At 70.1% G+C, this 56,619-nt stretch carries 46 protein-coding genes and 1 pseudogene (1 of these 47 only partly in view); 17 read left to right on the top strand and 30 right to left on the bottom strand.

What is annotated here, in order from left to right:
* Nucleotides 1–757, top strand: the 3' portion of a protein-coding gene (locus AC07RM_RS36075; RefSeq protein WP_093350643.1) for a LysR family transcriptional regulator. 182 nt of this gene lie to the left of the window's left edge; only the last 757 of its 939 coding nucleotides appear in the window; its start codon lies off the left edge, out of view; its stop codon occupies nucleotides 755–757.
* A 10-nt stretch (nucleotides 758–767) separates the two neighbouring features.
* Here the strand turns inward: AC07RM_RS36075 and AC07RM_RS36070 are convergent, their stop codons facing one another.
* The 8 genes from AC07RM_RS36070 to argS form a co-directional block, all read right to left on the bottom strand.
* Entirely contained in the window at nucleotides 768–1,556 is a 789-nt protein-coding gene (locus AC07RM_RS36070; RefSeq protein WP_495337548.1) for a fumarylacetoacetate hydrolase family protein, read from the bottom strand.
* A 113-nt stretch (nucleotides 1,557–1,669) separates the two neighbouring features.
* Nucleotides 1,670–3,268 carry a phospholipase D family protein gene (locus AC07RM_RS36065; protein WP_495337547.1) on the bottom strand — a complete coding sequence of 533 codons (1,599 nt, stop codon included), beginning with the start codon at nucleotides 3,266–3,268 and terminating at the stop codon, nucleotides 1,670–1,672.
* Between the two features lie 10 nt (nucleotides 3,269–3,278).
* The gene (locus tag AC07RM_RS36060; RefSeq protein WP_495337546.1) at nucleotides 3,279–4,868 is read right to left on the bottom strand and encodes an RNA polymerase factor sigma-54; all 1,590 of its coding nucleotides are present in this window, start codon (nucleotides 4,866–4,868) and stop codon (nucleotides 3,279–3,281) included.
* Between the two features lie 30 nt (nucleotides 4,869–4,898).
* Nucleotides 4,899–5,693 (bottom strand): LPS export ABC transporter ATP-binding protein, encoded by a 795-nt coding sequence (lptB, locus tag AC07RM_RS36055; protein WP_057595581.1) that lies wholly within the window; start codon nucleotides 5,691–5,693, stop codon nucleotides 4,899–4,901.
* Nucleotides 5,690–6,412, bottom strand: coding sequence for a lipopolysaccharide transport periplasmic protein LptA (gene lptA / locus AC07RM_RS36050; protein WP_431511249.1), 723 nt, complete (start codon nucleotides 6,410–6,412; stop codon nucleotides 5,690–5,692). Before lptA ends, lptB begins: the two co-directional genes overlap by 4 nt.
* 317 nt (nucleotides 6,413–6,729) lie before the next feature.
* On the bottom strand, nucleotides 6,730–7,377 hold the full coding sequence (locus AC07RM_RS36045) for a thiol:disulfide interchange protein DsbA/DsbL (protein WP_093350631.1): 648 nt from the start codon (nucleotides 7,375–7,377) through the stop codon (nucleotides 6,730–6,732).
* Between the two features lie 184 nt (nucleotides 7,378–7,561).
* Nucleotides 7,562–8,326, bottom strand: a complete 765-nt coding sequence (locus AC07RM_RS36040; RefSeq protein ID WP_093350629.1) for an SPOR domain-containing protein — start codon at nucleotides 8,324–8,326, stop codon at nucleotides 7,562–7,564.
* Between the two features lie 11 nt (nucleotides 8,327–8,337).
* Nucleotides 8,338–10,023 (bottom strand): arginine--tRNA ligase, encoded by a 1,686-nt coding sequence (argS, locus tag AC07RM_RS36035; RefSeq protein ID WP_495337545.1) that lies wholly within the window; start codon nucleotides 10,021–10,023, stop codon nucleotides 8,338–8,340.
* A 131-nt stretch (nucleotides 10,024–10,154) separates the two neighbouring features.
* On the opposite strand from argS, the gene AC07RM_RS36030 reads away from it, so the two are divergent.
* Nucleotides 10,155–10,499, top strand: a complete 345-nt coding sequence (locus tag AC07RM_RS36030) for a hypothetical protein (RefSeq protein ID WP_203204058.1) — start codon at nucleotides 10,155–10,157, stop codon at nucleotides 10,497–10,499.
* A 60-nt stretch (nucleotides 10,500–10,559) separates the two neighbouring features.
* On the opposite strand, the gene AC07RM_RS36025 is transcribed toward AC07RM_RS36030, so the two are convergent.
* From AC07RM_RS36025 to AC07RM_RS36000, 6 genes are all read right to left on the bottom strand, one after another.
* Nucleotides 10,560–12,590, bottom strand: a complete 2,031-nt coding sequence (locus AC07RM_RS36025; protein WP_495337544.1) for a spermidine synthase — start codon at nucleotides 12,588–12,590, stop codon at nucleotides 10,560–10,562.
* A 4-nt stretch (nucleotides 12,591–12,594) separates the two neighbouring features.
* Nucleotides 12,595–13,050 (bottom strand): DUF2214 family protein, encoded by a 456-nt coding sequence (locus tag AC07RM_RS36020; protein WP_093350618.1) that lies wholly within the window; start codon nucleotides 13,048–13,050, stop codon nucleotides 12,595–12,597.
* A 70-nt stretch (nucleotides 13,051–13,120) separates the two neighbouring features.
* Entirely contained in the window at nucleotides 13,121–14,047 is a 927-nt protein-coding gene (locus AC07RM_RS36015; protein WP_093350615.1) for a LysR family transcriptional regulator, read from the bottom strand.
* Nucleotides 14,048–14,111: 64 nt separating this feature from the next.
* On the bottom strand, nucleotides 14,112–15,104 hold the full coding sequence (locus AC07RM_RS36010; protein WP_495337543.1) for a Bug family tripartite tricarboxylate transporter substrate binding protein: 993 nt from the start codon (nucleotides 15,102–15,104) through the stop codon (nucleotides 14,112–14,114).
* Between the two features lie 4 nt (nucleotides 15,105–15,108).
* Nucleotides 15,109–16,299, bottom strand: coding sequence for a CaiB/BaiF CoA transferase family protein (locus AC07RM_RS36005; protein ID WP_495337542.1), 1,191 nt, complete (start codon nucleotides 16,297–16,299; stop codon nucleotides 15,109–15,111).
* Nucleotides 16,292–17,227, bottom strand: coding sequence for a hydroxymethylglutaryl-CoA lyase (locus AC07RM_RS36000; RefSeq protein WP_495337541.1), 936 nt, complete (start codon nucleotides 17,225–17,227; stop codon nucleotides 16,292–16,294). Before AC07RM_RS36000 ends, AC07RM_RS36005 begins: the two co-directional genes overlap by 8 nt.
* A 108-nt stretch (nucleotides 17,228–17,335) precedes the next feature.
* Here AC07RM_RS36000 and AC07RM_RS35995 point away from each other — a divergent pair, with 108 nt between their 5' ends.
* On the top strand, nucleotides 17,336–18,076 hold the full coding sequence (locus AC07RM_RS35995; protein ID WP_296735466.1) for an IclR family transcriptional regulator: 741 nt from the start codon (nucleotides 17,336–17,338) through the stop codon (nucleotides 18,074–18,076).
* Nucleotides 18,077–18,085: 9 nt separating this feature from the next.
* Here the strand turns inward: AC07RM_RS35995 and AC07RM_RS35990 are convergent, their stop codons facing one another.
* Together AC07RM_RS35990 and hisC are read right to left on the bottom strand one after the other, a co-directional pair.
* Complete coding sequence (locus tag AC07RM_RS35990; protein WP_495337540.1) at nucleotides 18,086–19,054, bottom strand: Bug family tripartite tricarboxylate transporter substrate binding protein; 969 nt, start codon at nucleotides 19,052–19,054, stop codon at nucleotides 18,086–18,088.
* A gap of 74 nt (nucleotides 19,055–19,128) precedes the next feature.
* On the bottom strand, nucleotides 19,129–20,118 hold the full coding sequence (hisC, locus tag AC07RM_RS35985) for a histidinol-phosphate transaminase (RefSeq protein ID WP_495337539.1): 990 nt from the start codon (nucleotides 20,116–20,118) through the stop codon (nucleotides 19,129–19,131).
* Nucleotides 20,119–20,422: 304 nt separating this feature from the next.
* On the opposite strand from hisC, the gene AC07RM_RS35980 reads away from it, so the two are divergent.
* Nucleotides 20,423–22,597: a malate synthase G gene (locus AC07RM_RS35980; protein WP_495337538.1), complete on the top strand. Its 2,175-nt coding sequence runs from the start codon at nucleotides 20,423–20,425 to the stop codon at nucleotides 22,595–22,597.
* Nucleotides 22,598–22,691: 94 nt separating this feature from the next.
* Nucleotides 22,692–23,930 (top strand): MFS transporter, encoded by a 1,239-nt coding sequence (locus AC07RM_RS35975; protein WP_495337537.1) that lies wholly within the window; start codon nucleotides 22,692–22,694, stop codon nucleotides 23,928–23,930.
* Between the two features lie 3 nt (nucleotides 23,931–23,933).
* Here AC07RM_RS35975 and AC07RM_RS35970 read toward each other — a convergent pair whose 3' ends face one another.
* Nucleotides 23,934–24,710 carry a hypothetical protein gene (locus AC07RM_RS35970; RefSeq protein ID WP_495337536.1) on the bottom strand — a complete coding sequence of 259 codons (777 nt, stop codon included), beginning with the start codon at nucleotides 24,708–24,710 and terminating at the stop codon, nucleotides 23,934–23,936.
* 2 nt (nucleotides 24,711–24,712) lie between these two features.
* Complete coding sequence (locus AC07RM_RS35965) at nucleotides 24,713–24,928, bottom strand: hypothetical protein (protein ID WP_093350583.1); 216 nt, start codon at nucleotides 24,926–24,928, stop codon at nucleotides 24,713–24,715.
* 503 nt (nucleotides 24,929–25,431) lie between these two features.
* Between AC07RM_RS35965 and AC07RM_RS35960 the strand changes: the two genes are divergently transcribed.
* A complete protein-coding gene (locus tag AC07RM_RS35960) occupies nucleotides 25,432–25,941 on the top strand; it encodes a fasciclin domain-containing protein (protein ID WP_398495430.1) in 510 nt (169 codons plus the stop codon).
* Between the two features lie 21 nt (nucleotides 25,942–25,962).
* Here AC07RM_RS35960 and AC07RM_RS35955 read toward each other — a convergent pair whose 3' ends face one another.
* Entirely contained in the window at nucleotides 25,963–26,910 is a 948-nt protein-coding gene (locus tag AC07RM_RS35955) for a LysR substrate-binding domain-containing protein (protein WP_093350580.1), read from the bottom strand.
* 81 nt (nucleotides 26,911–26,991) lie between these two features.
* On the opposite strand from AC07RM_RS35955, the gene AC07RM_RS35950 reads away from it, so the two are divergent.
* Nucleotides 26,992–27,309 carry a DUF2917 domain-containing protein gene (locus AC07RM_RS35950; protein ID WP_256222837.1) on the top strand — a complete coding sequence of 106 codons (318 nt, stop codon included), beginning with the start codon at nucleotides 26,992–26,994 and terminating at the stop codon, nucleotides 27,307–27,309.
* A 153-nt stretch (nucleotides 27,310–27,462) separates the two neighbouring features.
* On the top strand, nucleotides 27,463–28,290 hold the full coding sequence (locus AC07RM_RS35945) for an enoyl-CoA hydratase-related protein (RefSeq protein WP_495337535.1): 828 nt from the start codon (nucleotides 27,463–27,465) through the stop codon (nucleotides 28,288–28,290).
* A gap of 10 nt (nucleotides 28,291–28,300) precedes the next feature.
* Here AC07RM_RS35945 and AC07RM_RS35940 read toward each other — a convergent pair whose 3' ends face one another.
* Nucleotides 28,301–29,212: a DUF4261 domain-containing protein gene (locus tag AC07RM_RS35940; RefSeq protein ID WP_490879240.1), complete on the bottom strand. Its 912-nt coding sequence runs from the start codon at nucleotides 29,210–29,212 to the stop codon at nucleotides 28,301–28,303.
* A 200-nt stretch (nucleotides 29,213–29,412) separates the two neighbouring features.
* Here AC07RM_RS35940 and AC07RM_RS35935 point away from each other — a divergent pair, with 200 nt between their 5' ends.
* Both AC07RM_RS35935 and AC07RM_RS35930 read left to right on the top strand, forming a co-directional pair.
* Nucleotides 29,413–30,675, top strand: a complete 1,263-nt coding sequence (locus tag AC07RM_RS35935) for a 6-phosphofructokinase (protein WP_495337534.1) — start codon at nucleotides 29,413–29,415, stop codon at nucleotides 30,673–30,675.
* Nucleotides 30,675–30,896: a cysteine-rich CWC family protein gene (locus AC07RM_RS35930; RefSeq protein WP_495323166.1), complete on the top strand. Its 222-nt coding sequence runs from the start codon at nucleotides 30,675–30,677 to the stop codon at nucleotides 30,894–30,896. Before AC07RM_RS35935 ends, AC07RM_RS35930 begins: the two co-directional genes overlap by 1 nt.
* Here the strand turns inward: AC07RM_RS35930 and AC07RM_RS35925 are convergent.
* Nucleotides 30,884–32,278, bottom strand: coding sequence for a zinc-binding metallopeptidase family protein (locus tag AC07RM_RS35925; RefSeq protein ID WP_495337533.1), 1,395 nt, complete (start codon nucleotides 32,276–32,278; stop codon nucleotides 30,884–30,886). The genes AC07RM_RS35930 and AC07RM_RS35925 overlap by 13 nt on opposite strands.
* 157 nt (nucleotides 32,279–32,435) lie before the next feature.
* On the opposite strand from AC07RM_RS35925, the gene AC07RM_RS35920 reads away from it, so the two are divergent.
* The 4 genes from AC07RM_RS35920 (at nucleotide 32,436) to AC07RM_RS35905 (ending at nucleotide 38,420) form a co-directional block, all read left to right on the top strand.
* Nucleotides 32,436–33,944 (top strand): MFS transporter, encoded by a 1,509-nt coding sequence (locus AC07RM_RS35920; protein WP_495337532.1) that lies wholly within the window; start codon nucleotides 32,436–32,438, stop codon nucleotides 33,942–33,944.
* Nucleotides 33,945–34,015: 71 nt separating this feature from the next.
* Nucleotides 34,016–35,152: an ABC transporter substrate-binding protein gene (locus tag AC07RM_RS35915; RefSeq protein WP_093350556.1), complete on the top strand. Its 1,137-nt coding sequence runs from the start codon at nucleotides 34,016–34,018 to the stop codon at nucleotides 35,150–35,152.
* A 54-nt stretch (nucleotides 35,153–35,206) separates the two neighbouring features.
* A complete protein-coding gene (locus AC07RM_RS35910) occupies nucleotides 35,207–35,974 on the top strand; it encodes a class II glutamine amidotransferase (protein ID WP_495337531.1) in 768 nt (255 codons plus the stop codon).
* Nucleotides 35,975–36,146: 172 nt separating this feature from the next.
* The gene (locus AC07RM_RS35905; RefSeq protein ID WP_495337530.1) at nucleotides 36,147–38,420 is read left to right on the top strand and encodes a TonB-dependent receptor; all 2,274 of its coding nucleotides are present in this window, start codon (nucleotides 36,147–36,149) and stop codon (nucleotides 38,418–38,420) included.
* Between the two features lie 77 nt (nucleotides 38,421–38,497).
* Here the strand turns inward: AC07RM_RS35905 and gshB are convergent, their stop codons facing one another.
* Both gshB and AC07RM_RS35895 read right to left on the bottom strand, forming a co-directional pair.
* Nucleotides 38,498–39,454 (bottom strand): glutathione synthase, encoded by a 957-nt coding sequence (gene gshB / locus AC07RM_RS35900; protein WP_057593846.1) that lies wholly within the window; start codon nucleotides 39,452–39,454, stop codon nucleotides 38,498–38,500.
* Nucleotides 39,454–40,731, bottom strand: a pseudogene (locus tag AC07RM_RS35895) (benzoate/H(+) symporter BenE family transporter); the annotation flags it as partial. The pseudogene AC07RM_RS35895 and the gene gshB, both read right to left, overlap by 1 nt.
* Before the next feature lie 107 nt (nucleotides 40,732–40,838).
* On the opposite strand from AC07RM_RS35895, the gene AC07RM_RS35890 reads away from it, so the two are divergent.
* Nucleotides 40,839–41,762 (top strand): polysaccharide deacetylase family protein, encoded by a 924-nt coding sequence (locus AC07RM_RS35890; RefSeq protein WP_093350941.1) that lies wholly within the window; start codon nucleotides 40,839–40,841, stop codon nucleotides 41,760–41,762.
* 16 nt (nucleotides 41,763–41,778) lie between these two features.
* On the opposite strand, the gene AC07RM_RS35885 is transcribed toward AC07RM_RS35890, so the two are convergent.
* The 7 genes from AC07RM_RS35885 to AC07RM_RS35855 form a co-directional block, all read right to left on the bottom strand.
* The gene (locus tag AC07RM_RS35885; RefSeq protein ID WP_093350542.1) at nucleotides 41,779–43,647 is read right to left on the bottom strand and encodes a potassium transporter Kup; all 1,869 of its coding nucleotides are present in this window, start codon (nucleotides 43,645–43,647) and stop codon (nucleotides 41,779–41,781) included.
* A 189-nt stretch (nucleotides 43,648–43,836) separates the two neighbouring features.
* Nucleotides 43,837–45,135, bottom strand: a complete 1,299-nt coding sequence (gene gshA, locus AC07RM_RS35880; RefSeq protein ID WP_093350539.1) for a glutamate--cysteine ligase — start codon at nucleotides 45,133–45,135, stop codon at nucleotides 43,837–43,839.
* Between the two features lie 164 nt (nucleotides 45,136–45,299).
* Nucleotides 45,300–46,592: a glutamate-5-semialdehyde dehydrogenase gene (locus AC07RM_RS35875; RefSeq protein WP_495337529.1), complete on the bottom strand. Its 1,293-nt coding sequence runs from the start codon at nucleotides 46,590–46,592 to the stop codon at nucleotides 45,300–45,302.
* A 48-nt stretch (nucleotides 46,593–46,640) separates the two neighbouring features.
* The gene (holA, locus tag AC07RM_RS35870) at nucleotides 46,641–47,717 is read right to left on the bottom strand and encodes a DNA polymerase III subunit delta (RefSeq protein WP_495337528.1); all 1,077 of its coding nucleotides are present in this window, start codon (nucleotides 47,715–47,717) and stop codon (nucleotides 46,641–46,643) included.
* 15 nt (nucleotides 47,718–47,732) lie between these two features.
* Nucleotides 47,733–48,251 carry an LPS-assembly lipoprotein LptE gene (locus AC07RM_RS35865; protein WP_495337527.1) on the bottom strand — a complete coding sequence of 173 codons (519 nt, stop codon included), beginning with the start codon at nucleotides 48,249–48,251 and terminating at the stop codon, nucleotides 47,733–47,735.
* Between the two features lie 11 nt (nucleotides 48,252–48,262).
* Nucleotides 48,263–50,893, bottom strand: coding sequence for a leucine--tRNA ligase (gene leuS / locus AC07RM_RS35860; protein WP_495337526.1), 2,631 nt, complete (start codon nucleotides 50,891–50,893; stop codon nucleotides 48,263–48,265).
* A gap of 89 nt (nucleotides 50,894–50,982) precedes the next feature.
* Nucleotides 50,983–52,491: a SidA/IucD/PvdA family monooxygenase gene (locus AC07RM_RS35855; protein WP_495337525.1), complete on the bottom strand. Its 1,509-nt coding sequence runs from the start codon at nucleotides 52,489–52,491 to the stop codon at nucleotides 50,983–50,985.
* A 94-nt stretch (nucleotides 52,492–52,585) separates the two neighbouring features.
* Between AC07RM_RS35855 and AC07RM_RS35850 the strand changes: the two genes are divergently transcribed.
* Entirely contained in the window at nucleotides 52,586–54,262 is a 1,677-nt protein-coding gene (locus AC07RM_RS35850; RefSeq protein ID WP_495337524.1) for an alpha-amylase family glycosyl hydrolase, read from the top strand.
* A 15-nt stretch (nucleotides 54,263–54,277) separates the two neighbouring features.
* Nucleotides 54,278–56,449, top strand: a complete 2,172-nt coding sequence (gene glgB, locus AC07RM_RS35845) for a 1,4-alpha-glucan branching protein GlgB (RefSeq protein ID WP_495337523.1) — start codon at nucleotides 54,278–54,280, stop codon at nucleotides 56,447–56,449.
* The last annotated feature ends 170 nt before the right edge of the window (nucleotides 56,450–56,619 follow it).

Below are 56,619 nucleotides of genomic sequence, written 5' to 3'. Positions count from 1 at the left end.
CGGCGCGCGCGTGCTCGACTCGGGGCGCGACCTGCTGGAGCGCTACGAGGCGATCGAGGGCGAGGTGCGCGATGCCGTGCAGCTGCCGCGCGGTGCGATCCGCGTGGGCACGCCGCCCTCGTTCGGCGCCTACCACCTGATGCGCGTGGTGGCGCAGTTCACCCACCGCTACCCGGACATCGAGGTGACGGTGGTCCATGACGACGGCCGCTCCGACCTGGTGGCCGAGGCGCTCGATCTCTCGATCCGCATCGCCCCCTCGCTCGAGGACGCGAGCTACGTCGCGCAATCGCTGCTGAAGGCGCCGCAGGTGGTGGTGGCGTCGCCGGCCTACCTGAAGGCCTACGGCCGGCCCGCCACGCCGGCCGACCTGGCGCGCCACAACTGCCTGGTGCACATCATCAAGTCGGGCTCGGGCGTGTGGAAGTTCGCCGGCAACCCGCCGCAGGAGGTGCGCGTGCGCGGCACCGTGCGCGCCAACATGGGCGATGCGATCAAGCAGTGCGCGCTGCTGGGCACCGGCATCTCGCTGCACCCGCACTACATGGTGTCGGAGGAACTGAAGGCCGGCACGCTCGAGGCCCTGCTGCCCGGCGCGGTGCCCGAGGAGCTCGACATCCACGTGGTGTTCTCGACCCGGCGCAACATGCCCAGCCGCGTGCGCCACCTGCTGGAGTTCCTGCGCGAATGGTCGCGCCATCCGCCCGACTGGGCCTTGCCGGCCACCACCGCGGCGCGCGGCACCGCGGGCCGTTGAACGGTCGCCCTCAGGTCTCTTCGGCGACGAAGGGATTGCGCAGGCAGCCGAGGCCCGAGATCTCCACCTCGACGACATCGCCGGCCTTCAGGTGCGGCGACTTGCCGTCGGTGCCCATCCAGATCACGTCGCCCGGGTACAGCGTGAGATGCCGCGTCATCGCGCTGATGAAGGTCGCGATGCCGAACAGCATCTCGCCGGTGCGGAACTGCGTCTTCACCTCGCCGTTGACGCGCACCGTGGTCCGGGCCGCGTCGAGGTCGAAGTCGGTCTCGATCCACGGCCCCATCGGCTTGAAGGTGTCGCTGTTCTTGGCGCGCCAGAAGGTGCGGTCCGAGGCCTGCCAGAGCCGCTCGCTCACGTCGTTGCCGATGGTGTAGCCCAGCACGCACGACAGCGCGTCGGCCTCGCTCAGGTGGCGGGCCTTCTGGCCGATCACCACGACCAGCTCGCCCTCGTACTCCACCTGCTTCGCGTTGGACGGAATGACGACGGCTGCCTCGTGCGGAACCAGGGCGTTGACCGCGCGGTAGCCGATGTCGGCCTTCTCGGGGATTGCGAGCGTCTGGCCGCTGCGCTCGGCGTATTCCTTGATGTGGCGCACGTAGTTGAGCCCCGCCGCATAGAAGGTGCGCGGCAGCAGCGGCACCTCGATCCGCACGTCGGCCAGGCGATGCACGGCGCCCGTGAAGTCGTGGCCGCCGAAGGGGCTGCCGTTCACCGCGCGGACGCGGTCGTCCTCCAGCACGCCGTAGCTGCTGGCGGCCGCGCCGGGCGCGGTGTAGTGGATCCATCTCATGCGCGTGCTCCTGTCGGTGGTGTTCGGGCCCCCTGCTCGCAGAGGCACCACAGCATGACAGGCCGAGGTTTGCGGAACGGAAACCGACGGTTTGCGAAAGCCGCCTAGACCGCCTAGAGCAGGCTCTCCGGCGTCAGCGGCGCCAGCAGTTCGAGCATGGTGCGGTCCCAGAAGCCCGAGTCGGGCTCCTCGCTCAGCACCGTGGTCTTGCCGGCCTCCTCGCTGACCCACTCCAGGCGCGAGTCGCTGCCTTCGGCGAAGCGCAGCCTGTAGGCGCCCTGCTGCTTGAGCACCTCGAGCAGCTTCAGCGCCTGCTGCGCCATCTCGGGGCTGCGGATGAACAGGCCGATCTCGGTGTTGTGGACCTCGGAGCGCGGGTCGAAATTCATCGAGCCGACGAACAGGATGCGCTGGTCGATCACCGCCGACTTGGCATGCAGCCGGCCGACCGAGGTGCCGAACAGGCCCAGCCGCACGCTGCGGCGGGTGCGGTTGGTGCTGAGTTCGTAGAGCTCGGCGCCCAGGCGCAGCATCTCGGGCCGGTAGCGGCGGTAGGCGGTGTGCACCAGCGGCTCGTCGGTGGCGGCGAGCGAGTTGGTCACCACGCTGATCTTCACCTGGCGCCGGCGGATCTCGTTCATCACCTCGAGCCCCGCGGCGCCGGGGATCAGGTAGGGCGAGACGATGGTCACCTCGCTGCGCGCGCGACGCATCTGCTCGACCACGTTGTAGCGCACGCTGTCGACGTCGAGCAGCGGCACGCCGCCGTACGAGGCGGTCTTGCCGATCACGCGATCGGGCGAATCGGCATAGGCCTCGGCGGTGGTCCAGATCAGGCCGAGCCGGCCAGCGTCGAGGTCCTCGGCGATCGGGCCGTAGCCCAGCAGGTCGTTGGGCGCGGGCTTCGGCGGCGGCGGCGTGGTGTCGGGGCCGGTGGCGGCCTCGAAGCGGCGTTGCAGTTCGTCGGCAGGCAGCGCGCTCGCCACCACCGATTCGACGGGCCGCACGTAGGGGCTGTTCCAGTACTGGTCGAACAGGCTGCCCAGGCGCGGGACCAGCGCGCCCGTCACGAAGGTGTCGAGGTCGATGAAGTTCTCGCCCGCGGTGCGCCGGAAGTACTGGTTGCCGATGTTGCGCCCGCCCGCCACGGCCATCGCGCCGTCGGCGATGAACAGCTTGTTGTGCATGCGCCGGTTGACGCGGCTGAAGTCGAACAGCGAGGCGGTGAAGCGCGCGAGCAGGCTGCCGCGGCCGGCCGGGAAGGGGTTGAACAGGCGCAGCTCGACGTTGGGCGTGGCCGCGAAGCCGCGCAGCAGCTCGTCCTCGCCCGCGGTGTAGAGGTCGTCCATCAGCACGCGCACCCGCACGCCGCGCTGCGCGGCATCGCGCAGGGTGCGCAGCAGGTAGCGACCGGTCTCGTCGTTCTCGATCTGGTAGTACTGGACGTCGAGCGTGCGCTGGGCCCGGCGCGCGAGCTGGATGCGGGTGTCGAAGGCGAAGTCGCCGCCCGGCATGAGGCGAAAGCCGCTGAGGTCGGGGTCGGGCTGCGCGGCCAGCGCGATGCGCCCGAGCGCGGTGTCCTTCGACACGGCGATGGCCTTGGCGGGGGCGCGCGGAGCTTCGTCGGGCAAGGTGGCGCAACCGGCGGCCAGCAGCGCGGCCGCGATGGCGAACACCCAGGGCCCACAGCGCGACAGCAGGCGTCGGGCCATCGGGGACTTTCTACAGGGCCTTGCGCAGGTTGGCGGGCGCGATGCGCAGCGCCTCGCGGTACTTGGCGACGGTGCGGCGCGCGCACTCGATGCCCTGCTCCTTGAGCATCTCGGAGATCTGGCTGTCCGACAGCGGCTTCTTCACGCTCTCCGAACCGACGAACTGCTTGATCAGCGCGCGCACCGCGGTGCTCGAGGCATTGCCGCCGGTCTCGGTGCCCAGCGCCGAGCCGAAGAAGTACTTGAGCTCGACCGTGCCGAAGGGCGTCGACATGTACTTGGCGGTGGTCACGCGCGAGATGGTGGACTCGTGCAGCCCGAGCTCGTCGGCGATCTCGCGCAGCACCAGCGGGCGCATCGCGAGCTCGCCGTGCACGAAGTAGCTCTTCTGCCGCTCGACGATGGCGTTGCTCACGCGCAGGATGGTGTCGAAGCGCTGCTGGATGTTCTTGATGAACCAGCGCGCCTCCTGCAGCCGCTGCGACAGCGCCTGGCTGCCCTCGCCCTTGTGCGACTTGAGCGCGCCGGCATAGATGTCGTGCACGCGCAGCCGCGGCATCACCTCGGGGTTGAGCATGACGCGGAACTTCACGTTGGTGCCGCGGCCGGTCTTGGTGACGATCACGTCGGGGATGACGATGTTGCGTTCGACGTCGACGAAGCGGCGGCCCGGCTTGGGTTCGAGCCGCGCGATGATCTGCAGCGCCGAACGCACCAGTTCCTCGTTGGTGCGCGTGAGCGTGGCCAGGCGCTTGAAGTCGCGCCGCGCGAGCAACTCCATCGGCTGCTTGCAGATGGCGAGCGCGGTCTTGCGCACCAGCTCTTCTTCCTCGGTCTCGTCCTCGTCAGCCAGCGCGCGCAGCTGGATCGCGAGGCATTCGCCGAGGTCGCGCGCGCCCACGCCCGCGGGCTCCAGGCTCTGCAGCAGGCCGAGCGCGACCTGGAAGTGGTGCACCAGTTCGTCGAACTGGTCGTTGTCGTCGCCAGCGAGGCCCGAGGCCAGCGCCGGCAGCGAATCCTCGAGGTAGCCGTCGTCGTTGAGCGACTCGATCAAGAAGCGCAGCGCGGCGCTGTCGTTCTCGTTGAGCCGCAGGCTCAGCGCCTGGCGGTGCAGGAAGGACTGCAGCGATTCCTGGCTGCGCGCGAGCTCGGTGGCATCGGCGCGCTCGTCGTCGCCGGTGCTGCTGTTGTTGCGCGCGGGCGCGTCGCTGCCCCACTCGCTGTCGTCGGGCGCCATGTCGACGGTGCCGTCGCCTTCCCAGTCGGGCTCGCGCTCGGGCGAGTCGAGGGCCGGCTCGGCCTCGGACGACGAGGCGGTCTCGGTGGACGTGGTCGAAGTCGAAGGCGCGGCGCTCGCGTAGTCGCTCTCTGCCTCGCGCTCGGTGTCCTCGCGCGGCGCGGGCGTGTCGGCGGCGTCGAGGCCGAACTCCTCGCGCGCGGCTTCCTCGGCGGTGCGCTCGAGGAAGGGGTTCTCGTCGAGCATCTGCTCGACCTCCTGGCTCAGTTCGAGCGTGGAGAGCTGCAGCAGCCGGATCGACTGCTGCAGCTGAGGCGTCAGCGCGAGATGCTGCGAAACGCGCAGCGACAAGCCTTGTTTCATGCCCTCAGGAAATGACTTGCACGAGGGTCATCACATCCGGAAGTGCTCGCCCAGGTAGACCCGGCGCACTTCGGCGTTGTCGACGATCTCCGAGGGCGTGCCCTGTGCCAGCACATGGCCGTCGCTGATGATGAAGGCGTGGTCGCAGATGCCCAGCGTCTCGCGCACGTTGTGGTCGGTGATCAGCACGCCGATGCCGCGTTCCTTCAGGAAGCTGATGATGCGCTGGATCTCGATCACCGCGATCGGGTCGATGCCGGCGAAGGGTTCGTCGAGCAGGATGAAGCGCGGCTGGGTGGCCAGCGCGCGCGCGATCTCGACGCGGCGGCGTTCGCCGCCCGACAGCGCGAGCGCGGGCGAATCGCGCAGGTGGTCGACGCGCAGGTCGGCCAGCAGCTCCGACAGGCGCTCTTCCATGCGCTGCTTCGACAGCGCCTGCGGCCGGCCGTTGGCATCGGGCTCGCGCTGCAGCTCGAGCACCGCGCGCACGTTCTCCTCGACCGTGAGCTTGCGGAAGATCGAGGCCTCCTGCGGCAGGTAGCTCAGGCCCATGCGCGCGCGGCGGTGGATCGGCATGTGGGCGATCGGCTCGCCGTCGATGGAGATCTCGCCCGCGTCGGCGCGCACCAGCCCGACGATCATGTAGAACGAGGTGGTCTTCCCGGCGCCGTTGGGCCCGAGCAGTCCGACCACTTCGCCCTTCTGCACGTCGAGCGAGACGTCCTTGACCACCTTGCGGCTGCCATAGCTCTTCTGCAGGCCGCGCGCGACGAGGCGGCTGCCCGGCACGCCGTTGGCTTCCTGGGTTCCGGCGGCTTCGATCACTTGCGTTCTTCCCCTTCGCCGCTCAGCGTGGTGGTGGAGCGCAGTCCGGCGCCCGGTGCCGGCGTGGGTGCCGGGGCCGCGGGACGGCGCGTGGCCGGCGCCGAGGCGCCGGGCGCACCCGGTGCGGCGGGCGCGGCCGACTTCGGCGTGAGGATGGCCTTGACGCGGCCACCGCCACCTGGCGCCGACACGCCGGCGTTGGGCGGCACGGTCGAGCCGTTGACGGTGTAGGTGTCGTTGCTCTGGTCGTAGACGATCAGCGCGCCGCTGCTCTCGTCGTTGGGCGTGGCGCCGACCAGGCGGCGCATGACGGCGCGGCGGATGAACTTGACGTTGTCGGCACGGCTGTCGTACTCGATGACCTCGGACTCGCCCTCGATCCACTCGTCGCCGTTGCCGTTGCGCTTCTGCTTGTAATAGGCGAGCTTGCCGGGCGCCGCGGTGACCACGCCGTACTGGTAGCCCTCGGGGTCCTGGCGCACGTCGATGCGCGCGCCGCGGATGATGATGGTGCCCTTGGTGACCACCACGTTGCCGGTGAAGACGCTGGTCTGCTTGAGATCGTCGTAGCGCATCGAATCGGATTCGATGTTCATCGGCTTGGTCCGGTCGGCCGTTTCGGCCAGGGCAGCGGCGGCGGAGCCGGCCAGCAGCAGCGCGGCCAGCACGAGGCGACCGGTGCGGCGAAGGGAGGAGGTGGGGTGAGAGTGCGATGTCATAGAGGCACGAAACTTGCTCTGCATTGTATGCGGCCCATCGCGCCAGACCCATGCGCGCGGATGAAAAAGCCCCGGGGCGGCGAACCCGGGCACGGCACCCCGCGGGATCGCCCCGCGTTCTGCCGACCGGCCGGATGACGGCCCGGCCGCCCCGGAACCCTCGATGGGATTCCGGCCTCCCGGCGGCGGGGCGGCTACAAGGTGTGAAGAAACCGTAGCGAGCGCCCCGAGGTCGCGCCGAGGACCGGAGCCGTACTCTGTACGGTGAGGACCGCAGGTGCGAGATCGGGGCGCGCAGTAGGTTTATTCACACCTTGTCAACCCTTGCGGGCTTCGCCGATCAGATAGTTGGTGACGGCCAGCGCCTTGTTCATGTTGCCGGCGAGCTCGCCGTCCACGTACCAGCGGCCGGCCACGGCCAGCGCGGGCACGCCGGCCACCTTGTAGGCCTCGGTCAGCTGCGAGGCGCGCTTGGCCTTGCTCGCCACGCCGAAGGAGGTGAACAGCTCCTTGAACTTCGCGCCGTCCAGGCCGTTCTTCTCGGCCCAGGCCACGATGTTGGCGTCGCCGTTCACGTTCTGGCGCTGGGCGTGGATCGCGTTGAAGACCTTGGGCTGGTACTCGTCGACCTTGCCCAGCGCCTCGAGCGCGTAGTACAGGCGCTGCTTGGCTTCGACGTCGTTGCCCACGAAGGGCACCGGCACGCGGCGCAGCACCACGTCCTTGGGCTGGCCCTTGGCCCAGGCCTCGAGCGCGGGCTCGAAGTCGTTGCAGTGCGGGCAGTTGTACGAGAAGAACTCGATCACCTCGATCTTGCCGGCCGGTGCGTCGACCGGCACGCGCTTGTCGAGCACGAGGTATTCGGTGCCGGCCTTCGGTGCGCGGGCCTGGGCTTGCGCGGGCAGATGGGCCATCAGGCCGAGCGAGCCAGCGGCGACGGCCAGCGAGAAATCACGACGTTTCATGGGAAAGAGCTCTCCAGTTGGTAGACGGCAGACTGAGCCGGGCCGATGAAGCGGAGTTCCCGCGCGCGGTGCTCGGGGCTCCGGGAAACCGGGGGCGGCGCGGACCGCGGCGAAGCTTAAAGAAAAACCATGACCGTTGTCGGGAGAGGCCACCCGGCGGCGGCGCTCCCCGGCCGGACGGCGCTCAGCGCTGGACGCGCACCAGCGCCGAGTCGAGGCCGGCGCCGTCCATCCGCTCCTTGAGGCGGTCGGCGTCGTCCTTCTTGTTGAACGGACCGGCGCGCACGCGGTAGACGGTGCGGCCGGCCTGCTCGCGCTCGGTCACGCGGGCCTCGACGCCCATCAGCGAGAGCTTGGCGCGCTGCGCCTCGGCGTCCTCGGTGGTGCGGAAGGCGCCGGCCTGCACGAAGTACATGAAGGGATCGGCACCGCCGGAGCCGGTGGCGGCCGCGGCATTGCCGCTGCTCGACGACGGGGCGGCGGCCACCGTGGTGCTGCCGCCGACGCTGCCGGCGCGGGCCCGGGCCAGGTCGCCGAGCGGATCGTTCGAGGGCGGCAGCGCGTTGGCCTCGGCCGGCACCGGCGCGGGCCGCGCGGGCTTGGGCGCGACCACCACCGGCACCGGCGCCGTGGGCGGCGGGGTGCCGGGCGAGACCGTGGCGGTGGCGGGATTGCTGCCGTCGCCGGCAGGCGGCGCGCCGACCGGGCCGGCGGCCGCGGGGCGCGGCTGCTGCGGCTTGCCGGCCAGCGGGGCGTTCGGGTCCCAGTCGCGGTTCTTGCGCGCCTCGGCCTCGTCCTGCTCGGCACCGCCGCGCTGCGTCTTGGTGACGAAGGGGATCGGCACCTTGGTCACGTAGACCGCGATACCCAGCGCGACGCCCAGGCCGAGCACCAGCCCGATGATCAGGCCGATGACGATGTTGCCGCGTTGTCTGGTTGTCTTCTTCATGGGGAGGGGGTTCACATCTTGCGCGGCGCGGTGACGCCGAGGATCGCGAGGCCATTGTGCAGCACCTGCGCGGTCGCGGCGACCAGCGCCAGGCGCGCCAGCTTCACGGCCTCGTCGTCGACCAGGATGCGCTCGGCGTCGTAGTAGCTGTGGTACGTGGCCGCCAGTTCGCGCAGGTAGAAGGTGACGTCGTGCGGCGCGAAATCCTTGGCCGCGGCGCTCAGCATCTCGGGGTACTTGGCCAGCAGCAGCATCAGCGACTGGGCCGCCGGGCTCTCGAGCGGCGACAGGTCGACGCCCTGCAGCACGGCCGCGTCGCCGCCCCAGGCCGCGAGCACCGAGCAGATGCGCGCATGCGCGTACTGCACGTAGTACACCGGGTTGTCGTTGTTCTGCGCCACGGCCAGGTCGACGTCGAAGGTGTATTCGGTGTCGGGCTTGCGGCTCAGCAGGAAGAAGCGCACGGCGTCGGTGCTGGTCCACTCGATCAGGTCGCGCAGCGTGACGTAGCTGCCGGCGCGCTTGCTGATCTTGACCTCCTCGCCGCCCTTGGTGACGCGCACCATGGTGTGCAGCACGTAGTCGGGATAGCCCTCGGGAATGCCCTCGCCCACCGCCTGCAGCCCGGCGCGCACGCGCGCGATGGTGCCGTGGTGGTCGGTACCCTGGATGTTGATGACCTTGTGGAAGCCGCGCTCCCACTTGGCGATGTGATAGGCGACGTCGGGCACGAAGTAGGTGTACGTGCCGTCCTGCTTCTTCATCACGCGGTCCTTGTCGTCGCCGTAGTCGGTCGACTTGAGCCACAGCGCGCCGTCCTGCTCGTAGGTCTTGCCCGCGGCGACCAGCTGCGCCACCGCGCGCTCGACGCGGCCGCTGGTGTAGAGGCTGGACTCGAGGTAGTACTGGTCGAAGCGCACGCGGAAGGCCTGCAGGTCCAGGTCCTGCTCGCGGCGCAGGTAGGCGACGGCGAACTCGCGGATCGCCTCCAGGTCCTCGATGTCGCCGCTGGCCGTGACCTCGCGGTCCTCCGACTTCACGGTCTTCCTGGCGATGAAGTCGGCCGCGATGTCGGCGATGTAGTCGCCGTTGTAGGCCGCGGCCTTCTCGCCGCTCGGCCATTCGGCGTCGCCGGGCTTGAAGCCGCGCGCGCGCAGCTGCGTGCTGTTGGCCAGGGTCTGGATCTGCACGCCGGCGTCGTTGTAGTAGTACTCGCGCCAGACCTGCTCGCCCTGCGAGGCGCGCAGGTTGCAGATGGCGTCGCCGAGCGCGGCCTGGCGGCCGTGGCCCACGTGCAGCGGGCCGGTGGGATTGGCCGAGACGAACTCGACCAGCACCTTCTCGCCGGTGGCCGGGCGCTGGCCGAAGGCGGCGCCGGCGTCGAGCACCTCGCGCACCACCTGCTGCTTGGCGGCGGTCTTCAGGCGGATGTTGAGGAAGCCGGGGCCGGCGACCTCGACCGCCTGCACCCATTGGGCGAAGGCGGGGGTGGCGAGCAGCGCGGCGCTCAGTTCCTCAGCGAGCTCGCGCGGCTTGCGGCCGAGCGGCTTGGCCAGCTGCATGGCGGCATTGCTGGCGAAGTCGCCGTGGGCCGCGACCTTGGGAGACTCGAACGCGGCCTTGAGGCCGGCGCCGGGCGAGAGGGATTCGAGCGTGTTCGCGAGCGCCGCGAGCAGCTCTTGTTTGACCAATAGCATCGGCGAATTTTACCGGGGGCAAACTCGGTCGCAGTTGACGATCGTCATCCGACCGTCCCCTTCGCCCGTTACGATGGTCAACCCCGAGGCGGGGCAGCCACTGTCACAACCCATTTGCAAGGACACACACCATGAAGAAGCTCCTTTCCCTGGTCGCCTCCACCATCGCGCTCGGCGCCTGCCTTTCCTTCGGCGCCGCCCAGGCCCAGGACAAGGCCGCCACCCCGGCCGCTCCCGCCGCGGCGGCCCCCGCCGCAGCCGCCGGCGGCTGCGAAGCCAAGGCCGTCGACAAGAACGGCAAGGCCCTGGCCGGCGCCGCCAAGGCCAGCTCGATCAAGAAGTGCGAGAAGGAAGCCAAGGCCGCCGCCGCCCCCGCCTGCGCCGCCAAGGCGGTCGACAAGAACGGCAAGGCGCTCGCCGGCGCCGCCAAGAACAGCTTCGTCAAGAAGTGCGAAGCGGACGCCGCCAAGGGCTGAGACCCGAAACCGCGTTTCTGAGCAACCTTTGTGAACAAAGCCCGCCTCGTGCGGGCTTTGTTACTTGAGCACGCCCAACAGGTTGTTGTAGTCGTCGGTCCAGGGCCGCGCGGCCGGGTCGACCGCGATCGGCTGGGCCGCCGCGGCGATCGGTGCACGCGCGAGCACCTGCGGATCGCGCGCCACCAGCACCCAGTCGGTGGCGTGCAGCCAGGCCGAATCCTCCGCGTCGTCGCTGACCAGCACCGCATGCAGCCCCTGCGACTGCGCGATGCGGGCCACCACGGGCGCGAGCGCGAGGAAGTGGTTGGTGACGTGGAAGGCCACCACGCCGTCGGGCCGCAGGTGCCGCAGATAGACCTGCATGGCCTGCGCGGTCAGCAGGTGCACCGGCACCGAGTCGCCCGAGAAGGCATCGACCGCCAGCACGTCGAAGCCCTGCGCGCTCTCGCGCTCCAGCGCCAGCCGCGCGTCGCCGAGCACGCGCTCGATCCGCGCGCGGCTGTCGCGCAGGAAGGTGAACTCGCGGTCCGCGATGTCGAACACCTCGGGATTGATCTCGTAGAAGCGGTAGACGTCGCCCGTGCGCCCGTAGGTCGCGAGCGTGCCGGCGCCCAGCCCGATCAGCCCGACGCGGCGCGCGCCGATCGGCAGCGCCTCGATGGCCCGGCCGATGCCCGAGGTGGCGCCGTAGTAGGTGGTGGGTTCGCGGCGGCGCTCGGGCGAGAGGAACTGCTCGCCATGCTTGATCGAGCCGTGGACGAACTGGCGCACGTAGTCGGGCGGGTCCTGGCGCCGCACGTCGTAGGTGTGCATCGAGCCGTAGAAATTGCGCCCCAGGGTGCGCAGGCCCTCGTGGTCGCTGCGCACCTGCTCCGAGAGCAGCCAGCCGCAGCAGGCCGCGAGCCCCACGCCGGGCACCCACAGCAGCCAGCGCGCGCGCAGCACCAGCGCGCCGAGCAGCGCGGCCAGCACCAGCCCGATGCCGAGCTCGTAGTAGGCCGGCAGCAGGTAGGGCGCGCCCAGCCCGACCGTCACGCCGCCGATGGCGCCGCCCAGCGAGAGCATCAGGTAGAAGCGCGTGAGGTGCGCGGGACCGGGCCGCAGCCGCGCGGTCTCGCCGTGCAGGAACATGCACAGCACGAACAGGCCCGCCACGTGGATCGTCAGCGCGGTGTGGATCTTGAGCCCGGCGCCGTCCTGCAGCTGGTAGGCGCACAGCGCCAGCATCGCGGCCGCGAGCGGCACGAACAGGCCGCGCCGGTACCAGCGGTCGCTCTCGAAGCACAGCACGAAGGTCAGCAGGTAGAGCGACAGCGGCAGCACCCAGAGGAAGGGCACGGCCGCGATGTTCTGCGTGATGTGGTTGGTGACGGCCAGCAGCAGCCAGGAGCCGAGCGCGGGCAGCGCGAGCCACAGCAGCTGGTCGATGCGGCGCGGTGCCGCGACGGGCGCATCGGTGGACGTGGCGGCGGCCGGCAGGTCGTGGTTCCAGCGGCGCGCCATGTACAGCGTGGTGCCCGCGCAGAGCACGACGAAGCCCGCGTAGCCCCACGACCAGCCGATGGCCTGCTGCATCAGCGTGCTGCGCGGCTCGATCAGCACCGGGTAGCTCAGCAGCGACAGCAGCGATGCGAGGTTCGACAGTGAGAAGTAGCGGTACACGCGCGCGCCCCAGGGCGTGCGCGACACCCAGGACTGCACCAGCGGCCCGGTGGTCGAGAGCAGGAAATACGGCAGGCCGATGGTGCCGACCAGCAGGCCCAGGATGCGCCAGGCCGGGTCCTCGGCGCCGGCCGGCTTCCACTGCGCGCCGGCCACGATCGGCAGGAAGGCCAGGCTCGCGAGCAGCAGCGCCACATGCAGCAGCGCCTGCGCGCGCATGCGCAGGTGGCGCGAGATCCAGTCCGAATAGGCATAGCCCGCGAGCAGCGCGACCTGGAAGAACACCATGCAGATCGACCACACGGCGGCCGAGCCGCCGAACCACGGCAGGATCTGCTTGGCGATCAGCGGCTGGACGAGGAAGAGAAGGAAGGCGCTGCCGAAGATCGTGCCGGCAAACAGGAGCTGGATGCCGGCGCTCGCCATGCGGCTACTTGCTGCCGAAGCCGCGCGCGAAGAACACCGCGGCCAGCGGGATCACGGCGATCAGGTGGGCCTGGATCATCACCAGCTTGCGCGTCTTCTTCACCTCGGCCTCCGAAGGCAGCGTGCCGCTGGCGCGCAGCGCCTTGCGCCAGCGCAGGTAGTTGAGGGTCGGGAAGATCGACAGCACGCCGACCACGATGAACAGGCCCAGCTTCAGGTGCAGCAGCGGATTGGTCCAGTACCAGGCCGTGCCCTTCACGCCCCAGAGGGTGCGCGCGATGCCGGTCAGCAGCACGGACACGGCGGCGATGCCGTAGACCATGTCGACGCGCGCGAGCCGCTCGACCACCGCGGCATTGAGCCACTCGACGCGGCACAGCGCCGCCTCGCTGGCGATGAAGACGACCATCGTGAGGATGGCCAGCAGATGCAGGTAGGCGAGGATGGCTTCGAGGGTCATCGTGGCGTTCTCTTCGTCGGGGCGCGTGGGGTTTGCAAATGCAAACAGATTGTGCAGCCGCGCGCCCGGCTCAGGTCCGTCCACCCCAGAATTCGGGCCGCCCGTATTGGTCTTTGAGGAAATCAAGCCACAGTCGCACGCGCAGCGGCAGGTGCTTGGCGCCCGCGAACACCGCGTAGATGCCGTTGGGCGGTGCCGCGAACTCGTCGAGCAGCGGCACCAGCAGCCCGGCGTCGATCTCGGCCTCGACCTCCCAGGTGCTGCGCCAGGCGATGCCGTGGCCGGCCAGGCACCAGTCGTGCAGCACCTGGCCGTCGGAGCAGTCGAGCGGGCCGCTGGGCCGCAGGTGGATCAGCTCGTGGCCGCCCTGGGCATCGGGAATGCGGAAGGCCCAGCCGCGCGTCTGCGAGGCATCGCTGGTGAGCGCCAGGCAGGCGAAGCGCGAGAGCTCGTTCGGATGGCGCGGCGCGCCGTGGCGCAGCACGAACTCGGGCGTGGCCACGCAGCGGCGCCGGTTGTCGGCCAGCCGCACGCTGACCAGCGAGGAATCGGGCAGGTCGCCCACGCGCACGGCGCAATCGAAGCTCTCGCCGGCCACGTCGACCACGCGGTCGCTGAGGTTCAGCGAGATCGTCACCTCGGGATGCAGCGCATGGAAGCGCGGCACCAGCGGCGCGACGTGGCGCCGGCCGAAGCCCGCGGGCGCGGTCACGCGCAGGTGGCCGCTGGCCTTGACGCCGCCCGCGCTCACGCTGGCCTCGGCATTGGCGAACTCCACCAGCAGGCGCTGGCAGTCCTCGAGGAAGGCGCTGCCCTCGTGCGTGAGCGTGATGCGCCGCGTGGTGCGAACCAGCAGCTTCACGCCCAGGCGCTCCTCGAGCGCATCGAGCCGGCGCCCCATGATCGCGGGCGCCACGCCCTCGGCCTTGGCGGCCGCGGTGAGGCTGCCGCGCGTGGCGACCGAGACGAAGGATTCGAGCTGCTTCAGGCGGTCCATGGCGCCCGAACTATATAGAGGCGGCGGGAAGCCCGGCGCCGCGCGGGCTCATCCCGGGGACCGGTTATTCGGGCTGCACCCCGGCCTCGCGCACCGCGGCGCCCCAGCGCGCATGCTCGGCGCGCACGTACTGCGCCGCCTGCTCGGGGCTACCGCCCACCGGCATGCTGCCCTCGGCCTGCAGCTGCGCGATGGTCGCGGGCTTGGCCAGCGCCTTGTCGATCGCGGCGTTGAGCTTCTTCACGATCTCGCTCGGCGTGCCCGCGGGCACCACCACTGCCTTCCAGTCGACCGCCTCGAAGCCCTTGTAGGTCTCGGCCACGGTGGGGATGTCGGGCATCACCGGCAGCCGCCTGGCCGAGGTCACGGCCAGCGCGCGCAGCTTGCCGGCCTTGACCATCGACAGCGCGCCCTGTGGCGTCGCGAACATGCAGTCGGTCTGGCCGCCGAGCAGGTCGGTGATGGCCGGCGCCGCGCCCTTGTAGGGCACGTTGAGCACCTTGAAGCCCACGCGCTTGGCAAGCACCTCGCCGGCCATGTGGCCCAGGGTGCCGGTGCCGGCCAGCGCCTGCTTGATCTCGCCGGGCCTGGCCTTGGCCGCGGCGACGAAGTCGGCCAGCGAGCGGTAGGGCGAGTCGGCGCGCACCACCAGCACCACGGGCTGCGCGGCGACGACCGAGACCGGCACCACGTCCTTCAGCGCGTCGTAGGGCATCTTCGGGAACAGCGTCGGGTTGATCGCGAGGTTCGCGGTCTGGCCCATGCCGATGGTGTAGCCGTCGGGCTTGGCCTTGGCCACCACGTCGATGCCGATGTTGCCGTTGCCGCCCGCGCGGTTGTCGACGATGAAGCTCCACTTCGTGTCCTCGGCGAGCTTCTGCGCGACCAGCCGCGCGACGATGTCGGTGGCGCCGCCGGGCGTGTAGGGCACGACCAGGCGCACCGGCTTGTCGGGCCAGGCGGTGTCGGCGTGGGCCGGCCAGGCGGTGAGCGCCAGGGCGCAGGCGAACGCGGTCGCGGCGCCGGCCAGCAGGCCGCGCCGTGGGATGGATGTCATGGGATCAGTCTCCTGTGGTGATGTGGCGGCGCCGGAGCGCCTCGATCGCTGCGTCGTCGTAGCCGGCTTCGCGCAGCAGCTCGACGGTGTGTTCGCCCAGGCGCGGCGGCTGCAGGCGGATGCCGGGCCGCACGCCATCGAGGGTGAACGGTGCCAGCGGCACCTTGGCCATGTGGCCGTCGTTCATGCGCACCGGCGCGAGGCCGCCGGTGGCGTTGAGGTGCGGGTCGTCGAACAGCGCCTGCGGCTTGGTGATGGGCGCGAACGGCAGCTCGTTCTGCTCGAACACCGCGGCGAGCTCGGCCGCGCTGCGCCCGGCGAGGTGCGAGCGCAGGATCGGCATCATCCATTCGCGCGCCAGCACGCGGTCGTTGTTGGTCTTCAGGCGCGGGTCGGCCGCCAGTTCCTCGAGGCCGAAGGCCTGGCAGAACACGGCCCACTGCTTGTCGCTGACGGCCGCGAGGAAGATCTGCTCGCCGTCCTTGACGGTGAACACGTCGTACACCGCCCAGGCCGAGATGCGGCTGGGCATCGGGTCGGCTGGCTTGCCGGTGGCGGCGAACTGCATCATGTGCTGCGCCACCAGGAACACGTTGTTCTCGAACAGCGCCGACTGCACCTCGCAGCCCTTGCCCGTGAGCTCGCGCTGGCGCAGCGCGGCCATCGCGCCGATGGCGCCGAACATGCCGCCCATGATGTCGTTGACGCTGGTGCCCGCGCGCAGCGGATCGCCCGCGCGGCCGGTCATGTAGGCCAGGCCGCCCATCATCTGCACCACCTCGTCGAGCGCGGTGCGGTGGTCGTAGGGACCGGGCAGGAAGCCCTTGTGGCTCACGTAGATCAGGCCCGGGTGCAGGGTCTTGAGCGTGTCGTAGTCGAGGCCCAGCTTCTTCATCGTGCCGGGCTTGAAGTTCTCGCTCACGATGTCGGCCGTGGCGATCAGCCGCAGCGCGGCCTCGATGCCCTCGGGCTGCTTGAGGTCGAGCGCGATGCTCTTCTTGTTGCGGTTGAAGGTCGGGAAGAAACCCGCGCCCGAGCCGAGCAGGCGGCGCGTGTTGTCGCCCTCGACCGGCTCGACCTTGATGACCTCGGCGCCGAGGTCGGCCAGGATCAGGCCGCAGGTCGGGCCCATCACCATGTGGGTGAACTCGACCACGCGCACGCCGGCGTAGGGCAGCGGATTGGTGTCAGCCATGTGCGGTGTTCTCCTGGACGAAACCCTTGGGCAGGCCGGCCTCGGGCGTCATGCCGTAGACCGGTTCGCCGGGCAGGCCGGCCATGAGCGGCGCGCGCGCCGCGATGAGTCTGGCGATGTCGATGCCGGTGCGCACGCCCATGGCCTCGAACATGAAGACCAGGTCCTCGGTGACCGCGTTGCCCGAGGCGCCGGGCGCATAGGGGCAGCCACCGAGGCCGCCGAGCGAGGCGTCGAAGGTGCGCACGCCCTCGTCCCAGGCCGCGAGGCAGTTGGCGATGCCGAGGCCGCGCGTGTTGTGCATGTGGGCCGCGCCGGCGTGGCGGCCGAGCTCGGCGCGCAGCCGCTTGAACAGCCGGCGCACCTGCGCGGGATTGGCATAGCCCACGGTGTCCGACAGGCCCGACTCGTCGGCGCCGGCCTCGATGCACTGCGCCGCGAGGCGGATCACGTCGTCCTCGGGCACCAGGCCCTGCAGGGTGCAGCCGAAGGCGGTGGAGATGCCGGCCTCGAGCTTCACCTGCGGCGCGATCGCGCGGCGCAGCTCGGCGATGGCGCGCACCTCCTCGACCATCTCGGTCGGCGTCTTGCGCACGTTGGCCAGCGAATGCGCCACGCTGGCCGACACCGGCATGGTGAGCTTGTGCACGCCGGCCTCGAGCGCGGCCTGCGCGCCCTTGCGGTTGGGCACCAGCGCCATCACGGTGAGGCCGGGCAGGGTGATCGCATGGCGCACCACCTCGGCCGCGTCGGCCATCTGGGGCAGCAGCTTCGCGGGCACGAAGGAAGCGACCTCGATCTCGCGCACGCCGGCGGCGTGCAGCGCGTCGATCCAGCGCAATTTGTGGTCCGTCGGCATGGTGGCCGCGACCGATTGCAGGCCGTCGCGCGGACCGACCTCGCTGATGAGCACATCGGGAGTTGTCATCGGAAATTCGACAGTTCTATTTGACAGTTCTATCTGACAGAACTATATTTTGCAGAACAGAATTAGACGCCGGCCCCGGCATCGCTGTCAAGCCACCCACCCTGCCCCATGCCCCGCAAAGCCCAGACCGAATCGATGTCCGACCGCGACGCCGCGCCCGGAGGCGCGGCCGCGGTCGACCGCGCCTTGAGCCTGCTCGGTGCCTTCCGCCCCGGCGACGAGGCGCTGTCGCTCGCGCAGTTCGCCGAGCGCACGCAGCTCTACAAGAGCACGGTGCTGCGCCTCCTGGCCTCGCTCGAGCACGCACGGCTGATCCGCCGCCAGGACGACGGCCGCTATGCGCTCGGTTCGGAGATCGCGCGGCTGCACGGGCTCTACGCGGCCGCGCAGTCGCTCGACCGCATCGTGCTGCCGGTGCTGCGCGCGCTGGTCGCGGCCACCGGCGAGAGCGCGGCCTACCACGTGCGGCAGCCGCAGGGCACGGGCTGGGTGCGGCTGTGCCAGTTCCGCGTCGATTCGCCGCAGGTGGTGCGCGACCACGTGCGCGCCGGCGACCTGCTGCCCAACGACCGCGGCGCGGGCGCGCGCGTGCTGATCGCCTGGGGGCCCGAGGCCGAGCTGCCGCGCGCCGCGGCCGAACGCCGACGCTACGAGGAGATCCGTGCGCAGGGCTTCTGCGCGCTGGTGGGCGACCGCAGCGCCGAGCTCGCGGGCATCTCGGCGCCGGTGTTCCATGGCGACGGCCGACTGGCCGCGGCGGTCACCTTGACCATGCCGGCGCATCGCTACGACGCACGCCACGCCGAGGCTGTGCTCTCGGCGGCGCGCGAACTGACCGGGCTGGTCTGAGCGCCGCGCTCAGCCCTCGGCCTTGAAGCCCGAGTTCTTGATCGGCAGCTCCCACATCTTCAGGTGCGCCGCCTGCGTGGCCGCGAGTTCGGTCGGGCCGGCGTGCGTGGGCACCAGGCCCAGTGCATAGATGCGCTCCTGCACGTCGGGCGCGCGCAGCGCCTCGGCCACGGCGCGGTCGAGGCGCTGCACCGTCTCGGCCGGCAGGCCGGCCGGGCCGTAGAGGCCGAAGAAGGCATTGGCCGTGACGTCGATGCCGGCCTCCTTGAGCGTGGGCACCTCGGGCAGCGAGCGGTTGCGCTGCGCGCCGGTCATCGCGAGGATGCGCACCTTGCCCGCGCGGTGGTGCTCGATGGTCTCCGAGGCGGTGTCGACCATCAACGGCACCTGGCCGCCGATCAGGTCCTGCGCGGCCGGCGCGCCGCCGCGGTAGGCCACGTGCGTCATCGGCACGCCCGAGGCCTGCGCCAGCAGCTGGCCCGCGAAGTGCGGCACCGTGCCCGCGCCCGAGGTCGCGTAGTTGGCCTTGGTGGGGTTGGCCTTCATCCAGGCCAGCACCGCCTTGAGGTCACCGGCCGGCGCGCCGGGGCCGGCCGTGACCGCGAAGTCGAAGGTGCCCGCAAGCGCGACCGGCGTGAAGTCCTTGACCGGGTCGTAGCCGAGGCTCGGGTAGAGCCACGGATGGATCACCAGCGCGCCGCTCGGCGAGAACACCAGCGTGTTGCCGTCGGGCGCCGCGCGCTTGACCTCGGCGAGCGCGAGCCGGCCGGCCGCGCCGGGCTTGTTGTCGATGATGACGTTCTGGTTGAGCGTCACGCGCATCTTGTCGGCCAGCAGGCGCGCGACCACGTCGGCCGAGCCGCCGGGCGGGAAGCCCACCAGGATGCGCAGGGTGCGCTCCTGCGCGAAGGACCGCGGCGCGATGGCGGCGGCGGCGGCGAATGCAGCGGCCTGCGCTGCGAACTGACGGCGTTTCATGGGGGTCTGTCTCCTCGGGGGTGGATGGTCTGTCGCGTTGTTGTCGTGTCGTCGTCCCTGGATCTCTTCGTTCTTCAGCGCAATGCGGCCAGCAGCGCGCGGTTCTGCTCGGGCAGGCCGACCGAGATGCGCAGCCATTCGCCCAGGCCGTAGTTGCCCAGCAGCGAGACCTCGATGCCCGCGGCCAGCAGGCGCGCATGCACCGCGGCGCTGTCGCCCACCTTCACCATCAGGAAGTTGCCCGACGAGGGCAGGTGCGCGAGGCCGAGTTCGTCGAAGCCCGCGGCGAGCTGCGCGCGCCCGGCGGTGTTGAGTTCGTAGCTGCGCGCGAGGAAATCCGCGTCGCCCAGCGCGGCCGTGGCCGCGGCCAGCGCCGGCGTCGTGACGTTGAAGCGCGGGCGCTGCGCGTTCATGCGCGCGGCCAGCGCGGGCTGCGCCACGCCGTAGCCGATGCGCAGGCCCGCGAGGCCGAAGGCCTTGGAGAAGGTGCGCGCCACGATCAGGTTCGGCAGCCGCCGCACCCAGCCGATGCTGTCGTAGCGCTGCGCGGGCGCGAGGTACTCGGTGTAGGCCTCGTCGAGCAGCACCGTCACGTGCGCCGGCACCGACTGCAGGAAGGCCTCGAGCGGCGCGGCCTCGATGAAGCTGCCGGTGGGGTTGTTGGGGTTGGCGACGAAGACCAGCTGCGTGTCCTCGCCGATCGCCGCGCGCATCGCGTCGAGGTCGTGGCCGAAGTCGCGCGCCGGCACCACGGTGGCGCGCGCATGGGCGTGCGCCGTGGCCTGGGCGTAGACCACGAAGCCGTACTGCGAATAGACCACGCTCTCGCCCGGCTTCAGGCTGACCTGCGCGGCCAGCTCGAGGATCTCGCTCGAGCCGCTGCCCAGCACCAGCCATTCGGACGGCACGTCCAGCCGTGCCGACAGCGCCTGCTTGAGCGCGCTGCCGTTGCTGTCGGGGTAGGTGCCGGCGCCCGCGAGCGCGTCGGCGGCCGCGCGGCGCGCCGACTCGGGCATGCCGAGCGGGTTTTCGTTGGAGGCCAGGAGGATCTTCGGGGCGGTCATGTCGTCGGTGCAAAAAGGCGGATTTATTTAAGAAGTTAAATTTATCCGGCCGGCCCGGCGTGGCCATCGGGGCCTACCCTTCCCGCGGTGGCGGGCCGGTGAACGCATTGCAGGCCGCGGGTGAACGCAATGACGGTGAGCGACGCCGATTACATTCATTTTTGTCATCGATTAATCCCGCTTTGAGCTATTACTCTTCACTACGGTATGCAATAAAGTGGAGGTTATGGATCGCGCGTGTGCGCGCCCCGAATCCGAATACACCCCACCGCATCGCTTTGCATTTCGTCCCCGAGGAGAAAACATGACCGCCCGCACCACCGCCCACGGACTCCAGGTCGCGACCGAACTCCACCGCTTCGTCGAGGAGAAGGTGCTGCCCGCCAGCGGCGTGGCCAGCGAGACCTTCTGGAAGGGTTTCGACGCCATCGTCACCGACCTCGCGCCCAAGAACGTGGCGCTGCTCGCCGAGCGCGACCGCCTGCAGAGCGAGCTCGACGCCTGGCACAAGAAGAACCCCGGCCCGATCGCCGACATGCCGGCCTACCGCGCCTTCCTCGAGAAGATCGGCTACCTGCTGCCGCAGCCCCAGGGCGCGAAGGCGACCACCGCCAACGTCGACGCCGAACTGGCGCAGCAGGCCGGCCCGCAGCTGGTGGTGCCGATCCTCAACGCACGCTACGCGCTCAACGCAGCCAACGCGCGCTGGGGCTCGCTGTACGACGCGCTCTACGGCACCGATGCGATTCCCGAAACCGGCGGCGCCGAGAAGGGCAAGGGCTACAACCCCGTGCGCGGCGCCAAGGTCATCGAGTTCGCGCGCAACGTGCTCGACCAGGCCGCGCCGCTGGTCAACGGCTCGCACAAGAACGCCACCGGCTACAGCGTGAAGGACGGCCAGCTGGTCGTCGCGCTGCAGAGCAGCAGCACCGCGCTGGCCGATCCCGCGCAGTTCATCGGCTACCAGGGCGATGCCTCGGCCCCGTCGTCGGTGCTGCTCAAGCACAACGGCATCCACCTCGACATCCGCATCGACCGCTCCACCCCGATCGGCAAGAGCGACGCCGCCGGCGTCAGCGACCTGGTGCTCGAGGCCGCGCTGTCGACCATCCTCGACCTCGAGGACTCGGTGGCCGTGGTCGATGCCGCCGACAAGGTGGTCGCCTACTCGAACTGGCTCGGCATCGTGCAGGGCACGCTGACGGAAGAAGTCGCCAAGGGCGGCAAGACCTTCACGCGCGGCCTCAACCCCGACCGCGAATACACCGGCGCCAACGGCCAGCCGATCAAGCTGCATGGCCGCTCGCTGATGTTCCTGCGCAACGTGGGCCACCTGATGACCAACCCGGCCGTGCTGTACGACGGCGGCAAGGAAATCCCCGAAGGCATCCTCGATGCCGTGGTGACCACCACCATCGCGATGATCGACCTCAAGCGCAAGGGCAACTCGCGCACCGGCAGCATCTACATCGTCAAGCCCAAGATGCACGGCCCGGCCGAAGTGGCCTTCGCGAGCGAGCTGTTCGGCCGCGTCGAGCAACTGCTGGGCCTGCCGGCCAACACCGTGAAGCTCGGCATCATGGACGAGGAGCGCCGCACCAGCGTGAACCTCAAGGCCTGCATCGCCGAGGCCGCCGCGCGCGTGGCCTTCATCAACACCGGCTTCCTCGACCGCACCGGCGACGAGATGCACACCGCCATGCAGGGCGGCCCGATGATCCGCAAGGGCGACATGAAGGCCAGCGCCTGGATCGGCGCCTACGAGAAGAACAACGTGCTGGTCGGCCTGTCGTGCGGCCTGCGCGGCAAGGCGCAGATCGGCAAGGGCATGTGGGCCATGCCCGACCTGATGGCCGCCATGCTCGAGCAGAAGATCGGCCACCCGAAGGCCGGTGCCAACACCGCCTGGGTGCCCTCGCCCACCGCCGCCACGCTGCATGCGCTGCACTACCACCAGGTCAGCGTGACCGCGGTGCAGCAGGAGCTCGAGAAGATCGACGCCGATGCCGAGCGCGACAACATCCTGAATGCGCTGCTGCAGGTGCCGATCGCCGCCGAAGCCAAGTGGACCGAGGCCGAGAAGCAGCAGGAGATCGACAACAACGTGCAGGGCATCCTGGGCTACGTGGTGCGCTGGATCGACCAGGGCGTGGGCTGCTCGAAGGTGCCCGACATCCACAACGTGGGCCTGATGGAAGACCGCGCCACGCTGCGCATCTCGAGCCAGCACATCGCCAACTGGCTGCTGCACGGCGTGGTCACGAAGGCGCAGGTCGACGAGACCTTCCAGCGCATGGCCAAGGTGGTGGACGAGCAGAACGCCGGCGACCCGCTGTACCAGCCGATGGCCGGCCACTTCGACACCTCGGCCGCCTACAAGGCCGCGCAGGACCTGGTGTTCAAGGGCATCGAGCAGCCCAGCGGCTACACCGAGCCGCTGCTGCACGCCTGGCGCCTGAAGGTCAAGGGCGAAGCCTGATCGCCGAGCGAACGACTCGCGAACCGCGGCGCCTTCGGGCGCCGTTTTTCATGGCTGGTTAGGATGCAGGCCGCTCTCCGTTTCCTGCTGTCCCATGACGTTCTCCCCGGCCCGCGCACGCTCGGCCACCTCGATGCTGATCGTGCTGGCCTCGGCCTTCGCGCTGAGCCAGGCCTTCCGCACCGTCGGCGCGATGATGGCCACGCCGCTGTCGCAGCACTTCGGTCTCACGGCGCAGGCGCTCGGCCTGTGGGCCGGCACCTTCCACTTCATGTTCGGCGCCACGCAGCTCGCGATGGGCGTCTCGATCGACATGTACGGCGTGCGCCGCACGGTGCTCACGGCCTTTCCGCTCGCGATCGCGGGCGCGGTGCTGTGCGCGCTGGCGCCGAGCTTCCATGCACTGCTGCTCGGCCAGGCGATGATCGGCGTCGGCTGCGCGCCGGCCTTCCTGGCCTGCACCGTGTTCATCGCGCGCCACTTCGAGGCCGCGCGCTTCACCGCGATGTCGGGCCTGGTCATGAGCCTCGCGGGCCTGGGCATCCTGTTCACCGGCACGCCGCTGGCGCTGCTGATCGAGGCCGCGAGCTGGCGCGCTGGCTATGCCTGCCTCGCGGGCTTCGCGGTGCTGTCGTGGGGCTTCGTGTTCTGGCGCGTGCACGAGCCGCCGCATGCGCAGGCCACGCAGCGCCAGACGGTGGGCAAGGCGGTGCGCGAGCTGCTGCCGCTGTTCGCGATGCCGCACACGCTGGGCCTGCTGTGCTTCGCCTGCGTCTCGTATGCGGCCTTCATCACCTTGCGCGGCCTCTGGCTCGGCCCGGTGCTGCACGACCGCCACGGGCTCTCGCTCGTGAGCAGCGGCAACGTGGCGCTGGTGATGACCGTCGCGGGCATGATCAGCCCGGCCCTGTTCGGCCGGCTCGATCCCGGCGGCGCGCGGCGCGGGCGCTGGCTCATGGGCTGCGCCTCCGTGGCCGCGATCATGTTCGCGCTGATGGCGTTCACGCAGTCGCTGGCGGTCGACATCGGCCTGCCGATCCTCTACGGCCTGCTCTCGGGCTACTCGGTGCTGCAGTACTCGTACACGCGCGCCGCCTATCCGGCCGCGATGACCGGGCGCGCGCTGTCGCTGCTCAACATGGCGATGTTCCTCGGCGTCTCGCTGATGCAGTGGACCACCGGCGTGGCCGCCTCGTGGGCGGCCTCGAACGGTGTCGAGCCGTTCCGCGCGGTGTTCCTCACGATCGCGCTGATGCTGGCCGCGGGCACCACGGCCTTCCTGCTGCTGCCGCGCGCGCACGAACGCACGGGCGCGGTCGCCGCCGGCCGTTGAGGCTCAGCCGAGCCGCGAGCGCACCTCCACGCGGCCCAGCCGGCGCATGCCTTGCGCGTACACGTGCGGCCGGCCGTACATGGCCTGCGCATCGGTGCTGCCGAAGGCCGGGGGCTCGCAACCCTTGCGCGTGACGAAGCAGCGGCGCAGCACGTCGTAGCGCGGCGGCTCGGCCTCGCCGCCGCGCGCCTCGGGCAGGCGCGCGAGCCTCACCTCCCACCAGGCGCCATCGATGCGGTGCCACTGCGTGACGGCATCGATCACGTGATACGGCGCATAGGGCCGCACCGTGTCGCGGCTGCCATAGCGCTCGGCCCACTCGGCCTTGCGCTGCTGCTTCGCGCGCTGCAGGTGGCGGTTGGGCAGCAGGATGCCCGTGCCGGGATGCACGAACAGCTCCACCGACGCCGACTCGCGCAGCGGCACCATCCGCTGCTGCCACATGCGGCCCGGCACCCACACCTCGCCCTCGTGCAGTTCGGCCTGGCGTTCGACGAACTGGTCGATGTGCACGAAGATGTGCGCCTGCACCGTGTTGCGCCGGTCGATGCCTTCGCAGAGTTCGCTCCACACCTTGTCCCAGGGCCGATGCACCTGCTTGTGCAGCCAGCGCTTGAGCGGCTGCAGGTTCTCGCTGAGCCACTTGGGGCGCTGGTAGCCGCGCCGCATGCCCAGGTGCGAGCCGCGCTCGGGGCTGTTGCGCCAGGGGCGGCCGTCGCCCTGCGCGCGCCAGCCGCCGCGCGGGCGTTCCACGATCACCTTGTCCATGTCTTCGCGCATGGTCAGTCCTCCTTCAGTCCGCGCGCCGCCTTCTGCAGCGCGACCTTCTGCGCGCGCCGCTCGGCGCGATGCGTGCGCAGGTGACGGCCCGCACCCTGGCTGGATGCGCGGCGTGCCATCGCGGCCACGACGGGATTGCGCGGGGCTTCGCCCGGCACCGAGAAATAGAACCGGCCCAGACGCTTCTCGTCGTCGCGGGCCTTTCGCTGAGCACTCATGTGCACACACTCCGGATCAAAAACAAAAAGGCCCCGGCGAATACTTGCGCGCGGGGCCCTTGTCGATACGGCCGCGGCGGGATGCGTGGATGCACATCCGGCCGGGGCGGTCGGTGTGCGGTCAGGAGTTCAGAGAACGGTTCATTGAAGTGGTGGGGCGCCCGGGAGGTCGATCGTCGCCGTGCGCGCGTGAAAGAAAAACTGTCGCTGAAAAATGAAGGCCGGATTCTGGCGAGGCCGCGCGCGGCGCGCAAGACCGTTGTGCAACGCTGTGGCGTGAAGGCGACGTGTCCCATTCGCCGGCAGCGAAGAAAAAAACCAGCGCGCGAATCCAGCCGCGCATGCGCCCCGTATTGGTCTCAAGCGCATCGCGCCTCCGCGCTGTTGGCGGTTCCACAGACACACGGCGGTGCGCGCATGGCGCACTCCTCAAGGAGACCTTCATGAAGAAACTCGTCATCGCACTCGGTGTCTCGGTCCTGCTCGGCGCTTGCGCGGGCGGCATGGGCATGGGTGGCAGCAGCAACACGAACACGCCCATGGTCGGCGGCGCACCGATGTATCCGACGAAGGACATCGTCGACAACGCCGTGAATTCGAAGGACCACACGACGCTGGTCGCGGCGGTGAAGGCCGCGGGCCTGGTCGACACGCTCAAGAGCCCCGGACCGTTCACCGTGTTCGCACCGACCAACGCGGCCTTCGCCGCGCTGCCGCCCGGCACGGTCGACACGCTGCTCAAGCCCGAGAACAAGGGCACGCTGACGACGGTGCTGACCTACCACGTGGTGCCCGGCCGCATGGACAGCGCCGCGCTGATGAACGCGATCAAGGCCGGCGGCGGCAAGGCCATGCTGAAGACCGCGAGCGGCGGCACGCTGACCGCGATGATGAGCGGCAGCAACGTGCTCGTGACCGACGCGAAGGGCGGCACCGCGATGGTGACGATCGCCGACGTCTACCAGTCGAACGGCGTGATCCACGTCGTGAACAAGGTGCTGCTGCCGGGCTGATCGCCCGCCGGCGCGGCGTGCTCAGGCGCGCTGCGCCGCCTCGGCCTCCTCGCGCAGCCACTGCGCGAACTCGAGCGCGTCGCGGTTGCCCGCGGCACGCCGCGAGGTCTCGACGAAGTAGCCGCGCTGCGAGGCCGCGCCCTCGCCCAGCGGCGCCACCAGCCGGCCCTCGCGCATCAGCTCGCGCAACAGCGGCAGGCGCCCGATCACCACGCCCTGCCCCGCCACCGCCGCGCCCACCGCGTCGGCGTACTGCGTGAAGCGCAGCGTGCTCTTCATGCGCAGGTCGTGCAGCCCCATCACCTTGAGCCAGGGTTCCCAGTCGATCGTGGGCGCCTCGCTGTGGTCGGGGTACTCGACCGTGAGCAAGGTGAGGTTCGCGAGATCGGCCGGCTTGCGCAGCGACTTCGCGAGCGCGGGCGAGCACAGCGGCACCACGCTCTCCTCGAACAGCGCCGGCCCCTTGCCGCGCGAGACCGGCATCAGCCGCACCGCCACGTCGACGCGGCTGCGCTCGAGGTCGAGCACCTCGAGCGTGGCCGACACGCGCACGTCGACCTGCGGATGGCTGCCGGTGAAGCGCGCGAGCCGCGGGATCAGCCAGAGCGAGGCGAAGCCCGGCGTGGTGGTGATCGCGACCTGGCGCGGCGCCGAACCGGCGCGCACGCGCGCGGTGGCATCGCGCAGCCGCTCCAGGCTGTCGGTGACAGCGCGCTGCATCACGCCGCCGGCCTCGGTGAGCACCAGCGCGCGGTGGCGGCGCTCGAACAGCAGCACGCCCAGGCTCGCCTCGAGCTGCTGGATCTGCCGGCTCACGGCCGACTGCGTGAGATGCAGCTCGGTCGCGGCCAGCGTGAAGCTCAGCCGGCGCGCGGCCGCCTCGAAGCTGCGCATGAGTTCCAGCGGCGGCAGGTCGACCACGCTCTGGGGCTGGGCCGGCGAGGCCTTCTTTGCATTCTCTATACGCATGCAATGAGTTCCAAAAGACCGTTTGTAAAGGACTGGGCGCTCAATATATTCATTCGCATGACGAATGCAATGGAGCTTGCCATGAGCACCCCCTTCCCTTCCTGCTTCCAGCTCAGCCTGCCGGCGCGCGCGGTCTTCGCCGTGGCCGATGGCGCCGGCGTCGGTATCGAATGCCGCAGCGGCTCGGTCTGGGTCACCCTGGACCGCGATCCGCGCGACATCGTGCTCGAGCCCGGCGAGCGCTTCGAGGGCACCGAGCACCGCCGCATCCTGGTGTCGGCGCTCGAGCCCGCGCGCATCACGGTGTCGGACGCGCAACCGGCCGCGATCCCGCTGCCCGTGCCCGCGCGCCGACGGTCGCCTTGGCGACTGCTGCCCCACGGGTTGTCCCCGGCTTGACCCTGGCTCCCCGGCATCGAACCATCGATGCCAGGGAATCGGAGCACGCCAGCCAGAGCCGCCCCGTCGACGGGCGGCTTTTTCTTTGGGCGCCGTGCACGGTCATCCATTCCCGCCGAACATCCGAGCCGACGAACACGTGGAGAGATTCCGATGACGCAGCAGCCACCACAGGACCCGGGCGCCCAGCCCTGCGTGCTCTACGCGCTCGACGAGGGCATCGCCACGCTCACGCTCAACCTGCCGGCCAAGCTCAACCCGCTGGCGATCGAACTGCAGCAGGAATTGCGCGCCCACCTCGAACGCATCCGCGACGACCGCGCCGTGCGCGCCCTGATCCTCACGGGCGCCGGCAAGGCCTTCTGCGTGGGCGCCGACCTCAGCGCGATGCGCCCGCCGCAGGACGGCAAGACGCTCGGCGACCAGACCGCCGAATGGATGCAGTCGCTGAGCAACCCGCTGATCGAGACGCTGCAGTCGATGCCCATCCCCGTGGTGGCCGCCGTCAACGGCGCGGCCGCCGGTGCCGGCGTGGGCCTCGCGCTCGCGGCCGACATCACGCTGGCCGCGCGCAGCGCCTACTTCTACCTGCCCTTCCTGCCCAAGCTCGGCATCGTGCCGGACCTGGGCTGCACCTGGGCCATTCCGCACCGCGCGGGCCGGGCGCGTGCGATGGGCATGGCGCTGCTCGACGAGCGGCTCGGCGCCGGGCGCGCGGTGCAGTGGGGCCTGATCTGGGGCTGCGTGGACGACGAGAACCTGATGACCGAGGCGCGCGAGACCGCGCAGCGCCTCGCGCGCCTGCCCGCGCATGCCGTGACCGAGGCGCGCGCCGCCTTCGCCGCGGCCGAGCGCCACACGCTGCCCGAGCAGCTGCACTACGAGAGCGAACGCCAGCGCGAGCTGATCGAGCGAGCGACCTTCCGCGAAGGCGTGAGCGCGTTCCTGCAGAAGCGCGCGCCGGAGTTTCCGGGGCGCTGAGCGGCGCGCCTCAGTGCGGCCGCTGGTTGATCTCGTCCGCGCCGATCACCTCGACCACCAGCACCGGACCGGGACCGTCGAGGAAGTACTCGGTCGCCAAGGGCGCACGCAGCCGCAGGAAGCTGTTCTTATCGGCCTGCATGGTGTGGCCCGCACCCAGCTCGGCGCCGCTGTCGATCAGGTACCGCAGCACGTTGCTGAACATCTGGAAGTAGATCTCGCCCTCATGATGGCCTTCGGCCAGCACGGCGAGGTCGGCGTGACCGAAGCGATCGGCGCCATAGGTGCGCATCCACACGCCCTGCACACCCTCGACCTCGTACTTGACGAAGCCGCAGTACAGCGCGGTCAGGTCCAGGTAGCGCAGCAGTTCGATGCGATCGCCCTCGACCTCGGCATCGAATACCGCCGCGGGCAGCGAGGTGCGTGCCGCTTCATTGAGCACCGCGAGCGCGCCGAGCCGGGCCAGCGCGCCGGCCACGGTCGCGAGCGCCACGTACTGCTCGAGCACCGAGGCCTCGTACCCCCCGTAGTAGAGGATCACATGGCCCCGGTGCGCGCGCACCTGCGCCTTCAGCGCTTGCGGATAGTGCGCAGGCGCCACGCAGTTCTCGAGCGCCTCGGCCTGCATCGGCGCGTCGAAGCCGACCATGCGCACCACGTGCTTCTTCCAGCCCGCCAGCGCGATGAAGGGACCGGGATCGGGAGAGATCTCGCTGCGCGCATCGGCGGTCGAGGCATGGAAGCCGCGCAGTGCCTGGCCGAACGCGGCGATGTCGAGCTGCAGCGGCTGCGCGAACACCACGGTCAGCGCAACGGGGTTCTCGATGTCGGGATTCGCCGCCAGCGCGCCGACGTCATGGGCGTCATCGGCGTCGGCGGACTCGCTCTTGCGGCCGAAGAAGCGAGAAAAGATGCTCATGCATGAACTCCAGGCAGGGTCAGGTGTGCAACAAGATGGGCAGCGACGCGAGGCGATGCACGACGCTTTCATGCACGCGGCGTAGGGTGCGTGGCTGCACGACGCACTGTAATCGCGGACGGTGACGACACGTGCCGGTTGGCCGCCCGACGGCGACTGCGCCAGAATGCCTCTCTCCTCTCCGCGCGAAGGACCCCCGCATGCCCACGAACCCCACCAACGCCTTCTACGCCCAGTCGGGCGGTGTCACCTCGGTCATCAATGCCTCGGCCTGCGGCGTGATCGAGACTGCGCGCCGGCATCCCGATCGCATCGGCAAGGTCTACGCCGGTCGCAACGGCATCATCGGCGCGCTGACCGAGGACCTGATCGACACCGGCGCCGAGCCGGCCGAGGCCATCGCCGCGCTGCGCAGCACGCCCGCGGGCGCCTTCGGCTCCTGCCGCTACAAGCTCAAGTCGCTCGAGAAGAACCGGCGCGAGTACGAGCGGCTGATCGAGGTCTTCAAGGCGCACGGCATCGGCTACTTCTTCTACAACGGCGGCGGTGATTCGGCCGACACCTGCTTCAAGGTGAGCCAGCTCTCGCAGTCGATGGGCTATGCGCTGCAGGCCATCCACGTGCCCAAGACCATCGACAACGACCTGCCGCTGACCGACTGCTGCCCGGGCTTCGGCTCGGTCGCGAAGTACGTGGCGGTGTCCACGCTCGAGGCCTCGTTCGACGTGCGCTCGATGGCCGCCACCTCGACCAAGGTGTTCGTGCTCGAGGTGATGGGCCGGCACGCGGGCTGGATCGCGGCGGCCGGCGGGCTCGTGGCCGACCAGGGCATTCCGGTGGTGGTGCTGTTCCCCGAGATCGAGTTCGACAAGACACGCTTCCTCGCGCGCGTCGATGCGCTGGTGAAGCAGCACGGCTACTGCTCGGTGGTGGTGTCCGAGGGCTGCCACCATCCCGACGGCACCTTCCTCGCCGAGCAGGGCACGCGCGACGCCTTCGGCCATGCGCAGCTCGGCGGCGCGGCGCCCGTGGTGGCGCAGATGGTGAAGGACGCGCTGGGCCACAAGTTCCACTGGGCGGTGGCCGACTACCTGCAGCGCGCGGCGCGCCACATCGCCTCGGCCACCGACGTGCGCCAGGCCTACGAACTCGGGCAGCGCGCGGTCGAGCTCGCGCTCGAGGGCCACAACGCGGTGATGCCGACGATCGAACGCACCTCCGACCTGCCCTATGCCTACGCCATCGGCAGCGCGCCGCTGGCCTCGGTGGCCAATGTCGAGAAGCCGATGCCGCGCGACTTCATCTCCGACGACGGCTATGGCATCACCGAGAAATGCCGGCGCTACCTGCTGCCGCTGATCGAGGGCGAGGACTACCCGGCCTACCGCAGTGGCTTGCCGGTCTATGCCACGCTCAGCAACGTGGCGGTGCCGAAGAAGCTGCCGCCGTTCGAGCTCGCGTGATGGCGAACACGGTGCAGGCGCTTGACGCCACGCGCTGCCCGCTGTGCGGCGAGGCGAACCGCTGCGCGATGGAGATCGAGCGCGAGACCGGCCAGCCGCAGCCGCCGTGCTGGTGCATGGCGGTGGATTTCTCGCTGGCGCCGCTCGAGCGCCTGCCCGAGGCGCTGCGCGGCCAGGCCTGCATCTGCGCGCGCTGCGCGGCGGGCGCTCAGGGCGACTGAACCGCGGGCTGGGCCGGCGCCTCGGCCGTCTGCCCTTGCGACTGCTGCTGTCCCTGCACCTGCGTCTGCTCCTGTGCCTGCTCCTGTGCCTCCGCCGCGGCCTCGGCCGCCGCCTCCACGTCCTGCGCCGTCACCAGGGAAGGCCCGCCGTCGCCGCGCAGTTCGGTCACCACGCAGTGGATGAACTGCAGCTTGCCGACGGCGGTGCGCGGCAGCACGAAGGGATAGAAGTCGGGCTGGCCCATGCTGCGCGAGAGCTCGTTGAGCACGTTGGTCAGCCGCACCCAGCTGTTGATGAAGTCGAGGAATTTCGCGGCCTCGGGATGCTCGGGCCGCCACAGGTCCTCGGGCGTGAACAGGTCGCTCGTGAGTTCGACGTTGGTGGCATCGACGCCGAAGCTCATCGCGGTGTCGGCCGAGTCGGCCATGTGCAGGTAGTGGGCCCAGGTCTCGGCCCAGTCCTCCCACGGATGCATGCTGGCGTAGCTGCTCACGAGGCGCTGCGCCCAGTCGGGCGGCGGGCCCTGGTTGTAGTGCTGCTGCAGCGCGGCGCCGTAGTCAGCGCGCTCGTCGCCGAACAGCGTGCGGAAGTCCTCGAGCCAGGCCGAGGGCAGCACCAGCAGGTCCCAGTAGTAGTGGCCGATCTCGTGGCGGAAGTGGCCCACCAGCGTGCGGTAGGGCTCGCGCATCTCGGTGCGGATGCGCTCGCGCACCGCGTCCTCGGCCTCCTCGGCATTGAGGGTGATGATGCCGGTGTCGTGCCCGGTCATCACGTGCGGGCCGCCCGGCACGTTGCTCAGGAAGTCGAAGGCCAGGCCGTGCACCGGGTCGGCATGGCGGCTCACCACCGGCAGCCGCAGCGCAAGCAGCTGCGAGATCAGGCGCCGCTTGGCCTGCTCGAGCTTGCGCCAGAGTTCGTCGTTGCCGGCCACCGAGAGATCGGGGATGGTGCGCGTGACGCTGCAGGCCAGGCAGTAGCCGGGCGCGAGGCCGTGCGTGTCGGGCGCGAGCGCCTGGCCCGGGCGCGCCACCGGCACCATCCAGTTGCAGGCCGCGGGCGTCATCAGGTTGGCGCAGCGGCGGTAGGTCGGGCCCTGCGGGTCGCCGAAGATCGTGTAGCTGTCGGGCTCGGCGATGGCGTTGCCGTTGGCATCCTCGGCCGCGGCGGGCGCGAGCGGCACGACGCCGAGGCTGTCCTCCACGTAGCCCAGCGGCGTGTGGCAGGCCAGGCATTCGCTGTTGCGCAGGAACACGGGCCGGCCGCACTGGCAGCGGTAGGCGCGCGTGACGGTGGGTGCGGCGAGCTCGGCGGCCAGGGTGGTCGCGCCCTCGGCGAACTCGGGCGTCGTTTCGTCGTTCGTCGCGGGGGGAGAGTGATCCATGGTCGTCTTTGTGTAATGTCGGCGGAGGGTCGGATGCGGGACAGCCCGGGCATTGTGGAGCCGCCTTCGATGCGGCCCGCCGCGCAAAGCCCGATATGCTTGTAGGACGACGGGCCCGGCATCGCCGACCTTCACGCCCGCCGCTCCCCCACCGCCGATGACCCACCAAGAGACGCCCGAAGCCGCCCCGCCGGCCCCGACCCCCGCCATGGGCCCGCTGCGCGCGCGCTACGGCGAACGCTACCGCTGGTACCTGCTGCTGTCGGTGATGGTGGGCACGATGGCCTCGATCATGTCCTCGACCATCGTCAACGTGGCGATCCCCGGCATGAGCCACCACTTCTCGCTGGGCCAGGAGCGCGCCCAGTGGGTGAGCTCGGGCTTCATGGTGGCGATGACGGTCTCGATGCTCACCACGCCCTGGCTGCTGGCGCGCTACGGCTACCGGCGCACCTACGTGGGCACCATGCTGCTGCTGCTGGCCGGTGGCGTCGCGGGCGGCATGGCCAACGATTTCTCGCTGGTGCTGCTGGCGCGCGTGGCCGAGGGCCTGGCCGCGGGCGTGGTGCAGCCGATCCCCGCGATCATCATCCTGCGCGCCTTCGAGCCCCACGAGCAGGGCCGCGCGAGCGGCATCTTCGGCATGGGCGTGGTGCTGGCGCCGGCCATCGGCCCGAGCATCGGCGGCGTGCTGGTCGACCTGTTCGGCTGGCGCTCGATCTTCTACATGGTGGTGCCGTTCTGCCTCGCTTCGCTGTGGCTGGCCTACAAGTTCGTGCCGACCACCGCGCCCGGCGGCGCGGTCGCGGCGCGCAGCGGCGGGCTCGACGTGCGCGGCCTCGCGCTCGGCACCGTGGGCACGCTGTGCCTGCTCAACGGGCTGGTGGCGCTGCGCGGCGATTCGCCGCTCGAGGCGGTCGCGCTGCTGGGCGGCGCGCTGCTCTCGTTCGGGCTCTTCATCTGGTGGCAGCGGCGGCTGGCGGCCGCGGGCGGCACGCCGCTGATGAACCTCGCGCTGTTCGGCTACCGCCAGTTCGCGATGGGCAGCGTGGTCGCCTTCATCTACGGCACCGCGCTGTTCGGCTCCACCTACCTGCTGCCGGTCTACATGCAGGTCGGGCTGCACCTGTCGGCCTCGCACGTGGGCACGATCCTGCTGCCGGCCGGCTTCGTGCTGGCGGCCACCATCGCGGGCGTGGGCCGGCTGGCCGACCGGCAGCCGACCTGGGCGCTGGTGAGCATCGGGCTGGCGCTGCTGGCGGCCTCGTTCGCGCTGATGATGCTGCTGCGCGCCGACAGCGCGCTGTGGCTGCTGGTGGCGTTCGCGATCGTCGGGCGCATCGGGCTGGGCTTCATCCTGCCCTCGCTGAACCTGGGCTCGATGCGGCCGCTGGCCAAGCCGCTGATCCCGCAGGGCGCGAGCGCGATCAACTTCGTGCGCATGCTCGGCGGCGCGGCCGGCGTGAGCCTGTGCGCGATCGTGCTCGAGTGGCGGCTGGCGGCGCACGGCGACTCGCTCGCCAACCCGCAGACCAGCCCGGCGCGGCTGGCGGCCTTCGACGAGGTGTTCGCGATGCTGGCCGGCCTGTGCGCGCTCGCGATCTGCGCGGCCTGGCAACTGCGCATCCGCGCGAATCCCGGCGACGCGCCCCGCAAGCCGGGGTAAACCCCTGCGGGCAAACACCCGCCCATCGATTTCAATTGTTATCAGTTGTATCGATTGGACGGTTTTCTCCCATGCATCGTCGGAACTTCATGGCCGCCTCGGCGGCCGCGGCCAGCCTTGGCCTTTTTTCCGTGGCCCGCGCGGCCGAGAACGGGGTCACCGACACCGAAGTGGTGCTCGGCCACACCGGCATCCTCAGCGGCCCGCTGGGCGCGCCGATCAAGGTGGTGATGGCCGGCGCCGGGCTGGCCTTCGACGCCGTCAACGCGCAGGGCGGCGTCTCGGGCCGCAAGATCCGGCTGGTGTCGCTCGACGACGAGCTCTCGCCCGAGAAGGCGGTGGCCAACTACGAGAAGCTGCTCGGCGAGCACCGCGCGTTCGCCTTCTTCGGCTGCGTCGGCTCGGCCACCACCGCGGCCGCGGCCAAGGTGCTGTCGCAAAGCGGCGCGCCGATGGTCGCGGGCTACGCGGTGTCGGATTCGGCGCGCGAGAAGGTCATGGGCTCGGGCTACTTCGTGCGCGCTACCTTCGCGCGCGAGGCGCAGGCGCTGGTGCAGCACCTCACGACCATCGGCGTGACGCGCATCGCCTCGGCCTGCCTCGACAACCCGGGCGGCGCCGAAGTCACGAAGCTGGTCGAGGCCGCGCTCGCGGCGCACCAGCTCAAGCCGGTGGCGGCCGTGGCGGTCAAGGGCGACGGCTCGACCAACGCCGCCATGGGCAAGGCGCTGGCCGACAGCAAGGCGCAGGCGGTGATCATGTACCTGGGCGGCGCCATCGGCGGCGAGGTGATGAAGAGCGCCTGGGACGCGGGCGGGCGGCAGATGTTCTACGGCATGTCGATCGTGCCGGGCGACGTCACGGCCAAGCTGGTGGGCGACAAGACCAGCGGGCTGGCGATCTCGCAGGTGGTGCCCTATCCCTGGAGCGAGGTCGAGCCGGTGGCGCGCGACTACCGCCAGCTCGCCGAGCGCGCCAAGGTCGACATCGGCTACCTGAGCTTCGAGGGCTACGTGAACGCGCTGGTGATGATCGAGTCGCTGCGCCGCGCCGGGCGCGACCTCACGCGCGCGCGGCTGCATGCGGCGCTCAAGGCGATGAAGCTGCGCATCGCCGGCATGGAGCTCGACTTCACCGGCGCCAGCAACACCGGCTCGCGCTTCATCGAGATGGTCCGCGTGACCAAGGAAGGCCGCTTCCTGCGCTGACGCGGAAGCAAACCCGGGCGCTCGGGTAAGCGGGGGCGGTGTCTAATGGCCCCCATGTGTCAATTGCTAGGGATGAACTGCAACACGCCGACCGACGTGACCTTCAGCTTCACGGGGTTCGCGCAGCGCGGTGGCCGCACCGACCACCACGCCGATGGCTGGGGCATCGCCTTCTTCGAGGACCGCGGCCTGCGCCATTTCGTCGACCACCAGCCGGCCTGCGAGTCGCCGGTGGCCGAGCTGATCCGGCGCTACCCGATCCAGAGCCGCAACGTCATCGCCCACATCCGCAAGGCCACCCAGGGCGAGGTCAACCTGCAGAACTGCCACCCCTTCGTGCGCGAGCTGTGGGGCCGCTACTGGGTGTTCGCGCACAACGGGGACCTGAAGGACTTCCGCCCGCGGCTGCACGGCAACTTCCACCCGGTGGGCAACACCGACAGCGAGCACGCCTTCTGCTGGCTGATGCAGGAGCTCGCGAAGTCGCATGCGGGCGTGCCGAGCGTCGAGGAGCTCACGCTGACCTTGCGCGAACTCGCGCCCCAGCTCGCGCGGCATGGCACCTTCAACTTCATGCTCTCGAACGGGCAGGCGCTGTGGGCCCATGCCTCCACCCACCTCTGGTACGTCGAGCGGCGCCATCCCTTCGTGACCGCGCAGCTGTCGGACGAGGACCTCGAGATCGACTTCGCCCAGCACACCACGCCCAACGACCGCGTCGCGGTGGTGGTGACCGCGCCGCTGACCACCAACGAGGAATGGACCGCGTTCGAGCCGGGCGAGCTGCACGTGTTCGTGGACGGGCGGCGCTCGGGGCGCTGAGGGGGCGGCGGCCCGGCGCGGCCGCTGCGGCAACGCCCGATTCGGTCAGGCAATGGCCCTGCCGATGAAACGTTTTTTCTGACACATTTTTGCAACACTGCAAGAAAGTATCGGAATCCATTAGGAGTGCGTTAACAATAACGGTTCTCATTTGCGTGAAAACGAACCGTCCATGTCCGCCTCCTCCGCCCTTCTCCGCGCCAGCCTCCGCCCGACCGTCGCCGCGACGCTGCTCGCCCTCCATGCCCTGACGGCCTCGGCGCAGAGCGCCGCGCCGGCACCGGCTGCCGCAACCGCTCCCACCGCCCCCGGCGCCGCGCTGGGCACCATCACCGTCGAAGCCAGTGCCGATGCCTCGGCCGAAGGCCTGGCCAAGCCCTACGCCGGCGGCCAGGTGGCGCGCGGCGGCCGCGCCGGCATCCTGGGCACCCGGGACATGATGGAAACGCCGTTCTCGAGCAACAACTACACCAACGAGCTGATCCAGAACCAGCAGGCCCGCAGCGTGGCCGACGTGCTGCAGAACGATCCCTCGGTGCGCGTGGCGCGCGGCTTCGGCAACTTCCAGGAGTCCTATTTCATCCGCGGCTTCATCGTCAATTCCGACGACATCGCCTACAACGGCCTGTACGGCCTGCTGCCGCGGCAGTACATCGCCTCCGAGCTGTTCGAGCGCGTGGAAGTGTTCCGCGGCGCGAGCGCCTTCCTCAACGGCGCGGCGCCCACGGGCGGCGGCATCGGCGGCACCATCAACCTGCTGCCCAAGCGCGCGCCGAACGAAGCGCTCACGCAGTTCACGCTCGGCACCGCGAGCGGCTCGCAGTCCTATGCCGCGACCGACATCGCGCGCCGCTTCGGTCCCGACGACAGCGTGGGCGTGCGCGTGAATGCCGTCCACCGCGACGGCGGCACGGCGGTGAACGGCGAAGGCGTCAAGCTCGACGCGCTGGCGGTCGGCCTCGACTGGCGCAGCCGCGACGCGCGCATCTCGGCCGACATCGGCCACCAGGAGCACCGCCTGCGCAACACGCGCCCCAACGTCACGCTCGGCAGCGCCGTCACCGTGGTGCCCAAGGCGCCCGACAACGACACCAACTTCGCCCAGCCCTGGACCTATTCCTACGAGCGCGACACCTTCGGCTCGGTGCGCGGCGAATACGACATCACGCCGAACATCACGGCCTGGGCCGCGGCCGGCGCGCGCAGCAGCTACGAGAACAACTCGCTCGCGGGCCCGACGGTGTCCAACGGCCTGACCGGCGCCTTCACCACCAGCCGCTTCGACAACACGCGCGAGGACAAGGTCAAGACCGCCGAGCTCGGCATCCGCGGCAAGGCGCGCACCGGCAGCGTGGGCCACGAATGGGTGCTGGGCTACTCCTACTTCGACCTCGACAAGAAGAACGCCTACGGCCTGGGCCTGGGCACCGGCGGCACGCTCGCCAGCAACATCTACTATCCGCGCGGCTACCTGCCCACGCAGCTCACCTACCTGGGCAACAACCTCGCGAGCCCGCGCCTGAACGGCACCATCACGCTCAAGAGCGTGGCGATCGGCGACACGATGTCCTTCCTGGACGACCGCCTGCTCGTCACGCTCGGCGTGCGCCGCCAGTCGATCGAGACCAGCGACATCAGCTACCAGATCGTGAGCGGCGGCAAGCTGACCTCGGCCGGCGGCACCGTCACCTCGTACGACCAGAGCCGCACCAGCCCGGTGGCCGGCATCGTGTTCAAGGCGCGCGAGGACCTGTCGGTCTACGCGAACTACATCGAGGGCCTGTCGCCCGGCGAGAGCGCCCCCGCGCAATCGAACGGCCAGCCGGTGCTCAACGCCGGCCAGTCGCTGCGTCCCTACGTGTCGAAGCAGAAGGAAATCGGCGTCAAGTACGACGCCGGCCGCATCGGCGGCAGCCTGGCACTGTTCAGCACCGCCAAGCCGCGCGCCTTCGTGGCCAATGGCTCGTTCCAGGCCGGCGGCGAGGACCGCCACCGCGGTGTCGAGCTCAACGTCTTCGGCGAGGCGACCAAGGGCCTGCGCGTGCTCGGCGGCGTGACCTGGCTCGACGCCAAGCAGAAGGAAACGGGCAGCCTCACCACCGATGGCAAGCGCGTGATCGGCGTGCCGAAGGCGCAAGGCAGCATCGGCGTCGAATGGGACGTGCCGGGCGTGCAGGGCCTGTCGCTCAACGGCCGCGTCGTGACCAGCGGCTCGAGCTACGCGGATGCGATCAACACCCTGCGCGTGCCCGGCTGGACGCGCCTGGACGTGGGTGCGCGCTACATCACCGAAGTCGGCAACGGCAAGCTGCTGACCCTGCGCGCGCGCATCGAGAACGTGGCCGACCGCAACTACTGGGCCTCGGTGGGCGGCTATCCGGGCTCGGGCTACCTGGTGCTGAGCAACCCGCGCACCTTCAGCCTGTCGGCCACGGTCGACTTCTGATCGGCGATCCCGGCTTCCTCGGGATCAAAAAAAGGCGCCCGGGGCGAAGATCGCCCCGGGCGCCTTTTTCATGGCCCTCAGGCCGCCTGCTTCAGATGCGCCTCCAGCGCATCGACGAACATCGCCGGCACGTCGAACCCGGTCTGCTCGGTGATCTCCTGGAAGCAGGTCGGGCTGGTCACGTTGATCTCGGTCACCGAGTCGCCGATCACGTCGAGGCCGATCAGCAGCAGCCCGCGCGGCGCGAGCGCGCGGCCCACGATCTCGGCGATCTCGCGGTTGCGCGGCGTGAGCGGCTGGGCCACGCCCTTGCCGCCGGCCGCGAGGTTGCCGCGCACCTCGGTGCCCTGCGGGATGCGCGCCAGCACGAAGGGCGCGGGCTCGCCCGCGATGATCAGGATGCGCTTGTCGCCCTCGACCACGTCGGGCACGAAGCGCTGCACCATGATGGTCTCGGCGCCGTCCTTGTTGAGCGTCTCGACGATCGAGCCGAGGTTCAGCGCGTCCTGCTTCACGCGGAAGATGCCCATGCCGCCCATGCCGTCGAGCGGCTTCAGGATGATGTCGCCGTGCTGCGCATGGAAGTCGCGCACCGCCTGCGCGCTGCGCGTGACCAGCGTGGGCGCGGTGAACTGCGGAAACTCCATGATCGCGAGCTTCTCGGGATGGTCGCGCAGCGCGCGCGGCTTGTTCACCACGCGCGCGCCCTCGCGCTCGGCCTGCTCGAGCAGGTGGGTGGCGTAGATGTACTCGGCGTCGAAGGGCGGGTCCTTGCGCATCAGCACGGCGTCGAAATCGGCCAGCGCCTTGGTCTCGACGATGTCGACGGCGTACCAGTCCTTCGGGTCGCCGGTCAGCGTGACCTGGCGCACCGTGGCCGTGACCTTGCCGCCCGACACCCACTGCAGGTCCTGCGGCAGGCAGGCCGCGATGCGGTGGCCGCGGCGCTGGGCCTCGCGCATCATCGAGAAGGTGGTGTCCTTGTAGATCTTGAAGTGATCGAGCGGGTCGGCCACGAAGAGGATGTTTTTCATCAGGAGGTCTTTCCGGCGCCCGGCGGGGCCGCCATGTTGCTGCTGTCGGTCGCGATGTTGCCGGAAGCGGCGAGGCCCTGGCCGGCCGGGGCTTTTGGCGGGCCCGGCCGGTTGCCCAGCCGCTGCACCGCGAGCGCGAACGCGCCCGCCACCACGCCCCAGAAGGCCGAGCCGATGCCGGCGATGGTCACGCCCGAGAGCGTGACCAGGAAGGTGATCAGCGCGGCCTCGCGGTGCGGCTCGTCGCGCACCGCGGCCGCCAGCCCGCCGCCGATGGTGCCGAGCAGCGCGAGCCCCGCGATGGCCGCGACCAGCTCCTTCGGAAAGGCCGTGAGCAGCCCGGTCACGGCCGCGCCGAACAGGCCGATCACGACGTAGATCGCGCCGCAGCTCACGGCCGCGGTGTAGCGCCGCGCCGGGTCCTCGTGCGCTTCGCGGCCCATGCAGATCGCGGCGGTGATGGCGCTGAGGTTGAGCGCGAAGGCGCCGAAGGGCGCGAGCACCAGCGTGGTCAGGCCGCTGATCGTGATGAGCTTGCTGACCGGCAGCTCGCCGTACCCGGCGGCGCGGATCGCCGCCACCCCCGGCAGGTTCTGCGAGGCCATGGTGACGACGAACAGCGGCAGCGCCAAGCTCACGATCGCCTGCCAGTGGAACACCGGCATGACGAACACCGGCCAGGTCAGCGAGAAATGCACCGCCGACCAGGCGAGCTCGCCGCGCGCGGCCGCGAAGGCGATCGCCACCAGCAGCGTGAGCGGCACCGCGTAGCGCGGCAGCCAGCGCTTGCCCACGAGGTAGGTGGCCAGCATCAGCAGCACCAGGGGCAGCGCGGTCTGCGCCGCGGTGAAGGCCGCGAGGCCGAAGCGCGCGAGCACGCCGGCCAGCAGCGCCGAGGCGATGGCCATCGGGATGCGGTTCATCACGCGCTCGAACCAGCCGGTGGCGCCGGCCAGCACGATCAGCAGCGCGCAGACGACGAAGGCGCCGACCGCCTCGCCCATGCCATGGCCCGCGCCGGCCACCGCCAGCACCGCGGCGCCGGGCGTGCTCCAGGCGATCATCACGGGCTTGCGCCACCACAGCGAGGGCAGCACCGAGGCCAGCCCCATGCCGATGCCCAGCGCCCACATCCACGAGGCCACCATCTCGGGCGTGGCGCCGAAGGCCTGCGCGGCCTGGAACACGATGGCCACCGAACTCGTGAAACCGACGAGCACGGCGACGAAGCCGGCGGTGAAGGCGGAAAGGCTCAGGTCCTTGAAGAAACGCATCGCGCGATTGTGCCGGGCCGCCCGCGCCGGCTCGCCCTGGCCGAACGATGGTCAACAATTCTCGATCGATATGTCGACCATCGGGCACGAGGCTTGCAGGCGGCCTGGGCATGACGACACGCTGGCCCGAACTGCTGCCCTCGCACGACCGCTTCGACTACCGGCCGATCACGCGCCGGCCCGACTACCGCTGGCCCAACGGCGCGCGGCTCGCGGTCTACCTCGGCTTCAACCTCGAGCACTTCGCCTTCGGCGACGGGCTGGGCGCCTGCCTCGGCCCGGCCTCGCCGCAGCCCGACGTGCTCAACCACGGCTGGCGCGAGTACGGCAACCGCGTGGGCGCCTGGCGCTGCCTCGAGCTGTTCGACGCGCTCGCGCTGCCAACGGGCGCGCTGGTCAACACGGCCCTGTACGACCACTGCCCGGAACTGGTGCAGGCGGTGGTGGCGCGCGGCGACGAGCTGATCGGCCATGGCCACAGCAATGCCGAGCGCCAGGGCGCGCTCGGCGAAGACCACGAACGCGCGCTGCTGGTGCGCTGCCGCGAACGCATGGCGCGCGAGAGCGGGCAGGCGCCCGCGGGCTGGCTGTCGCCGTGGATCTCCGAGAGCCCGCTGACGCCCGACCTGCTGGCCGAGACCGGCTACGGCTACACGCTCAACTGGTGCCACGACGACCAGCCGGTGCGCATGCGCACGCGCGGCGGTGGCGCGATCTGGTCGGTGCCCTATCCGCAGGAGCTCAACGACATCCCGATGATCGTGGGCCGGCTGATGGACGCGAAGGACTTCTGCGCGATGGTGCGCGACAACTTCGAGGAGATGCTGCTGCAGTCGCGCGCCCAGCCGCTGGTGATGGGCCTCGCGCTGCATCCCTACATCGTGGGCCAGCCCTACCGGCTGCGCCATCTGCGCGGCGTGCTGACGCAGCTGGCGCTCGCGCGCGACCGCGGCGAGATCTGGTTCACCACGCCCGGCGCGATCGCCGCGCACATGGCACGGCTCGCGCAGGAGCGGCCGGACGACTTCCGCTGAGGCGCGCGGGCCGGCCTCAGATCTCGATCTTCGAGCCCAGCTCCACCACCGCGTTGTTCGGCAGCCCCAGGAAGGCGGCCGCGCCGCTCGCGTTGTGGTGCATCTGCGCGAACAGCTTCTCGCGCCAGGGCGCCATGCCGCTGCCCAGCGTGGGGATCACGACGTCGCGCGAGAGGAAGTAGCTGGTCAGCATCGGCTCGAGCTGGCAGCCGCGCAGGCGCGCGTTGTCGAGCGCGCGCGGCAGGTCGATGTCGTTCTTGAAGCCGTAGTGCACGATCACCTGCCAGCAATGGCGGCCCAGCGGCTCGATCTCGATGCGCTTGTCCATCGGGATCCACGGCACCTCGTGGTTGCGCACGGTGACGAACAGGTTCTGCTCGTGCAGCACCTTGTTGTGCTTGAGGTTGTGCAGCAGCGCATTGGGCACCACGCCGGGCTCGGCCGTGAGGAACACGGCGGTGCCGTCCACGCGCACCGGCGGGTTCTCGAACACCGAATCGAGGAAGGCCTTCAGCTCGATCGCATCGGAGCGCTGCACCTCGCCCATGAGGCGGCGCCCTTCCTTCCAGGTGATCATGAGCACGAACACCGCGCCGCCGATCACCAGCGGGAACCAGCCGCCCTCGGGCAGCTTGAGCAGGTTCGACGCGAAGAACATGAAGTCGATGAAGAAGAAGGCCGCGGTCGAGGCGATGCACAGCGCCAGCGGCAGCTTCCAGGCGTAGCGGATCACGAAGAAGGTCAGCACCGTGGTGATCAGCATGTCGGTGGTCACGGCGATGCCGTAGGCCGCGGCCAGGCTGCTCGAGGAGCGGAACATGACCACCGCCAGCACGATCGCCACGAACAGGCCCCAGTTGACCAGCGGGATGTAGATCTGGCCGGCCGTGCGCACGCTGGTGTGCTCGATGTTCAGGCGCGGCAGGTAGCCGAGCTGGATCACCTGGCGCGTGACGCTGAAGGCGCCGGTGATCAGGGCCTGCGAGGCGATCACCGTGGAGGCGGTGGCCAGCAGCACCAGCGGAATCAGCGCCCACTCGGGCGCCATCATGAAGAACGGGTTCTTCACCGCCTCGGGGTTGGCCAGGAGCAGCGCGCCCTGGCCGAAGTAGTTGAGGATCAGCGCCGGCATCACCACGGTGAACCAGGCGATGCGGATCGGCGCCTTGCCGAAGTGGCCGAGGTCGGCGTACAGCGCCTCGGCGCCGGTCACGCACAGCACGATGGCGCCCAGCAGGATGAAGCTGGTGCCGGGGTTGTCCCAGATGAACTTGAGTGCGTAGAACGGGCTCAGGGCCTTCAGGATCTCGGGGTGATCGACGATGTGCCACACGCCGAGCACCGCCAGCGCCAGGAACCACACCACCGTGATCGGCCCGAAGAAGCGGCCGATGCCCGCGGTGCCGTGCTTCTGCACCGCGAACAGGCAGAACAGCACCACCAGGGTGATCGGGATCACGTAGTGCTTGAAGTGCGGCGACACCACCTCCAGGCCCTCGACCGCCGACAGCACCGAGATCGCCGGCGTGATGACCCCGTCGCCGTAGAACAGCGAGGTGCCGAAGATGCCGATCACCAGCAGCAGGTGGCGCAGCCGCGGCTTGTCGGCCACGGCGCGCGAGGCCAGCGCCAGCATCGCGACCAGGCCGCCCTCGCCCTCGTTGTCGGCACGCAGCACGAGCACCACGTACTTGAGCGAGACGATGGTGGTGAGCGTCCAGACGAACATCGAGAGGATGCCGTAGACGTTCTCGACGGTGAAGGGAACGTGGCCGTGGCCGAAGACTTCCTTGACGGCATACAGCACGCTGGTGCCGATGTCGCCATAGACGACGCCGATGGCGCCGACGATCAGGCCGGCGGAGAGGGATTTGGGGGCTGACACGAGGTCGATGGGAAAAGGGCCGGCGGCTCGCGATGACGACGCATCAGGTATGCCAGGGGGCGCGCATCGGCGGACGGTGGCATCCGCCGCGCCTCGATCCTCGCCCTCGCCGCCCTTTGATTTCCGTTGCTGTGGGGCCGCTATTCTGCCGTCACCCGCGCGGGCCGCAAACACGGCGCGCGGTGGGGGTCATTCGTAGACTTCGGCGTCCGGGTCGGTGGCTTCCATCTCGTAGCTGGCGGCGACCATCGCGAGCCGGCCGACCACGCCGTACATGTAGAAGCGGTTGGGCGCGCTGGCGCCGGGCTTGGCACCGGGCTGCGGCAGGTGCGCGCTTTCGGAGAAGGCCAGCGGCACGAAGCTCGCGCCGGGCAGCTTGAGGTTCTCGTCGGGCGCGCTGTCGGCATGCACGCGGTAGAAGCCGCCGACCACGTAGCGGTCCATCATGTAGACCACGGGCTCGGCCACGCCGTTGTGCACGCGCTCGTTGGTCAGCACGCCTTCCTGCACGATGATCTCGCCGGGCTCGCGCGCACCGGCCGGCCGGGCCGCCGCGGCGCGCACCTTGCCCGCCAGGCCCTCGACCTCCTTGGCATCGCGCACCGTCAGCACGCGCGGGCCCTCGGCGCCGCTCTGGCCCTTGACCACCACGAAGGGCTTCTCGTTGATGCCGTATTCCTTGTACTTGCGGCGCACCTTGGTCAGCACCGCGTCGACGTGGCTGGTCAGCACGTCGAGGCCGCGGCCCTCGGCCAGGTCGACGCCGTCGGCGCGCGCGTAGATCGGGTTGATGAGCCAGGGATCGATGCCCAGCAGCTTGCCGAAGCGCTTGGACAGTTCCTCGTAGCTGTGCAGGTGGTTGCTCTTGCGGCGCACCGACCAGCCCGCGTGCAGCGGCGGCAGCAGGTACTGCTCGTGCAGGTCCTCGAGGATGCCCGGCGTGCCCGCCGAGAGCGAGTTGTTCAGCAGGATGGTGCAGGGATCGAAGTTCTTCAGGCCCAGGCGGCGCTTGGTGCGCACCACCGGCTCGAGCGTGACGGTGTCGCCGTGCGGCAGCTCGATCTTCTTGGGCGACTTGATCGCCGGATCGATCGAGCCCACGCGCACGTTGAGCCCGGCCATGTGGAAGATCCGCACCATCTGCGCCACGTTGGCCAGGTAGAAGGTGCTGTTCTTGGCGTTGTTCTCGGGAATCACCAGCAGGTTGCGCGCCTCGGGACAGATCTTCTCGATCGCGGCCTGCGCGGCCTGCACCGCCAGCGGCAGCATTTCCTTGGTGAGGTTGTTCCAGCCGCCGGGGAAGAGGTTGGTGTCGACCGGCGCCAGCTTGAAGCCCGCGTTGCGGATGTCGACCGCGCTGTAGAACGGCGGCGTGTGCTCCATCCATTCGAGCCGGAACCAGCGCTCGATGGCGGGCATCGAGTCGAGCACCCGCTGCTCCAGTTCGTTGATCGGGCCGGTCAGGGCTGTGACGAGATGCGGAACCATGCGGCGGCCTTCTTTGTTTTCTACTTAAAGGTATGCGGGATTCTAGGATTTGGGGACGAGCCCCCCGATGACAAGCACCATGGCCTACGTGGAATCCACACGCGCCGCGCGCCTTCGAGGCGCAAGAAAGACCTGGCACACGGGGGCATGCCAGGCCCGCCCCCTCAGGTCCGGACTTCGCCCTGCCCCAGCACCACGTACTTGAGCGAGGTCAGCCCTTCGATGCCCACCGGTCCGCGGGCGTGGAACTTGTCGGTGCTGATGCCGATTTCGGCGCCCAGGCCGAACTCGAAACCGTCGGCGAAGCGTGTGCTCGCATTGACCATGACGCTGGCCGAATCGACCTCGCGCAGGAAACGCTGGGCATTCACGTGGTCGCGCGTGACGATCGCGTCGGTATGGTGGCTCGAGTAGTGGTTGATGTGCGCGATGGCCTCCTCGAGGCCCGCCACCACCTTGATGCTGATCACCGCGGCCAGGTATTCCTCGGACCAGTCCGATTCGACCGCGTCGACCACCTTTGCTCCCGGATCGATAGCACCATCGGCGCGCAGGATCTGGGCTGCGGCCGGATCGCAGCGCATCTCGACGCCCTTGGCGGCGAAGACGGCGCCGATCTTCGGCAGGAAGTCCTCGGCCACCGAGGCCGCCACCAGCAGGCCTTCGGCCGCGTTGCAGGGGCTGTACTTCTGGGTCTTGGCGTTGTCGACGATGCGCAGCGCCATGCCGAACTCGGCCGTGTCGTCGACGTAGACGTGGCAGTTGCCGTCCAGGTGCTTGATGACCGGCACCTTGGCGTCGCGGCTGATGCGCTCGATCAGGCCCTTGCCGCCGCGCGGAATGATCACGTCGACGAACTGCGGCATCGCGATCAGCTGGCCGACGGCCTCGCGGTCGGTGGTCTGCACCAGCTGCACCGCCTCGACCGGCAGGCCGGCCTCGGCCAGCGCCTCGGACACCAGCAGGGCCAGCGCCTTGTTCGATTCGATGGCCTCCGAGCCGCCGCGCAGGATGGCGGCGTTGCCCGACTTGATCGCCAGGCTCGCGGCCTCGATGGTCACGTTGGGGCGGCTCTCGTAGATCATGCCGAAGACGCCGATCGGCACGCGCATCTGGCCGACGCGGATGCCGCTGGGCTGCTGCTTCATGCCGATGATCTCGCCGATCACGTCGGCCATGCCCGCGAGCTGCTCGCAGCCGAGGGCGACGGTCTCGATCACCTTGGGCCCGAGCTTCAGGCGATCGACCATCGGGGCCGACAGGCCGGCGGCCGTGGCGCGCTCGAGGTCCTTCTGGTTGGCCGTGGCCAGCACCGCGCCGGCTTCGCGCAAGCGCCGGGCCAGCGCCTTCAACGCTACGTTTTTGGTAGCTGCATCCGCTCGCGCCATGAGGGCGGCGGCCGTTTTTGCCTGCAGACCCAGGGTCTGCATGTGTTCACTGACATTGAACGCGTTCATGGCCGGCATTTTCCCACGCCAACCCTGCGGGCGGCTGACGCCGGGAATTCAGGCGCGGCGCGGTGCCGCGGCGCCACCGTTGCCGCAGGCCCGGCACAGCATCAGCGCCAGCCGCTGCAGCGCCTGCCAGCCGCTGGCCGGCCAGTCGGGCTGCTTCAGGCCCTTGACGATGCCGTCGACCAGGTGCGCCGCGCGCAGCAGCCGCGCCAGCATGCGGTCGTCCAGCCGCGGCAGCACGCGCTCGAAGGCGCGCTCGCGCGGGCCCCAGATGCGGTTCTCGCGCAGCGCCATCGGCAGCGGCCGGCCCGCGGCCATGGCGTCCTTCACGCGCTTGAGCGCGCGGATGTCCTCGGCCAGCGTGTAATGCACCAGCACCTCGGCCTCGCCCTCGGCCTGCAGGCCGTCGAGCATGCGCGCCACGCGCTGCGGATTGCCGCCGAGCACGGCCTCGGACAGCTTGAAGACGTCGTAGCGCGCGACGTTGTTGACCGCGCCCTCGACCTCTTCCCAGCCGAGCTCGCCGCCCGGATGCAGCAGCGCGAGCTTCTGGATCTCCTGGTGCGCCGCGAGCAGGTTGCCCTCGACGCGGTCGGCGAAGAACTGCAGCGTGCGCTGGCCCTCGTCGCCGGGCTTCACGCGCTGGCCCTGCAGCGCGAGGCGCTGCGCGATCCACTGCGGCAGCGCGGCGCGCTCGATCGGGTCGACCTGGATGCTGGCGCCGTTGTTCTCGAGCGCCGAGAACCAGGCGCCGGTGCGCGTGGCCTTGTCCAGCCGCGGCAGCATCACCAGCGTGAGCGTGCTGTCGTTGGCGGCCGCGCCCCCGGCGATCTGCTGCAGCGCGGCACTGCCGTCCTTGCCGGGCTTGCCCGAGGGGATGCGGATCTCGACCATCTGCTTGTCGGCGAACAGCGAGAGCGATCCCCCGGCCGCGAGCACCGCGCTCCAGTCGAAGTGCGCGCCGGCCACGGTGTACGAGCTGCGCTCGGTGTAGCCCTGCGCGCGCGCCGCCGCGCGGATGGCGTCGGCCGCCTCCTGCGCGAGCAGCGGCTCGTCGCCGTGGATCGTGTAGAGCGGCTTCAGCCCCTTCTGCAGGTGGGCCGAAAGCTGGGCGCTGGCAAGCTGCATCGCGTCAGCGGCCGGTCACAGCGTCTTCACCGCCCCGAGGCGGCGCACCAGCTGCTGCGCGATGTCGACCTGCATGTCGCGGAACAGCAGGTCGGCCTCGCCTTCCTTGGCCAGCGCATTGGTCTCGTTGAAGGTCAGGTCGCGCGTCTGCATGAGCTCGGTGGCCGCCAGCAGGTCCTTGCCGCCCTGCGCATGCAGCCGGAAGCGCACCTTGAGCACGAGCTGGATCTCGCGCAGCAGGCCGACCGAGTTGGTCGACACCACCAGCCGCTCGCGGTCCTCGCCGAGGATGTCGAGCACCGCCTCGGCGCTCTTGTCGTCGCCCGGCAGCAAGGTCACCGTGCCCGCCGCGCGCAGGTTGCGGCGGATCTGGTTGACCAGCGCCGAGTTGCCCGAGACCGCGATCGACTTGAAGGCGAAGACCGGCGGCTTGCGCAGCTCGAAGCCGCAACCGGTCAGGCCCAGCGAGGCGCCGCCGGCCGCCAGGCCCAGGAGGAAGCCGCGGCGCGGCAGCGAGACAGTGCGGATGTTCATGCTTGGCTTGTTCAAATGACCACGTTGACCAGGCGGCCCGGCACCACGATCACGCGCTTGGCGCTCGCGCCCGGCGCGAAGGTGGTGAAGTCCTCGCAGGCCAGCGCGAGCTTCTCGATCTCGTCCTTGGAGGCGCCGGCCGGCACCAGCAGCTTGCCGCGCAGCTTGCCGTTGACCTGCAGCATCAGCTCGATCTCGTCCTGCGCCAGCGCATCGACGTCGACCGTGGGCCAGGGCGCGTCGAGCAGGGCGCCGAGCGCCCGGTCGTAGCCGAGCTCGGTCCACAGCTGCTGGGCGATGTGCGGCGTGGCGGGATAGAGGCAGCGCAGCAGGATGCCGAAGCCTTCGTGCAGCGCGGCCGCGTCGCCCGCGCTGCCGTCGGACTTGAAGCCCTCGAGCGCGTTGAGCAGCTTCATCGCGCCCGACACCACGGTGTTGTATTGCATGCGCTGGTAGTCGTAGTCGACCTGGCGCAGCACGGTGTGCACCTCGCGGCGCAGCGCCTGGGCCGGCTTGCCGTAGGCCGGCTTGCTGCCCGCGGCGGCCGCGAGCCCCGACTGCGCCGCGCCGAAATTCCACACGCGGCGCAGGAAGCGGTAGCTGCCCTCGACGGCCGCGTCGTTCCACTCGAGCGTGGCTTCGGGCGGCGCCGTGAACATGGTGTACAGGCGCGCGGTGTCGGCGCCGTACTTCTCGATCAGGTCCTGCGGGTCGACGCCGTTGCGCTCGCTCTTGCCCATCTTGCCGACGCCGCCGTACTCGACCTTGGTGCCGTCGGCCGCGGTGCCGCCGACGATGCGGCCCTGCGCGTCGAGCTCGGGCGTGACTTCCGAGGGCGGGAAGTAGTCCTTGCCGCCCTTCTCGTTGCGCGCGTAGAAGATCTGGTTGAGCACCATGCCCTGGGTCAGCAGCTTGCTGAAGGGCTCGTCGGCCTTCACCAGGCCGAGGTCGCGCATCACCTTGGTCCAGAAGCGCGCGTACAGCAGGTGAAGAATGGCGTGCTCGATGCCGCCGATGTACTGGTCCATCGGCATCCAGTAGTCGGCGCCCTCGGCCACCATCGCCTGGTCGTTCTTCGGATCGCAGTAGCGCATGAAGTACCACGACGAATCGACGAAGGTGTCCATCGTGTCGGTCTCGCGCCGCGCGGCCTTGCCGCACACCGGGCACACCACGCCGGCATGGAAGCCTTCGTGCTTGTTCAGCGGATTGCCGGAACCGTCGGGCACGCAGTCGGTGGGCAGCACCACCGGCAGGTCCTTCTCGGGCACCGGCACCGCGCCATGCTCCTCGCAATGGATGATCGGGATCGGCGTGCCCCAGTAGCGCTGGCGGCTCACGCCCCAGTCGCGCAGGCGCCAGGTGGTCTGCAGCTCGCCCAGGCCCTTCTGGCCCAGCGCATGCGCCACTGCGGCCACGGCCTCCTTGTACGACATGCCGCTGAAGTTGTCGGAGTTGATGGTCACGCCGCGCTGCTTGTCGCCGTACCAGTCCTGCCACTTGTGATAGTCGAAATGCGGTTCGTCGTCGACCAGCACCACCTGGATGATCTCGATGCCGTACTTGTTGGCGAAGGCGAAGTCGCGCTCGTCGTGCGCGGGCACGCCCATCACGGCGCCGTCGCCGTAGCCGATCAGCACGTAGTTGCCGACCCACACCGGCACCTGCTCCTCGGTGATCGGGTGCGTCACGGTCAGGCCCGTGGGCACGCCCTTCTTCTCCTGCGTGGCGAGCTCGGCCTCGGTGGTGCCGCCGCTCTTGCATTCCTCGATAAAGGCCGCGACCTTGGGATCGAGCGTGGCGGCATGCGCGGCCAGCGGATGCTCGGGCGCGACGGCGCAGAAGGTCACGCCCATGATGGTGTCGGCGCGCGTGGTGAACACGTACATGCGGCCGTCCTGGATCGGCTGGCCGTCGGCGCCCTGGATGTCATGGGTGAAGGCGAAGCGCACGCCCTCGCTCTTGCCGATCCAGTTCTCCTGCATCAGCTTGACGCGCTCGGGCCAGCCCGGCAGCTTGTGCTGGGTGTGCTCGAGCAGTTCCTCGGCGTAGTCACTGATCTTCAGGTAGTAGCCCGGGATCTCGCGGCGCTCGACCGTGGCGCCGGTGCGCCAGCCCTTGCCGTCGATCACCTGCTCGTTGGCCAGCACGGTCTGGTCGACCGGGTCCCAGTTCACGACCTGGGTCTTGCGGTAGGCGATGCCCTTCTCGAGCATCTTCAGGAACAGCCACTGGTTCCACTTGTAGTAGCTCGGATCGCAGGTGGCGATCTCGCGGCTCCAGTCGATCGCCAGGCCCATGGCCTGGAGCTGGCCCTTCATGTAGGCGATGTTCTCGTAGGTCCACTTGGCCGGCGGCACGCCGTTCTTCAGCGCCGCGTTCTCGGCCGGCAGGCCGAAGGCGTCCCAGCCCATGGGCATCAGCACGTTGTAGCCGCTCATGCGCAGGTAGCGCGTGAGCATGTCGTTGATCGTGTAGTTGCGCACGTGGCCCATGTGCAGCTTGCCGCTGGGGTACGGCAGCATCGAGCAGGCGTAGTACTTCTTGCGGCTCGCGTCCTCGGTCACGCGGTAGGCATCGGCGGCGCTCCATTGCGCCTGGGCAGCGGACTCGACGTCGCTGGGTTTGTAGCTGGGGTTCATGACGGGGCTTCGGCAGGAGCCCGGCGCGGGGCGGCCGGGAAGGCGGATTATCGCGCCCCGGCCGCCGGGCTCCCGCCGGGCCGGGCCATTCAGCCGGCTTTGGGTGCCGGCCGCCGGTCGGGCGGCGGCGCGGGCGTCCATTCGTCGCCGTACAGCTCGGGCTCGGCATAGGCCTCGATGTTGGCGAAATGCCGCTCGAAGTCCTCGCGGTAGAACAACCCCGCGATGCCCGCGGCCAGCCGCTTGGCGCCGTCGCTGATGGCCGGGATGTCGCCCGAGACCGTGCCGTGCGAGAGCGCGGCCGGATAGCAGAAGCAGTGGATGCGCGCCAGCCCCGGGCACGCGTCCGCCACCCGTTCCTTGAACTCGAACACCGGGCCCAGGTCGGGCGAATCGGCCAACTCCTGGTCCTCCTCGCCGGGCGCGGGTACGAAGCGCTCCTTCCAGGTCCGCACATGGGGCGCGATGGCGGCGAACTCGGGGCGCGCGGCCCAGTCGACCTTGAAGCCGGTCGAGACGATCAGGAAGTCGAACTCGAAATTCGCGCGCGGCGTCGCCACGCGGATCGCGCCGTCGCCGGCCAGCGCCACCGCCTCGACCGGGCAGCCGAAGTTGAAGAAGGCGTTGGCGAAGTGCGACACGCGCAGGGTGCTGCCGTGCGGCGGCGGCACGTTGAGCCGGTTGATGTAGTGGCGCACGCGCCACTTGTGCGCGTCGGGCAGGTCGTAGTGCCCCTGGGTCAGGCCCGGCACGCCGGCGCCCTTGCCCTTGTTGACGCGCGGCAGGTCGAGGCGGCGGATCAGCAGCTCGACGCTGTGGGCGCCGGCCTCCAGCGCGGTGGCGGCGCTGTCCATGGCCGAGGAGCCCGCGCCGATCACGCCCAAGCGCAGCCCGGCGAGCCGGCCGTAGTCCATGGCGTCGGACGAATGCGCCCAGCGCTCGCGCGGCAGGCGGCCCACGAAATCCGGCACCGCCGGGCCGCCGAGGCCGTCGCGCCCGGTGGCCAGCACCACGCGGCGCGCGAACACGCGCCGCGCGCCGGCCGGCGTGCGCAGGTCCAGCCGCACCAGCGCGCCGCCGGCCTCGGGCACGATCGCCGTGACCGCGCAGTCGTTGCGCACCTCGAGCGCCATCACGCGCCGGTACCAGCGCAGGTAGTCCATCCATTGCAGCCGCGGGATCTTGTCGAGCGCGGCCCAGGCGGCGCTGCCGTGCTGCGCCTCGAACCAGGCGCGGAAGCTCAGCGCCGCGAGCCCCAGCGCCGGGCCGGTGAGTTCCTTCGGCGAGCGCAGCGTCTCCATGCGTGCGGTGGTGGCCCAGGGCCCTTCGAAACCCTCGGGCGCGCGATCGAACACCACGGCACGGATGCCCTGGTGGGCCAGCGCGGCCGCCGCGGCCAGCCCGGCCTGCCCGCCGCCGACGATGGCCACGTCGAGCACCGCCTCGCCCTCGTGTTCGCAGGGCGGCATCCAGGCGCGGGCGCGCCAGCCCAGGATGTCGAGGTCGCGCGCGAGCCGGCGCTCGAGCGCGGGCAGTCCTTCGGCATCGGAAGCGGGGGGCGGGGAACCCGCGGCGGCGTGGGGAGTCGTCTCTGTCATGGAGGGCGTGCAGTGTAGAGAGTCGCGGGGCGCGCACGAGCGTACCGCTGGCCCGGATTTCGCATGCCACAATGATTTCAGACCAAGGGACAGCATGGGCAGCAGCAGCAACGGCAGCAAGAGCGATGACTGGTGGCGCGGCGCGGTGATCTACCAGATCTATCCGCGCAGTTTCATGGACAGCAACGGCGATGGCATCGGCGACCTGCCCGGCATCACGGCGCGGCTGCCGCACGTGGCCTCGCTCGGGGTCGACGCGATCTGGGTCTCGCCCTTCTTCCGTTCGCCGATGAAGGACTTCGGCTACGACGTGGCCGACTACCGCGCGGTCGACCCGATGTTCGGCACCCTGGCCGACTTCGACGCCATGCTCGCGCGGGCGCACGAGCTGGGCCTGAAGCTCATCATCGACCAGGTGCTCTCGCACACCTCCGACCAGCACGCCTGGTTCGCCGAGAGCCGCGCGAGCCGCGACAACCCCAAGGCCGACTGGTACGTGTGGGCCGACCCCAAGCCCGACGGCACGCCGCCCAACAACTGGCTCTCGGTCTTCGGCGGGCCGGCCTGGCAATGGGATTCGCGCCGCCGCCAGTACTACCTGCACAGCTTCCTGGCCGAGCAGCCCGATCTCAACTTCCATTGCCCCGCGGTGCAGGACGCGCTGCTCGGCGAGGTCGGCTTCTGGTGCGAGCGCGGCGTCGACGGCTTCCGCTTCGACGCCTGCAACCACCAGTTCCACGATGCCCTGCTGCGCAGCAACCCGCCGGCCTCGGCGCAGTCGGTGGGCGAGGTCAGCACGGTGCGCGCCGACAACCCCTATGCGATGCAGCAGCACCTGTACGACAAGAGCCAGGGCGAGAACCTGCTGTTCCTCGAGCGGCTGCGCGCCCTGCTCGACCGCCACGGCGCGGTCGCGCTCGGCGAGGTCGGCGACGAGAACGCGCCGCCCGTGATGGCGCAGTACACCGCGCGCGACCGGCGCCTGCACCTGGCCTACAGCTTCAGCCTGCTGACCGCCGACCACACGGCGAAGCACCTGCGCCAGCAGGTCGAGGCGCTCGACCGCGCGCTCGCGGCCACCGGCGGCTGGGGCTGCTGGGCGGTGTCGAACCACGACGTGCCGCGCGTGGCCACGCGCTGGAGCGACGGCGGCGCGCCCGATGCGCGGCGCGACCGGCTGTGGCTCGCGCTGCTGCTGTCGCTGCGCGGCAGCGCCGGCATCTACCAGGGCGAGGAACTGGGCCTGCCCGAGGCCGAGGTGCCGTTCGAGCTGCTGCAGGACCCCTACGGCCGCGCCTTCTGGCCCGAGTTCAAGGGCCGCGACGGCTGCCGCACGCCGATGCCCTGGCGCGGCGACGATGCGCAGGGCGGCTTCACCATCGGCACGCCGTGGCTGCCGATGTCCCCAGCGCACCTGCCGCTGGCGGTCGATCGCCAGCAGGCCGATCCCGATTCGATGCTGGCCTTCAGCCGCTCGATGCTGCATTGGCGCCGCGCGCAGCCATTGCTGCACACGGCCGCCATCGCCTTCTTCGACGCGCCCGAACCGGTGCTGTGGTTCGAGCGGCGCGAGGGCGCGCGTTCACTGCAGGCCGTGTTCAACCTCGGCCCGGCGCCGATGTCGATCGTGCTGCGCGACGAGCTGCGGCCGCTGGTCGATGCACCGCTGGCCTCGAGCGCGACGCTCGGCGGCCCCGAAGGGCGCACGCTCGCGCTGGCGCCCTTCGGTGCCTTCTTCGGCGAGCCCGCCGCCCATCCCACCACCGATTGATTGGTCGCTCACGCCATGGCCCCGACGCAGTTGCCCGAAGCCGAAGTCCATGCGCTGATGCGCGCCGAGCACGGCAACCCCTTCGGCGTGCTCGGCCCGCACGAGACCTCGCGCGGCCTGGTGGTGCGTGCGCTGCTGCCCGGCGCGCAGGGCGTGACGGTGCTGCATGCGCGCACCGGCTGGCCGCTGGCCACGCTCGAGCGGCACGAGGGCTCCGACATCTTCGCGGGCCTGGTGCCCGCGGCCGAGGCGCGCATGGGCTACGCGTTCCAGGTCGACTGGGGCTCGCACGTCTCGCGCATCGACGACCCCTACCGCTTTCCCTTCGTGCTCGGCGACACCGACGTCTGGCTGCTGGCCGAGGGCACGCACCTGCGGCCCTGGGAGCGCCTGGGCGCGCACCTGCGCGAGATGGACGGCGTCAAGGGCGTGGCCTTCGCGGTCTGGGCGCCGAATGCGCGCCGCGTGTCGGTGGTCGGCGACTTCAACAACTGGGACGGCCGGCGCCACATGATGCGGCTGCGCCGCGAATGCGGCGTGTGGGAGGTCTTCGCGCCGCACGTGGCGGTGGGCGATGCCTACGAGTTCGAGATCCTGTCGGCGCAGGGCGAGCTGCTGCGCAAGGCCGACCCCTTCGCCTTCTCGTCGCGGCTGCGGCCCGACACCGCCTGCGTGGTGCGCCCGCTGCCGCCGGTCGCCACCATGCCCGCGGGCCGCGCCAAGGCCAACGGGCGCGACGCGCCGATCAGCATCTACGAGGTGCACCTGGGCTCGTGGCGGCGCAAGAACGGCCACGAATGGCTGGACTACATCGAGCTCGCCGACACCCTGGTGCCCTACGTGCGCGACCTCGGCTTCACGCACATCGAGCTGCTGCCCATCACCGAGCATCCGTTCGACGGCTCCTGGGGCTACCAGCCGATCGGCCTCTATGCGCCGACCTCGCGCTTCGGCACCCCGAGCGACTTCCGTTTCTTCGTGGCCGCGGCCCATGCGGCCGGGCTCGGCGTGATCCTCGACTGGGTGCCCGCGCACTTCCCGACCGACGCGCACGGCCTGGGCCGCTTCGACGGCACGGCGCTGTACGAGTACGCCGATCCGCGCGAGGGTTTCCACAACGACTGGAACACGCTGATCTTCAACTGGTCGCGCACGGAGGTGCGCAACTACCTCGTGGGCAACGCGCTGTACTGGCTCGAGCGCTACGGCATCGACGGCCTGCGCGTGGATGCCGTGGCCTCGATGCTCTACCGCGACTACAGCCGCGGGCCCGGCGAATGGGTGCCGAACGCGCAGGGCGGGCGCGAGAACCTCGAGGCGATCGAGTTCCTGCGCCGCATGAACCGCGTGGTGGGCACCGAGCGGCCCGGCGCGGTGACGATCGCCGAGGAATCGACCAGCTTCCCCGGCGTGACGCGCCCGCCCGAGGACGGCGGGCTGGGCTTCCACTACAAGTGGAACATGGGCTGGATGAACGACACCCTGGCCTACGCGGGCAAGGACCCGCTGTACCGGCCGCATCACCACCGCGAGATCACCTTCGGGCTGATGTACGCGCACAGCGAGAACTTCGTGCTGCCGTTCTCGCACGACGAGGTGGTGCACGGCAAGGGCTCGATGATCGCGCGCATGCCGGGCGACGAATGGCAGAAGTTCGCGGGGCTGCGCAACCTGTACGGCTACCTCTGGGCCTATCCGGGGAAGAAGCTGCTGTTCATGGGGTGCGAGTTCGCGCAGGTGGCGGAGTGGAACGCGGACCGCAGCCTCGACTGGCATCTGCTCGAGCATGCATCGCATCAAGGGGTTCGGCGGCTGGTGCGGGATCTCAACAACGTGTATCGGCACTATCCGGCGTTGCACGAGCTCGACCATGAAGGGGCGGGGTTCGAGTGGCTGGTGCATGACGATACGGCGCAGTCGGTGTTTGCCTTTGTTCGTCGGGGGCGGGATGGGGCGTTTGTCGTGGCGGTTTGCAACTTCACGCCTGTGGTTCGGCATGGGTATCGGGTGGGGGTGCCTTGTTCGGGGTCCTATCGGGAGATCATCAATACCGATGGGGTTGTTTATGGGGGGAGTGGGGTGGGGAATGGGGTGGTTGCCAGTGAGGCTTTGGCTTGGCATGGGAAAGTCGACTCGGTGGTTGTTGACTTGCCGCCCTTGGCTACGTTGATGTGGGTGTTGGTTTGAATTTGAGTTGTTTGCCTTGCGACGGACAGTTGGCCGGGTCTCGCCCCGGCGGGCGACTTACTTTCTTTGTCTCGCCAAAGAAAGTAAGCAAAGAAAGGCGACCCCGCTGTCTGTGTCCCTCCGCTTCGCTGCGGGCAACCTGCGGTGCTCGGAGAAAGCGGGGGTCCGCA

The sequence above is a fragment of the Variovorax sp. GW821-FHT09B05 genome (genome assembly GCF_059418265.1).
Note: the sequence above shows the minus strand (reverse complement) of the source record. Positions and strands in the feature narration are given on the sequence as shown.

Coding starts and splice junctions, on each gene's coding strand:
- AC07RM_RS36070 (WP_495337548.1), bottom strand. CDS start 1,556: ATGAGATGGATCCACTACACCGCGCCCGGCGCGGCCGCCAGCAGCTAC.
- AC07RM_RS36065 (WP_495337547.1), bottom strand. CDS start 3,268: ATGGCCCGACGCCTGCTGTCGCGCTGTGGGCCCTGGGTGTTCGCCATC.
- AC07RM_RS36060 (WP_495337546.1), bottom strand. CDS start 4,868: ATGAAACAAGGCTTGTCGCTGCGCGTTTCGCAGCATCTCGCGCTGACG.
- lptA (WP_431511249.1), bottom strand. CDS start 6,412: ATGACATCGCACTCTCACCCCACCTCCTCCCTTCGCCGCACCGGTCGC.
- AC07RM_RS36045 (WP_093350631.1), bottom strand. CDS start 7,377: ATGAAACGTCGTGATTTCTCGCTGGCCGTCGCCGCTGGCTCGCTCGGC.
- AC07RM_RS36040 (WP_093350629.1), bottom strand. CDS start 8,326: ATGAAGAAGACAACCAGACAACGCGGCAACATCGTCATCGGCCTGATC.
- argS (WP_495337545.1), bottom strand. CDS start 10,023: ATGCTATTGGTCAAACAAGAGCTGCTCGCGGCGCTCGCGAACACGCTC.
- AC07RM_RS36030 (WP_203204058.1), top strand. CDS start 10,155: ATGAAGAAGCTCCTTTCCCTGGTCGCCTCCACCATCGCGCTCGGCGCC.
- AC07RM_RS36025 (WP_495337544.1), bottom strand. CDS start 12,590: ATGGCGAGCGCCGGCATCCAGCTCCTGTTTGCCGGCACGATCTTCGGC.
- AC07RM_RS36020 (WP_093350618.1), bottom strand. CDS start 13,050: ATGACCCTCGAAGCCATCCTCGCCTACCTGCATCTGCTGGCCATCCTC.
- AC07RM_RS36015 (WP_093350615.1), bottom strand. CDS start 14,047: ATGGACCGCCTGAAGCAGCTCGAATCCTTCGTCTCGGTCGCCACGCGC.
- AC07RM_RS36010 (WP_495337543.1), bottom strand. CDS start 15,104: ATGACATCCATCCCACGGCGCGGCCTGCTGGCCGGCGCCGCGACCGCG.
- AC07RM_RS36005 (WP_495337542.1), bottom strand. CDS start 16,299: ATGGCTGACACCAATCCGCTGCCCTACGCCGGCGTGCGCGTGGTCGAG.
- AC07RM_RS36000 (WP_495337541.1), bottom strand. CDS start 17,227: ATGACAACTCCCGATGTGCTCATCAGCGAGGTCGGTCCGCGCGACGGC.
- AC07RM_RS35995 (WP_296735466.1), top strand. CDS start 17,336: ATGCCCCGCAAAGCCCAGACCGAATCGATGTCCGACCGCGACGCCGCG.
- AC07RM_RS35990 (WP_495337540.1), bottom strand. CDS start 19,054: ATGAAACGCCGTCAGTTCGCAGCGCAGGCCGCTGCATTCGCCGCCGCC.
- hisC (WP_495337539.1), bottom strand. CDS start 20,118: ATGACCGCCCCGAAGATCCTCCTGGCCTCCAACGAAAACCCGCTCGGC.
- AC07RM_RS35980 (WP_495337538.1), top strand. CDS start 20,423: ATGACCGCCCGCACCACCGCCCACGGACTCCAGGTCGCGACCGAACTC.
- AC07RM_RS35975 (WP_495337537.1), top strand. CDS start 22,692: ATGACGTTCTCCCCGGCCCGCGCACGCTCGGCCACCTCGATGCTGATC.
- AC07RM_RS35970 (WP_495337536.1), bottom strand. CDS start 24,710: ATGCGCGAAGACATGGACAAGGTGATCGTGGAACGCCCGCGCGGCGGC.
- AC07RM_RS35965 (WP_093350583.1), bottom strand. CDS start 24,928: ATGAGTGCTCAGCGAAAGGCCCGCGACGACGAGAAGCGTCTGGGCCGG.
- AC07RM_RS35960 (WP_398495430.1), top strand. CDS start 25,432: ATGGGCATGGGTGGCAGCAGCAACACGAACACGCCCATGGTCGGCGGC.
- AC07RM_RS35955 (WP_093350580.1), bottom strand. CDS start 26,910: ATGCGTATAGAGAATGCAAAGAAGGCCTCGCCGGCCCAGCCCCAGAGC.
- AC07RM_RS35950 (WP_256222837.1), top strand. CDS start 26,992: ATGAGCACCCCCTTCCCTTCCTGCTTCCAGCTCAGCCTGCCGGCGCGC.
- AC07RM_RS35945 (WP_495337535.1), top strand. CDS start 27,463: ATGACGCAGCAGCCACCACAGGACCCGGGCGCCCAGCCCTGCGTGCTC.
- AC07RM_RS35940 (WP_490879240.1), bottom strand. CDS start 29,212: ATGAGCATCTTTTCTCGCTTCTTCGGCCGCAAGAGCGAGTCCGCCGAC.
- AC07RM_RS35935 (WP_495337534.1), top strand. CDS start 29,413: ATGCCCACGAACCCCACCAACGCCTTCTACGCCCAGTCGGGCGGTGTC.
- AC07RM_RS35930 (WP_495323166.1), top strand. CDS start 30,675: ATGGCGAACACGGTGCAGGCGCTTGACGCCACGCGCTGCCCGCTGTGC.
- AC07RM_RS35925 (WP_495337533.1), bottom strand. CDS start 32,278: ATGGATCACTCTCCCCCCGCGACGAACGACGAAACGACGCCCGAGTTC.
- AC07RM_RS35920 (WP_495337532.1), top strand. CDS start 32,436: ATGACCCACCAAGAGACGCCCGAAGCCGCCCCGCCGGCCCCGACCCCC.
- AC07RM_RS35915 (WP_093350556.1), top strand. CDS start 34,016: ATGCATCGTCGGAACTTCATGGCCGCCTCGGCGGCCGCGGCCAGCCTT.
- AC07RM_RS35910 (WP_495337531.1), top strand. CDS start 35,207: ATGTGTCAATTGCTAGGGATGAACTGCAACACGCCGACCGACGTGACC.
- AC07RM_RS35905 (WP_495337530.1), top strand. CDS start 36,147: ATGTCCGCCTCCTCCGCCCTTCTCCGCGCCAGCCTCCGCCCGACCGTC.
- gshB (WP_057593846.1), bottom strand. CDS start 39,454: ATGAAAAACATCCTCTTCGTGGCCGACCCGCTCGATCACTTCAAGATC.
- AC07RM_RS35890 (WP_093350941.1), top strand. CDS start 40,839: ATGACGACACGCTGGCCCGAACTGCTGCCCTCGCACGACCGCTTCGAC.
- gshA (WP_093350539.1), bottom strand. CDS start 45,135: ATGGTTCCGCATCTCGTCACAGCCCTGACCGGCCCGATCAACGAACTG.
- AC07RM_RS35875 (WP_495337529.1), bottom strand. CDS start 46,592: ATGAACGCGTTCAATGTCAGTGAACACATGCAGACCCTGGGTCTGCAG.
- holA (WP_495337528.1), bottom strand. CDS start 47,717: ATGCAGCTTGCCAGCGCCCAGCTTTCGGCCCACCTGCAGAAGGGGCTG.
- AC07RM_RS35865 (WP_495337527.1), bottom strand. CDS start 48,251: ATGAACATCCGCACTGTCTCGCTGCCGCGCCGCGGCTTCCTCCTGGGC.
- leuS (WP_495337526.1), bottom strand. CDS start 50,893: ATGAACCCCAGCTACAAACCCAGCGACGTCGAGTCCGCTGCCCAGGCG.
- AC07RM_RS35855 (WP_495337525.1), bottom strand. CDS start 52,491: ATGACAGAGACGACTCCCCACGCCGCCGCGGGTTCCCCGCCCCCCGCT.
- AC07RM_RS35850 (WP_495337524.1), top strand. CDS start 52,586: ATGGGCAGCAGCAGCAACGGCAGCAAGAGCGATGACTGGTGGCGCGGC.
- glgB (WP_495337523.1), top strand. CDS start 54,278: ATGGCCCCGACGCAGTTGCCCGAAGCCGAAGTCCATGCGCTGATGCGC.